This is a genomic window from Nocardia sp. NPDC051052 (genome assembly GCF_044456045.1).
Lineage (GTDB): Bacteria > Actinomycetota > Actinomycetes > Mycobacteriales > Mycobacteriaceae > Nocardia.
This window is the reverse complement of sequence record NZ_JBITFL010000017.1, coordinates 1-55,588: the sequence shown is the minus strand read 5'-3', so window position 1 is coordinate 55,588 and position 55,588 is coordinate 1. Positions and strand designations below refer to the sequence as shown.

The 55,588-nt window shown below is 67.4% G+C and carries 55 protein-coding genes and 1 pseudogene (1 of these 56 cut by a window edge); 31 read left to right on the top strand and 25 right to left on the bottom strand.

Going from position 1 to position 55,588, the window contains the following annotated elements:
- The 4 genes in view from ACIBCN_RS39070 to ACIBCN_RS39055 are tightly spaced (at most 46 nt apart) and all read right to left on the bottom strand, a layout consistent with a single transcriptional unit that may run on beyond the window.
- Positions 1–530, bottom strand: partial view of a metallophosphoesterase gene (locus ACIBCN_RS39070; RefSeq protein ID WP_396997192.1) — the 5' portion only. 334 nt of this gene lie to the left of the window's left edge; the window shows 530 of its 864 coding nt (coding positions 1–530); the start codon lies at positions 528–530; its stop codon lies off the left edge, out of view.
- Between the two features lie 10 nt (positions 531–540).
- Positions 541–1,914, bottom strand: coding sequence for an ABC transporter substrate-binding protein (locus ACIBCN_RS39065; RefSeq protein WP_396997191.1), 1,374 nt, complete (start codon positions 1,912–1,914; stop codon positions 541–543).
- 46 nt (positions 1,915–1,960) lie between these two features.
- Positions 1,961–3,094 (bottom strand): ABC transporter ATP-binding protein, encoded by a 1,134-nt coding sequence (locus ACIBCN_RS39060; RefSeq protein WP_396997190.1) that lies wholly within the window; start codon positions 3,092–3,094, stop codon positions 1,961–1,963.
- A gap of 9 nt (positions 3,095–3,103) precedes the next feature.
- Complete coding sequence (locus ACIBCN_RS39055; RefSeq protein ID WP_396997189.1) at positions 3,104–3,271, bottom strand: hypothetical protein; 168 nt, start codon at positions 3,269–3,271, stop codon at positions 3,104–3,106.
- A 419-nt stretch (positions 3,272–3,690) separates the two neighbouring features.
- Here ACIBCN_RS39055 and ACIBCN_RS39050 point away from each other — a divergent pair.
- The 3 genes and pseudogenes from ACIBCN_RS39050 to ACIBCN_RS39040 all read left to right on the top strand — a co-directional run.
- A pseudogene (locus ACIBCN_RS39050) lies at positions 3,691–3,831 on the top strand (oxidoreductase); the annotation flags it as partial.
- A 112-nt stretch (positions 3,832–3,943) separates the two neighbouring features.
- The gene (locus ACIBCN_RS39045; protein WP_396997188.1) at positions 3,944–4,651 is read left to right on the top strand and encodes a hypothetical protein; all 708 of its coding nucleotides are present in this window, start codon (positions 3,944–3,946) and stop codon (positions 4,649–4,651) included.
- A gap of 124 nt (positions 4,652–4,775) precedes the next feature.
- Positions 4,776–6,329 (top strand): phytoene desaturase family protein, encoded by a 1,554-nt coding sequence (locus tag ACIBCN_RS39040; RefSeq protein ID WP_396997186.1) that lies wholly within the window; start codon positions 4,776–4,778, stop codon positions 6,327–6,329.
- 20 nt (positions 6,330–6,349) lie between these two features.
- On the opposite strand, the gene ACIBCN_RS39035 is transcribed toward ACIBCN_RS39040, so the two are convergent.
- From ACIBCN_RS39035 to ACIBCN_RS39025, 3 genes are read right to left on the bottom strand one after another with little or no spacing between them, the layout of a single operon-like run.
- On the bottom strand, positions 6,350–7,333 hold the full coding sequence (locus tag ACIBCN_RS39035; protein ID WP_396997184.1) for a zinc-binding dehydrogenase: 984 nt from the start codon (positions 7,331–7,333) through the stop codon (positions 6,350–6,352).
- A 15-nt stretch (positions 7,334–7,348) separates the two neighbouring features.
- Entirely contained in the window at positions 7,349–7,771 is a 423-nt protein-coding gene (locus tag ACIBCN_RS39030) for an organic hydroperoxide resistance protein (protein WP_396997183.1), read from the bottom strand.
- Complete coding sequence (locus ACIBCN_RS39025; RefSeq protein ID WP_396997182.1) at positions 7,768–8,220, bottom strand: MarR family winged helix-turn-helix transcriptional regulator; 453 nt, start codon at positions 8,218–8,220, stop codon at positions 7,768–7,770. Before ACIBCN_RS39025 ends, ACIBCN_RS39030 begins: the two co-directional genes overlap by 4 nt.
- Positions 8,221–8,469: 249 nt before the next feature.
- Between ACIBCN_RS39025 and ACIBCN_RS39020 the strand changes: the two genes are divergently transcribed.
- The gene (locus ACIBCN_RS39020; protein WP_396997181.1) at positions 8,470–9,264 is read left to right on the top strand and encodes an SAM-dependent methyltransferase; all 795 of its coding nucleotides are present in this window, start codon (positions 8,470–8,472) and stop codon (positions 9,262–9,264) included.
- Here the strand turns inward: ACIBCN_RS39020 and ACIBCN_RS39015 are convergent.
- Positions 9,261–10,043, bottom strand: a complete 783-nt coding sequence (locus tag ACIBCN_RS39015) for an IclR family transcriptional regulator (protein ID WP_396997179.1) — start codon at positions 10,041–10,043, stop codon at positions 9,261–9,263. The genes ACIBCN_RS39020 and ACIBCN_RS39015 overlap by 4 nt on opposite strands.
- 87 nt (positions 10,044–10,130) lie before the next feature.
- Here ACIBCN_RS39015 and hutH point away from each other — a divergent pair, with 87 nt between their 5' ends.
- From hutH to hutI, 5 genes are all read left to right on the top strand, one after another.
- Positions 10,131–11,690 (top strand): histidine ammonia-lyase, encoded by a 1,560-nt coding sequence (hutH, locus tag ACIBCN_RS39010; RefSeq protein ID WP_396997177.1) that lies wholly within the window; start codon positions 10,131–10,133, stop codon positions 11,688–11,690.
- Positions 11,691–11,760: 70 nt separating this feature from the next.
- Positions 11,761–13,413: a urocanate hydratase gene (hutU, locus tag ACIBCN_RS39005; protein ID WP_396997176.1), complete on the top strand. Its 1,653-nt coding sequence runs from the start codon at positions 11,761–11,763 to the stop codon at positions 13,411–13,413.
- Positions 13,414–13,445: 32 nt separating this feature from the next.
- On the top strand, positions 13,446–14,645 hold the full coding sequence (locus ACIBCN_RS39000) for an allantoate amidohydrolase (protein WP_396997175.1): 1,200 nt from the start codon (positions 13,446–13,448) through the stop codon (positions 14,643–14,645).
- On the top strand, positions 14,642–15,946 hold the full coding sequence (locus tag ACIBCN_RS38995) for a formimidoylglutamate deiminase (protein ID WP_396997174.1): 1,305 nt from the start codon (positions 14,642–14,644) through the stop codon (positions 15,944–15,946). The genes ACIBCN_RS39000 and ACIBCN_RS38995 overlap by 4 nt, the downstream gene beginning before the upstream one ends.
- Positions 15,934–17,079: an imidazolonepropionase gene (hutI, locus tag ACIBCN_RS38990; protein WP_396997173.1), complete on the top strand. Its 1,146-nt coding sequence runs from the start codon at positions 15,934–15,936 to the stop codon at positions 17,077–17,079. The genes ACIBCN_RS38995 and hutI overlap by 13 nt, the downstream gene beginning before the upstream one ends.
- Positions 17,080–17,089: 10 nt before the next feature.
- Here the strand turns inward: hutI and ACIBCN_RS38985 are convergent, their stop codons facing one another.
- Entirely contained in the window at positions 17,090–18,130 is a 1,041-nt protein-coding gene (locus ACIBCN_RS38985; protein WP_396997403.1) for a PQQ-dependent sugar dehydrogenase, read from the bottom strand.
- Positions 18,131–18,325: 195 nt separating this feature from the next.
- Between ACIBCN_RS38985 and ACIBCN_RS38980 the strand changes: the two genes are divergently transcribed.
- From ACIBCN_RS38980 to ACIBCN_RS38970, 3 genes are all read left to right on the top strand, one after another.
- A complete protein-coding gene (locus ACIBCN_RS38980) occupies positions 18,326–19,225 on the top strand; it encodes a LysR family transcriptional regulator (RefSeq protein WP_396997171.1) in 900 nt (299 codons plus the stop codon).
- Positions 19,226–19,297: 72 nt separating this feature from the next.
- Positions 19,298–19,882 (top strand): TetR/AcrR family transcriptional regulator, encoded by a 585-nt coding sequence (locus ACIBCN_RS38975; RefSeq protein ID WP_396997169.1) that lies wholly within the window; start codon positions 19,298–19,300, stop codon positions 19,880–19,882.
- Between the two features lie 11 nt (positions 19,883–19,893).
- Complete coding sequence (locus tag ACIBCN_RS38970; RefSeq protein WP_396997402.1) at positions 19,894–21,387, top strand: FAD-dependent monooxygenase; 1,494 nt, start codon at positions 19,894–19,896, stop codon at positions 21,385–21,387.
- A gap of 7 nt (positions 21,388–21,394) precedes the next feature.
- Here ACIBCN_RS38970 and ACIBCN_RS38965 read toward each other — a convergent pair whose 3' ends face one another.
- Positions 21,395–22,300 carry a dienelactone hydrolase family protein gene (locus tag ACIBCN_RS38965; protein WP_396997168.1) on the bottom strand — a complete coding sequence of 302 codons (906 nt, stop codon included), beginning with the start codon at positions 22,298–22,300 and terminating at the stop codon, positions 21,395–21,397.
- Positions 22,301–22,589: 289 nt separating this feature from the next.
- Here ACIBCN_RS38965 and ACIBCN_RS38960 point away from each other — a divergent pair, with 289 nt between their 5' ends.
- The gene (locus ACIBCN_RS38960) at positions 22,590–24,641 is read left to right on the top strand and encodes a CocE/NonD family hydrolase (RefSeq protein ID WP_396997166.1); all 2,052 of its coding nucleotides are present in this window, start codon (positions 22,590–22,592) and stop codon (positions 24,639–24,641) included.
- A 1-nt stretch (position 24,642) separates the two neighbouring features.
- On the opposite strand, the gene ACIBCN_RS38955 is transcribed toward ACIBCN_RS38960, so the two are convergent.
- Both ACIBCN_RS38955 and ACIBCN_RS38950 read right to left on the bottom strand, forming a co-directional pair.
- A complete protein-coding gene (locus tag ACIBCN_RS38955) occupies positions 24,643–25,512 on the bottom strand; it encodes a class I SAM-dependent methyltransferase (protein ID WP_396997165.1) in 870 nt (289 codons plus the stop codon).
- Between the two features lies 1 nt (position 25,513).
- Complete coding sequence (locus ACIBCN_RS38950; RefSeq protein WP_396997163.1) at positions 25,514–26,434, bottom strand: LLM class F420-dependent oxidoreductase; 921 nt, start codon at positions 26,432–26,434, stop codon at positions 25,514–25,516.
- 113 nt (positions 26,435–26,547) lie between these two features.
- Between ACIBCN_RS38950 and ACIBCN_RS38945 the strand changes: the two genes are divergently transcribed.
- The gene (locus ACIBCN_RS38945; protein ID WP_396997162.1) at positions 26,548–27,498 is read left to right on the top strand and encodes a dihydrodipicolinate synthase family protein; all 951 of its coding nucleotides are present in this window, start codon (positions 26,548–26,550) and stop codon (positions 27,496–27,498) included.
- A 14-nt stretch (positions 27,499–27,512) separates the two neighbouring features.
- A complete protein-coding gene (locus tag ACIBCN_RS38940; protein WP_396997160.1) occupies positions 27,513–28,022 on the top strand; it encodes a gluconokinase in 510 nt (169 codons plus the stop codon).
- A 1-nt stretch (position 28,023) separates the two neighbouring features.
- On the opposite strand, the gene ACIBCN_RS38935 is transcribed toward ACIBCN_RS38940, so the two are convergent.
- The 7 genes from ACIBCN_RS38935 to ACIBCN_RS38905 form a co-directional block, all read right to left on the bottom strand.
- Positions 28,024–28,587, bottom strand: a complete 564-nt coding sequence (locus ACIBCN_RS38935) for a DJ-1/PfpI/YhbO family deglycase/protease (RefSeq protein WP_396997159.1) — start codon at positions 28,585–28,587, stop codon at positions 28,024–28,026.
- Positions 28,588–28,653: 66 nt separating this feature from the next.
- The gene (locus tag ACIBCN_RS38930) at positions 28,654–29,538 is read right to left on the bottom strand and encodes a DUF5995 family protein (RefSeq protein WP_396997158.1); all 885 of its coding nucleotides are present in this window, start codon (positions 29,536–29,538) and stop codon (positions 28,654–28,656) included.
- Between the two features lie 17 nt (positions 29,539–29,555).
- Complete coding sequence (locus tag ACIBCN_RS38925) at positions 29,556–30,353, bottom strand: M50 family metallopeptidase (protein WP_396997157.1); 798 nt, start codon at positions 30,351–30,353, stop codon at positions 29,556–29,558.
- Positions 30,354–30,362: 9 nt separating this feature from the next.
- Positions 30,363–31,919, bottom strand: coding sequence for an AMP-binding protein (locus ACIBCN_RS38920; RefSeq protein WP_396997155.1), 1,557 nt, complete (start codon positions 31,917–31,919; stop codon positions 30,363–30,365).
- A gap of 47 nt (positions 31,920–31,966) precedes the next feature.
- The gene (locus tag ACIBCN_RS38915; RefSeq protein WP_396997154.1) at positions 31,967–33,679 is read right to left on the bottom strand and encodes a protein kinase; all 1,713 of its coding nucleotides are present in this window, start codon (positions 33,677–33,679) and stop codon (positions 31,967–31,969) included.
- 39 nt (positions 33,680–33,718) lie between these two features.
- Positions 33,719–34,624 (bottom strand): bile acid:sodium symporter family protein, encoded by a 906-nt coding sequence (locus ACIBCN_RS38910; RefSeq protein WP_396997152.1) that lies wholly within the window; start codon positions 34,622–34,624, stop codon positions 33,719–33,721.
- Positions 34,625–34,741: 117 nt separating this feature from the next.
- Complete coding sequence (locus tag ACIBCN_RS38905; RefSeq protein WP_396997150.1) at positions 34,742–35,791, bottom strand: Gfo/Idh/MocA family oxidoreductase; 1,050 nt, start codon at positions 35,789–35,791, stop codon at positions 34,742–34,744.
- A gap of 586 nt (positions 35,792–36,377) precedes the next feature.
- On the opposite strand from ACIBCN_RS38905, the gene ACIBCN_RS38900 reads away from it, so the two are divergent.
- The 3 genes from ACIBCN_RS38900 to ACIBCN_RS38890 are packed head-to-tail and all read left to right on the top strand — an operon-like array spanning position 36,378 to position 39,216.
- Entirely contained in the window at positions 36,378–37,934 is a 1,557-nt protein-coding gene (locus tag ACIBCN_RS38900) for a mannitol dehydrogenase family protein (protein ID WP_396997148.1), read from the top strand.
- Entirely contained in the window at positions 37,931–38,623 is a 693-nt protein-coding gene (locus tag ACIBCN_RS38895) for an HAD family hydrolase (protein WP_396997147.1), read from the top strand. Before ACIBCN_RS38900 ends, ACIBCN_RS38895 begins: the two co-directional genes overlap by 4 nt.
- Before the next feature lie 50 nt (positions 38,624–38,673).
- Complete coding sequence (locus ACIBCN_RS38890) at positions 38,674–39,216, top strand: LppP/LprE family lipoprotein (protein ID WP_396997145.1); 543 nt, start codon at positions 38,674–38,676, stop codon at positions 39,214–39,216.
- Positions 39,217–39,231: 15 nt separating this feature from the next.
- On the opposite strand, the gene ACIBCN_RS38885 is transcribed toward ACIBCN_RS38890, so the two are convergent.
- Positions 39,232–39,606 carry a winged helix-turn-helix transcriptional regulator gene (locus tag ACIBCN_RS38885; protein ID WP_396997144.1) on the bottom strand — a complete coding sequence of 125 codons (375 nt, stop codon included), beginning with the start codon at positions 39,604–39,606 and terminating at the stop codon, positions 39,232–39,234.
- 69 nt (positions 39,607–39,675) lie between these two features.
- Here ACIBCN_RS38885 and ACIBCN_RS38880 point away from each other — a divergent pair, with 69 nt between their 5' ends.
- The 3 genes from ACIBCN_RS38880 to ACIBCN_RS38870 all read left to right on the top strand — a co-directional run bounded on the left by ACIBCN_RS38880 (position 39,676) and on the right by ACIBCN_RS38870 (position 41,202).
- Positions 39,676–40,248, top strand: a complete 573-nt coding sequence (locus tag ACIBCN_RS38880; protein ID WP_396997143.1) for a carboxymuconolactone decarboxylase family protein — start codon at positions 39,676–39,678, stop codon at positions 40,246–40,248.
- Positions 40,249–40,316: 68 nt separating this feature from the next.
- Entirely contained in the window at positions 40,317–40,760 is a 444-nt protein-coding gene (locus tag ACIBCN_RS38875) for an SRPBCC family protein (protein ID WP_396997142.1), read from the top strand.
- Positions 40,753–41,202, top strand: a complete 450-nt coding sequence (locus ACIBCN_RS38870; protein ID WP_396997141.1) for a MarR family winged helix-turn-helix transcriptional regulator — start codon at positions 40,753–40,755, stop codon at positions 41,200–41,202. The genes ACIBCN_RS38875 and ACIBCN_RS38870 overlap by 8 nt, the downstream gene beginning before the upstream one ends.
- Before the next feature lie 16 nt (positions 41,203–41,218).
- Here the strand turns inward: ACIBCN_RS38870 and ACIBCN_RS38865 are convergent, their stop codons facing one another.
- Both ACIBCN_RS38865 and ACIBCN_RS38860 read right to left on the bottom strand, forming a co-directional pair.
- Positions 41,219–41,908 (bottom strand): response regulator, encoded by a 690-nt coding sequence (locus ACIBCN_RS38865; RefSeq protein ID WP_396997140.1) that lies wholly within the window; start codon positions 41,906–41,908, stop codon positions 41,219–41,221.
- A complete protein-coding gene (locus ACIBCN_RS38860) occupies positions 41,890–43,578 on the bottom strand; it encodes an ATP-binding protein (RefSeq protein WP_396997139.1) in 1,689 nt (562 codons plus the stop codon). The genes ACIBCN_RS38865 and ACIBCN_RS38860 overlap by 19 nt, the downstream gene beginning before the upstream one ends.
- Positions 43,579–43,725: 147 nt before the next feature.
- Between ACIBCN_RS38860 and ACIBCN_RS38855 the strand changes: the two genes are divergently transcribed.
- The 3 genes from ACIBCN_RS38855 to ACIBCN_RS38845 are packed head-to-tail and all read left to right on the top strand — an operon-like array spanning position 43,726 to position 46,531.
- On the top strand, positions 43,726–44,604 hold the full coding sequence (locus ACIBCN_RS38855) for an ABC transporter ATP-binding protein (RefSeq protein ID WP_396997137.1): 879 nt from the start codon (positions 43,726–43,728) through the stop codon (positions 44,602–44,604).
- Positions 44,594–45,478: an ABC transporter permease gene (locus tag ACIBCN_RS38850; RefSeq protein ID WP_396997136.1), complete on the top strand. Its 885-nt coding sequence runs from the start codon at positions 44,594–44,596 to the stop codon at positions 45,476–45,478. The genes ACIBCN_RS38855 and ACIBCN_RS38850 overlap by 11 nt, the downstream gene beginning before the upstream one ends.
- A 3-nt stretch (positions 45,479–45,481) precedes the next feature.
- On the top strand, positions 45,482–46,531 hold the full coding sequence (locus ACIBCN_RS38845; protein WP_396997135.1) for an ABC transporter substrate-binding protein: 1,050 nt from the start codon (positions 45,482–45,484) through the stop codon (positions 46,529–46,531).
- A 60-nt stretch (positions 46,532–46,591) separates the two neighbouring features.
- On the opposite strand, the gene ACIBCN_RS38840 is transcribed toward ACIBCN_RS38845, so the two are convergent.
- Positions 46,592–46,948: a hypothetical protein gene (locus ACIBCN_RS38840; protein WP_396997134.1), complete on the bottom strand. Its 357-nt coding sequence runs from the start codon at positions 46,946–46,948 to the stop codon at positions 46,592–46,594.
- A 376-nt stretch (positions 46,949–47,324) separates the two neighbouring features.
- Between ACIBCN_RS38840 and ACIBCN_RS38835 the strand changes: the two genes are divergently transcribed.
- Entirely contained in the window at positions 47,325–48,134 is an 810-nt protein-coding gene (locus ACIBCN_RS38835) for an alpha/beta fold hydrolase (RefSeq protein WP_396997133.1), read from the top strand.
- Positions 48,135–48,190: 56 nt separating this feature from the next.
- Here ACIBCN_RS38835 and ACIBCN_RS38830 read toward each other — a convergent pair whose 3' ends face one another.
- Positions 48,191–48,952: a siderophore-interacting protein gene (locus ACIBCN_RS38830; protein WP_396997131.1), complete on the bottom strand. Its 762-nt coding sequence runs from the start codon at positions 48,950–48,952 to the stop codon at positions 48,191–48,193.
- Positions 48,953–49,091: 139 nt separating this feature from the next.
- Here ACIBCN_RS38830 and ACIBCN_RS38825 point away from each other — a divergent pair, with 139 nt between their 5' ends.
- Both ACIBCN_RS38825 and ACIBCN_RS38820 read left to right on the top strand, forming a co-directional pair.
- Positions 49,092–49,919 (top strand): NADPH-dependent oxidoreductase, encoded by an 828-nt coding sequence (locus tag ACIBCN_RS38825; protein WP_396997130.1) that lies wholly within the window; start codon positions 49,092–49,094, stop codon positions 49,917–49,919.
- A gap of 305 nt (positions 49,920–50,224) precedes the next feature.
- A complete protein-coding gene (locus ACIBCN_RS38820; RefSeq protein WP_396997129.1) occupies positions 50,225–51,670 on the top strand; it encodes an amino acid permease in 1,446 nt (481 codons plus the stop codon).
- A gap of 34 nt (positions 51,671–51,704) precedes the next feature.
- Here ACIBCN_RS38820 and ACIBCN_RS38815 read toward each other — a convergent pair whose 3' ends face one another.
- The gene (locus ACIBCN_RS38815) at positions 51,705–52,322 is read right to left on the bottom strand and encodes a TetR/AcrR family transcriptional regulator (protein ID WP_396997128.1); all 618 of its coding nucleotides are present in this window, start codon (positions 52,320–52,322) and stop codon (positions 51,705–51,707) included.
- A gap of 95 nt (positions 52,323–52,417) precedes the next feature.
- Between ACIBCN_RS38815 and ACIBCN_RS38810 the strand changes: the two genes are divergently transcribed.
- The 4 genes from ACIBCN_RS38810 to ACIBCN_RS38795 all read left to right on the top strand — a co-directional run bounded on the left by ACIBCN_RS38810 (position 52,418) and on the right by ACIBCN_RS38795 (position 55,499).
- On the top strand, positions 52,418–53,437 hold the full coding sequence (locus tag ACIBCN_RS38810; RefSeq protein ID WP_396997126.1) for an oxygenase MpaB family protein: 1,020 nt from the start codon (positions 52,418–52,420) through the stop codon (positions 53,435–53,437).
- A 3-nt stretch (positions 53,438–53,440) separates the two neighbouring features.
- On the top strand, positions 53,441–54,784 hold the full coding sequence (locus ACIBCN_RS38805) for an oxygenase MpaB family protein (protein WP_396997124.1): 1,344 nt from the start codon (positions 53,441–53,443) through the stop codon (positions 54,782–54,784).
- Positions 54,781–55,035 (top strand): 2Fe-2S iron-sulfur cluster-binding protein, encoded by a 255-nt coding sequence (locus tag ACIBCN_RS38800; RefSeq protein WP_396997123.1) that lies wholly within the window; start codon positions 54,781–54,783, stop codon positions 55,033–55,035. Before ACIBCN_RS38805 ends, ACIBCN_RS38800 begins: the two co-directional genes overlap by 4 nt.
- A gap of 83 nt (positions 55,036–55,118) precedes the next feature.
- A complete protein-coding gene (locus ACIBCN_RS38795; protein ID WP_396997122.1) occupies positions 55,119–55,499 on the top strand; it encodes a hypothetical protein in 381 nt (126 codons plus the stop codon).
- Positions 55,500–55,588 lie beyond the last annotated feature (89 nt).

Sequence of the window (55,588 nt, the reverse complement as noted above, 5' to 3'; positions counted from 1 at the left end):
TACTCGGTGGCCGCGATCGGCGACGGGGTGGGCGGGTGGTGCAGCACCAGCAGCGTGCCGTGCGGCGCCGGTCGACGCAGCTCATCGGCCAGCCAGTCGAGCTGTCCGGGTTCCAGCCTGCCGTCGTGACGGCCCGGGGTGGAGCTGTCCAGCGCGATGACCCGCACCCCGGCCACCTCGGTGACACTGTCGTGGGTGACATCGGGATCGAGGGTCGCGGCATCGTTTCCGAGCAACTCGCTGCCGAACGCCGCGCGCTCGTCGTGATTTCCCATCACGTACACCGTCTGCGCGCCGAGCGCGGCGGCCACCGGCTCGACCGCGTCACGCAGCCGCCGATACTCCTCGGGCGAGCCGTTGTCGGTCAGGTCTCCCGACAGCACCAGCGCGTCGATCCGCTGCTGCGAGGCCCGAAGCTGTTGCAGCACATAGGTGAGGTTCTCGTAGGTATCGACCTTGCCGTGCACCTTTTCGCCTGCGTGCCGGATGTGGGTGTCGGTCAGTTGGACGATCGTCACCGGCGTGTTCATACGATGTCCTTCATGAGGCGGGCAGCAGTTTGGCGCCCTGCGCACGCGCTTCGGTCAGGGTGGCCTGCGGATCCTTGCCCTGGAACACGATCGCCTCGACCGCGTCCATCATGCCGTCGCGGATCTGCAGGTAGTTGGTGCCCGGCATAGAGATCCACGGTTCCATGTTCGCCAGCTGGGCGACGTTCGGCTGCAGCAGCGGGTTCTTCGCCGACCAATCCTTTAGTCCGGCAGGGTCGTCCATCAGCCCGGTGCGTAGCGGCAGGTAGCCGATGCCCTGCGAAATCTTGGTATAGGCCTCCTCGCTGGTGAGGAATTCGATCAACTCCCAGGATGCCCGCTGCTTGGCCGGGTCGTTCGACAGAATATGCAGGGACGCACCGGAATTCGTCGGCACCGTCGGCTTGCCCGAGTAACTCGGCATGGGCGCGGAGCGCAGGTCCCACTTGTCCTTGGCGCCGGTGGTGAAGGTGCCCTGGATCGCGCTGGTCTCCAGGATCATGCCGATATCGCCGCGGGCGAACGCCTCGTAGCCCTGCTTCTGGTTGAGCTTGGGCATGCTGCCCGACTCGACGAGTTGCTGTTGCTGCCGCGCGACCTCGACCACTGGCGCGTCGGCAAAGGTCAGTGACTTGCGGTCGTCGGAGATGACCCGGCCGCCATTGGACCGGACCAGTGACTGGAAGCACCAGTCCTTGGCGGTCTTGGTCAGGCAGTCGACGTAGATGCCGCCCTTACCGGTCTTGCTGGTGATCGCGGTGGACGCCTCCGCGACCTGCTGCCACGTGGTCGGCGGCTTGGCCGGATCGAGCCCGGCCGCGGTGAACAGCGACGCGTTGAAATATAGAACCGGCGTGGAGAAGACGAAGGGTACGCCGTAGGTGTGGCCGTCCCAATCGGCGAGGGTGCGGGCCTTCGGCGCATAGGGGTACTTGGCGCCGTCGAAGTTGCGCTGGACCTCCTGCTTGGAGACCAGCGTGTCCAACGGCTTGGCGCCCAGCTGATGGACCGTGTAGTCCAGGTCGCTGAAGCCGAGCTGGGCGACGTCCGGCGGGGTGCCCGCGACCGTCTGATTCTGGATGCTGGAGATGGTGTCCGTGGCCGGGTTCGGGCTGTTGCCCTGCGGCTTCTGTGCGGTCACCGTGATGTTCGGGAACTTCTTACGGAAGTCGCCGATGAGCGTGTTGAAGGTGTCGGTCCACGCTCCGGCGAGTCCGTAGTTGTAGGACTCGAACACGATGGCCACGTGCTGATCCGGCGTCAAGTCCGGGATCTGCGCGGTGCTGGAGTCCGAATCTGTGCTGGTGCTCCCGAGTCCGCCGCAAGCGCTGAGCGCGACGGTGGTTGCGAACACCATGCCCAAGATGGGCGCGGTGCGGTTCACGGTATTCTCCTCATTGTTCGGTGATGTCGGACGGCGTTGTCGCGAGTCAGGCGACGGAGACGGCTTTTTCGGCGCTGTCGCGTAGCGAATCCTGCGGTGGGTCCTGCCATGTCATGCGCAGACCGGATTCGGGGTCGAAAAGGTGGATGTGGGCGGGATCGACGCGCAGCCCGATGCTGTCGTCGGTGTGCACATCGGCGGGGCGCGATGCGCGGGCGCAGAGCGTGTGGTCGCCGGTGGTGAAGTGGATGAGCTCCTCGCTGCCCAGGTTTTCCACCATGGTCACCTCGCCGCGAATGTCCGCGGCGGTCACGTCCATGCGAAGCTGTTCGGGGCGGATGCCCGCGATCACGTCGACAGCGGCGCCGAAATCGTCAGCGGTGATGGCCAATTCGACGTCGATGCCGTCGGCGACCAGGAACAGCCTGCCGTCGCGTTCGGTGACAACACCGGGAAACAGGTTCATCGGCGGAGCGCCGAGGAATCCGGCGACGAAGGTGGACCGCGGCCGGTCGTACAGCTCGGTCGGTGTGCCGACCTGCTCCACCTGCCCCTCGTTGAGTAGCGCGATCCGGTCGGCCATGGTCATCGCCTCGACCTGGTCGTGGGTGACGTAGAGGAACGTCGCCCCCAGCCTGCGATGCAGTGTGATCAGTTCGGCGCGGGTCGCGCTGCGCAGTTTGGCGTCCAGGTTCGACAGCGGCTCGTCCATCAGGAAGGCGCCGGGATCGCGAACCATGGCGCGGGCCAACGCGACTCGCTGCCGCTGGCCGCCCGACAGCGCGGCAGGCTTGCGGCGCAGCAGCTCATCGAGGCCGAGCACGGCGGCTACCTCGGCCACCCGCTCGGTGATCTTGGTGCGCGGCGTGCGCCTGGCCCGCAGCGGGAAGCCGATGTTCTCGGCCACGGTCAGATGTGGGTAGAGCGCGTAGCTCTGGAACACCATCGCCAGGTCACGCTGCTGCGGCGCTCGGTGCGTGATGTCGTTGTCGTTTAACAGGATCAGCCCGTCGGTGGAGTCCTCCAGGCCCGCGATCATCCGCAGCAGCGTGGACTTGCCACACCCACTCGGCCCGAGTAGCACGAGGAATTCGCCATCGGCGATGTCCAGGCTCACCTCACGCACCGCATGGGTCGCGCCGAATTGCTTCGACACCTTGTCAATTCGCAGTCTTGCCACCAGTTCTCCTCAGCCGGGCAGTTCGCCGGCGACAATCCAGGTCGCGACGCGCTGGGTGACGCGCGCCTTCGGAATCTGGGAGACCCGGAAGTCGACAGGAACATCTGCGGTCCGTTGCCGGTGCGGCTCTCGAGGGCTGGGTGGTTTGGTCTCCACCAATTGCCGCACATTTGTCATGGCGCCAGTTTCGGGGCCGCGGTGCCGCCCGGGTCGGGGCGATAGTCAACGTCGATCGTCCGAATCGACTGCGTTTTCGCCTGGTACGTCGCCAGGAATCTCAGAGACCGTGATCGCGACCGAGCAATCAGAGAAAGAAGACCGAGATGAGGCGGCCCGGCATATCGATGTTGCTGTGTGGTGACCTGGCGGAGTCGGCCCGCTGGTGCATCGTGGTGTTATACGAGCCCGCGGGCCGCGGCGGGTCGCATCATCTGCAGACTGCCGCGCTTGCGGGTACTGTGCTGCGAGTGTCGATGCCGCGCAACAATTTCGAGCTGGTTGCCAGCGACAGTTATGCGTTCCTTCGATGGCTGCCGCTCGCGCCGAATGGGACCTTCGAGGTCCGATTGGCATGCAGCGGTGGAACTTTTCGGATCGGCACCCGCGAAACTGTCGTTCTCGCAGGCGATGTCGACCATCGCGATTCGCTACTGACCGCCGCGGAGCAGGCGCGGGGAGACACCATGATGCTGTGCGTTTCGCGCGCCAGGTCGAACGTGCTGGTACTGGATCTGTGACAAGGCCGCACGACCCCCGTTCGTCCTCGACCCGACTTGCCGGCGCGATCCGCGACCGGCAGCTGGCGCGCTAGGCGTGCCGAATCTCCATGAGGACAGGAAGAAGGTACAGATGAGGAAAATCGTTGCGGTGGCCGCAGGAGCGGCCGCCGCAGTCGGCATCGCCGCCGGCACGGCCGCCGCGCAGCCGGTCGCTGACGACGCGATCGATTTCACCGCCAACGCCTCCGCGACCCAGACCGTCGTCAAGACCGACGGCGGCTCGATGGTCGTCGAGGATGGTGTCTTCAAGATCAAGGCCGCCAACGGCACCACGCTCACGGGTACGCCGCTGAAGTTCCGGGTCGACGAGTTCGAGTTCCCGATCAACGCGGACATCGCGGATCACACCGCGACGCTCACCCCGCAGCTCGAGATGGACAAGGCGACCTACAAGCCGGTCGCCCTGCCGTTCGAGGACAAGGCGCCGTGGAAGAGCGATTACGACCGTGAGCAGGCCGCCTGGAGCCGGATGACCAGCACCATCTCGATGGGCGCCACCATCGGCACCCTGGTCGGTGGTCTCGGAGGCGCGGCTGTTGGTTGCGTGCTGGGTGGCATCCTCGGCGCCACCGCCGCTGCCGCCACCATCATCGGTATGTTCGGTCCGTTCATTCCGGCCGCGGCCGTCGGCTGCCTCGGCGGCATCATCGCGGTCGGCGCGCTCGGCACCGTCGCGGGCCAGATCCTGGTGACCGCTCCGGTCGCCATCGGTGCGGCAATCCAGTACTTCGCCACCATCAGCCAGCCGCCGATGCCTCCGGCACCCCCGGCCAAGTAGGTAGTGGAGAAGAACCCAGCCGCGTTCGCTGGGGGACATCCGACCCCGCCCGGTCCACCCGACCGGGCGGGGTTTTCGGCTGTGTTGGGTGCCGATTGACGCGAATCCGTGCTATCGAGGACAGATGAAGCCGACGCGGTCGTCGTATGACGTGGTGGTTGTGGGTGGTGGTCACAACGGATTGGTGGCCGCCACGTATCTGGCGCGGGCCGGGCGGTCGGTGGTGGTGTTGGAGCGGCAGTCCGACACCGGTGGGGCGGCGGTCTCGGCGCGGGTGTTCGCCGGGGTGGATGCGCGGTTGTCGCGGTACTCGTATCTGGTGAGTTTGCTGCCTCGGCAGATCGTCGATGAGCTGGGGTTGTCGTTCGAGACGCGACGTCGCCGGATCTCGTCGTATACGCCGGTGGGTGCGGGCGGGCTGTTGGTGGATACCGGATCCGACGAGCGCACGCGGGCAAGTTTCGTCCGGCTGACCGGATCTGATCGGGATTTCGTTGCGTGGCAACGGTTCTATGCGATGACCGGGCGGCTGGCCGAGCGTGTGTTTCCGACGTTGACGCGGCCGCTGCCGTCGCGGGCGGAGTTGCGCGGCATCGTCGACGACGAGCTCGCGTGGGAGGCGCTGTTCGAGCGGCCGCTTGGGGAGATCGTCGAGTCGGAATTCGCCGATGACACGGTGCGTGGTGTAGTGCTGACCGACGCGTTGATCGGAACCTTCACGCACGCGCACGATTCGACGCTGCGGCAGAATCGGTGCTTTTTGTATCACGTGGTCGGCGGCGGCACGGGGGACTGGGATGTGCCGGTGGGCGGCATGGGTGCGCTCACCGATGCGCTCGCCGCGGCGGCGCGCGCCGCGGGCGCGGAGATCGTCACCGACTGCGCGGTGACCGCGATCGATACCGACGATCGCACAGCCGAAGTGAGTTTCGAGAACGGCGTGGTGAGCGGGGGGCACGTGCTGGTGAACGCCGCGCCGCACGAGCTCGCACGGCTGCTAGGCGCAGCGGCGGAGGTGAAACCCGAAGGCGCGCAATTGAAGATCAACATGTTGTTGCGGCGGCTGCCCCGGCTGCGCGACACCTCGGTCGATCCACGCGAAGCGTTCGCCGGGACCTTCCACATCGGCGAATCGTACGCACAGCTGGACCGGGCCTACGGCGAGGCGGCGATCGGCCGGATTCCGTCCGCGCCGCCGTCGGAGATCTACTGCCACACGCTGACCGATCCGTCGATCCTGTCGCCGGAACTGGCCGCGCAGGGCGCGCACACCCTCACACTGTTCGGTTTGCATACACCGGCAAAACTTTTCGCCAAGAATCCGGCGGCGGCCAAGGCGGAGCTTGTGAAAGCGACCATCGCCCAACTGGATTCCGTGCTGGGCGAGCCGATCGCGGATTGCCTTGCCATGGACGAAAACGGTGAGCCATGCTTGGAAGCGAAGACCCCGCTCGACCTCGAGCAAGAAGTGGGCTTACCGGGTGGCCATATCTTCCACCGCGACTTGGCGTTTCCCTATCGAGCGGACGACTCCGAGACGGATCCGGCCGCGCGGTGGGGTGTCTCGACCGGGCACCGCAATGTCTTGCTCTGCGGCGCGGGCGCGGTGCGAGGCGGCGGTGTCAGCGGCATTCCAGGTCACAATGCCGCCATGGCCGTTCTCGAACCGCGCCCGTAGCGCTTTAGACGTTCGGCGCTTCAGACCTTGGGTGCCAGCACTACCTTCGCGCTGCGGCCCGGGCTTTCGGTGGCGACGGCCGCGTCAGCCGCCGCGTCCAGGGGATAGGTGGCTTCTACGTCGAGCTTCAAGACACCCTGCGCCGCCGCGGACACCAGTTCGCCGATCAGCCGCCTACGATCCTCGGCCGAGGTTTCCTCGATCCGCTTGGAACCCCAGAACCCCTTGACCACAGTCTGTTTGAAGATGAGATCGCTCGGACTGAGCGACATCGGCTGGCCGGACAGCGCGCCGAACGAGATCAGCTCGCCCTTGGGCGCCAGCAATGCCATCGCATCGCCGGCCGCGCGTCCGCCGACCTGGTCGACGGCGCGGACGATCGGCGCACCCGACGTGGCGGCCACGGCCTCGTCGCGCCAACCCTCGAGCTCGGTGTCGAAGACCGGCTCGAAGCCCGCCGCACGCAGCGCCTCGACCGATTTCTGCCCGCGCACCAGGTTGAGCACGTGCACACCGCGTTGCCGCGCAAGCACATTCACAAGCCTGCCGACCGCGCCGTTGGCGGCGTTGATCGCGATCCACTCGCCGCTGGCGACCTCGAGGTCTTCGAGCAGCATCAGCGCGCTGAGCGGCATGGCGAGTAACTGGGCGGCGGTCTCGTCGGACACCGCGTCCGGCACCGGCACCGCCTGGGCGGCCTTGGCGACGAAATAGTCGGCCCAGACGTTCTGTGCGCCGGAGACGGTAACCCGTTGGCCGACAGTCAGTCCGGTCACGCCGGGGCCGAGCGCGTCGATCCGGCCGACGCCCTCGGTGCCGGGGATCGCGGGCAGCGGCGGTTTGTAGCCGTAGACGCCGCGCACGATGGCGAGGTCGTGATTGTGGATGGGGGCGAGGATCAGCTCGATTCGCACCTCACCCTCGCCGGGTTCGGGCTGCGGGCGTTCGGCCGTGTTCAGTACGTCCTTCGGTTCGCCGAAGGTCTCGATGACTACCGCACGCATGCTGTGCTCCTTCGTTCAGTCTTCGGCGACAACGACGGTCACGTCGATGTTGCCGCGGGTGGCGTTGGAGTACGGGCACACCTGGTGTGCCTTGTCGGCGAGGGCCTGTGCGTCCTCGCGGGACAGGTGGGGCAGTGACACCTCGAGGGTGACCGCGAGCTCGAAGCCGCCCGCGTCGTTCGGGCCGATGCTGACCTTGGCGCCGACCGCGGAATCGTCGACATTCGCCTTGTCCTGCTTGCCGACCAGGCGCAGCGCCGAATGGAAGCAGGCGGAGTAGCCCGCCGCGAAGAGCTGCTCGGGGTTGGTGCCCTCGCCGCTGCCGCCCATTTCCTTGGGGGTGGCCAGGGTGACGTCGACCTTGCCGTCGGTGGTGCGCGCGTGCCCGTTGCGGCCGTCGCCGGTCGCCAATGCTTCCGCGGTGTACAGGATCTTCATGACTGTTCTCCTTCGTTCGGTGCTGCCGAGAGTGCGCTGGTCAGTCGCCGCAGGGTTGCCCGCAGCGCTAAGAATTCGTCCACGGAAAGACCGCAGGCTTCGGCCATTTCGGCCGGGATATCGCGTGCCTCGGCGCGCAGGGCGCGGCCGCGTTCGGTGAGTTGGATGTCGACGCGACGTTCGTCGGCGGTGGCGCGTTGCCGCTGCACGAGACCCGCCGCCTCCAGCCGCTTGAGCAGCGGAGACAGCGTGCCGGAGTCCAACGCGAGAGCGTGGCACACCTCGCCGACGCTACGCCCGTCCTGTTCCCACAGGGCGAGCATCACCAGGTATTGCGGGTAGGTGAGGCCGAGCCGTTCCAGCTTCGGCCGGTAGACCGCGGTCATCGCCCGGGATGCCGCGTACAGCGGAAAGCAGAGCTGCTCATCGAGGGTGAGATGATCGATCATGTCCAATAACATAGTGCACAACTATATTGTGCACAACCAATCAACTGGGTGTTCCCAGTCACAATCTCGGGGCCGACCCGATGTAGAGTGTCCAAGCCCGCCAGGCTGGCGAGAACCGACTTCCGTGCACGCGGAACACGCGACTCGTGTCCAATCTGACTCTTCGCTGTTTATGTCCGAATTCACCGACACGGGCCGTTGGACGCTTGTACAGTCAGCCGCACGTACCACCTCTCGAGGAGCCGCATCATGGTCCGCGAAAGCGATCGGCTGATCCGCACCGATGTACCCCATTCCGCACGAATCTGGAATTACTGGCTCGGTGGTCAGGACTATTACGAAGTCGATCGAATAGCCGGTGAGTCGGGGATATCGGTGTATCCCGAAATCGGGACCATGGCGCGGCAATCGCGCAAGTTCCTGATTCGCGCGGTGCGTTACCTCGCGGCGGAGGCAGGCATCCGGCAGTTCCTCGACGTGGGCACCGGTTTGCCCACCATGCAGAACACGCACGAAGTGGCGCAGGGCGTTGCACCGGAATCCAAGATCGTCTACGTGGACAATGATCCGCTCGTTCTCGCACACGCCCGTGCGTTGTTGGTCAATACCACCGACGAAGGCGTGACCGCCCTAATCGAGGCGGATTTCCACGATACCGATCAGGTGGTTACCGAAGCGCGCAACATTTTGAACTTCAACAAGCCGATCGCCGTAATGTTCATGGGTGTTCTCGGCCACGCGCGAACCTGGGACGACGTTCTCCGGATCACCGGCGCGCTGCAGGAAGCCATTCCGTCCGGAAGCTATTTCGCGATGTACGAAGGAACCACTGAAGATCCACGGCTGGTTCGGTTATCGGACTACTACTCCAAAACCGGAGCGGTTCCGTACTACGTGCGAACCGTCGATCAGGTCCGCGAGGTCTTCAAGAATCTCGACTTGGTCCCGCCCGGCGTCGTGCCGGTCAACCAGTGGCGCTCCGACTCCGACGCCACCAGCGAGGCGCCTTCGGCGGCGTGGGGCGGCATCGGTCGCAAGCTCTAGGTAGCCCGGCCGCCGATGCGCTGAGTGAGGTTGTCGGCGGTGGTACGGACCCGGCCGGCCAGCGGAGCCCAGTCGGCGGGGCACGGGGTGGCCGCACAGTGGTGCCGCAACGTGACGCTGATGGCCGCGATGGGTCGTTGATTGTGGTCGAACACGGGATAGGCGACCGAGGCGAAGCCTGGTGTCACGTGGCCGTCTTCGCAGGCCCAGCCGCGATTACGCTCGGTGCCGAGGATGGTGCGCAGGGACGCGAGCGAGTGCGGACCGCGCTCGGTGCGGCGCACGAACGAGGCCGCCGACGGAAACAGGGCGCGAATCTGCGCGGCCGGGAGGTAGGCCAGGATCGCGCGGCCGCAGGCGGTCAGATGCGCGGGCAACCGCACGCCGACGCCGGTGACCAGGGTTTCCGGGCGCAGCGGGCGTTCCTTGATGAGGTACAGCAACTCGTTGCCGTGCAGCACGCCGAGGTGCGCGTTGTGCCCGACCTCCTCGACCAGTTCACGCAGCAACGGCCCGGCCAGCCGTTCGAGCGGATCATGGCGCAGATAGGCGGAGCCGAGTTCGAACGCGGCGATGCCGAGCCCGTAGCGGCGCTCGCTGGGCAGGCGGGTGACGAAACGGGCCGCCTCCAACTCGCCGAGCAGGTGATAGGTGGTGGATCGGGGCAGGCCGAGCTCGCGCGCGATCGTCGAGGCGGAGATGGGCCCGGCTCGCCCCGCGAGTAGCTGCAACACCGCAAGGCCGCGGCGCAACGCCGGGACGTCGCTGCTCGTTCCCATGCCATCTCCTCGGCAAGTCTTGGATATCAGACAGATTCGGACCGACCCTCATTCTCCACTGCCCGCCGCGACGGTGGAATGGACCCTATGCCCGAAACTGCACAGCTCCCCACCGTGGCGCTCGACGGACCATTGACCGGGGAACAGGTCGTCGCCGTCGCGCGCCTCGGCGCCAAGGTCCATCTGAGCGAGGCCACGCAGGACCGGCTGGCGCTGGCGCGTGCGCACGTCGACGCGCTGGCCGCGGGGACGGTGCCGACCTACGGCGTGTCCACCGGTTTCGGCGCGCTGGCGACCCGGCACATTCCGCAGGAGAGCCGGGTCGCGCTGCAGCGTTCGCTGATCCGCTCGCACGCGGCGGGTGCGGGCCGCCCGGTCGAGCGGGAGGTCGTGCGCGCGCTGATGGTGCTGCGGCTGCGCACCCTGGCGACCGGCCACACCGGGATCCGGCCGGAGACGGCGGCCACGCTCGCCGCGCTGATCAACGCCGACATCACCCCGATCGTGCACGAGTACGGCTCGCTCGGGTGCTCCGGCGATCTCGCGCCGTTGGCCGCGGTGGCTCTGGCGCTGATGGGCGAGGGCGAGGTCACCAACGCGTCCGGCACCGTGATGGACGCGGCAACGGCCTTGCGCGCCAACGGAATCACGCCGCTAGTGCTGGCCGAGAAGGAAGGCTTGGCGCTGACCAACGGCACCGACGGCATGCTCGGCATGCTGGTGCTCGCGCTGGCCGATCTGCACATGCTGCTCGACGTCGCCGACATCACCGCGGCCATGAGCGTGGAGGCGCTGCTCGCCACCGATCGGGTGTTCGCCGCCGATCTGCAAGCGTTGCGTCCACACCCCGGCCAGGCCAGCTCGGCGGCCCGGATCAGCGCCGCCCTGGCCGGCTCGGAGATCGTGGCCAGTCATCGTGGGCCGGACTGTAATCGGGTGCAAGACGCCTACTCGCTGCGCTGCGCACCGCAGGTGCACGGCGCTGCGCGGGACACCGTCACGCACGCGGAACTGGTCGCCGGTCGCGAATTGGCCTCCGCCGTCGACAATCCCGTGGTGCTCGCCGACGGACGCCTGGAATCCAACGGCAATTTCCACGGTGCGCCCGTCGCCTACGTGCTCGACTTCCTCGCCATCCCGGTGGCCGACGTGGCGAGCATGGCCGAGCGCCGCACCGATCGGATGCTCGATGTCGCACGGTCGCACGGACTTCCGGCGTTCCTGGCCGCCGATCCGGGCGTCGACTCCGGCCACATGATCGCCCAGTACACCCAGGCCGCCGTGGTGAGCGAGCTCAAGCGCCTGGCCGTGCCCGCGTCGGTGGACTCGATCCCCAGCAGCGCGATGCAAGAGGACCACGTGTCGATGGGCTGGTCCGCCGCCCGTAAACTGCGCACGGCGGTGGACGGACTGACCACCGTGCTCGCCGTCGAATATCTGACGGCCGCACGGGCGCTGGACTTCCGCGCACCTTTGCGTCCCGCGCCCGTCACCGGCGCGGCCCACGCGCTGCTGCGCACCAAGGTCGAGGGTCCCGGCTCGGATCGTCATCTCGCGCCCGAAATCGCCGCCGCCGAGGCGCTGATCCGCTCCGGTGAGTTCACCCGCGCCGTCGCCCCCCACCTGGCCTCGTCCAACGGGTCATGACAGCGGGGCTTGTCGAACTTTGCCGCGGCCACGTCTCGCTTGCGGCAGCAATTCATTGGAGGTTGGTTCTATGAGTCGGATCGTTCGGGCGGCGCGGGGCACGCAGCTTACTGCCAAGAATTGGCAGACCGAGGCGGCAATGCGGATGCTGCACAACAACCTTGATCCCGAGGTAGCCGAGCGGCCCCAGGATCTGGTCGTGTACGGCGGCACCGGCAAGGCGGCCAGGAACTGGGCCAGCTTCGACGCGATCACCCGGTCGCTGACGACCCTGGAGTCCGACGAGACGCTGCTGGTGCAGTCGGGCAAGCCGGTCGGGGTGTTCCGCACCAACGAGTGGGCGCCGCGAGTGCTGATCGCGAACTCCAATCTCGTTGGTGACTGGGCGAATTGGCCGGAGTTCCGCAGGCTCGAATCGCTCGGGCTGACCATGTACGGGCAGATGACCGCCGGTTCGTGGATCTACATCGGCACGCAGGGCATCCTGCAGGGCACCTACGAGACGTTCGCGGCGGTGGCGGACAAGCGGTTCGGCGGCACCCTGGCCGGCACGCTCACGCTGACCGCCGGGCTCGGCGGAATGGGCGGGGCGCAACCGCTGGCGGTCACCATGAACGGCGGCGTCGCGCTGGTGATCGAATGCGACCCGGCGCGGGCGCGGCGCCGGGTGCAGGAGCGCTACCTCGACGAGGTCGCGACCGACCTCGACGACGCGGTGGTCCGGGTGACGAACGCGCGCAGGCAGCGAAAGGCCTTGTCCGTCGGCCTGATCGGCAACGCCGCCGAGGTGCTGCCGCAGCTGCTCGCGCTCGGGCTGGATCCGGAGATCGTCACCGACCAGACCTCCGCGCACGACCCGCTGGCCTACCTGCCGCGCGGCATCGCCGTCGAGGACTGGGCCGACTACGCGGCGAAGAAGCCGGACGAGTTCACCGATCGGGCCCGCGAATCGATGGCCGAGCACGTCGGGGCCATGCTCGGCTTCCTGGACAAGGGTGCCGAGGTGTTCGACTACGGTAACTCGCTGCGCGGTGAGGCCGCGCTCGGCGGCTGCGAGCGAGCCTTCGATTTCCCCGGCTTCGTCCCCGCCTACATCCGTCCGCTGTTCTGCGAGGGCAAGGGCCCGTTCCGCTGGGCGGCGCTGTCCGGTGACCCGAAGGACATCGCGGCCACCGACCGGGCCATCGTCGACCTGTTCCCGGAAAACGAGTCGTTGCGTCGCTGGATCAGGATGGCGAGCGAACGCGTTGCCTTCCAAGGGCTTCCGGCCCGCATCTGCTGGCTGGGCTACGGCGAGCGGCACCTCGCCGGGCTGCGCTTCAACGAGATGGTGGCCAGCGGCGAGCTGTCCGCGCCGGTGGTGATCGGCCGCGATCATCTCGACTCCGGCAGCGTTGCCTCGCCGTATCGCGAGACCGAGTCGATGGCCGACGGGTCCGACGCCATCGCGGACTGGCCGCTGCTCAACGCGCTGCTCAACACCGCGTCCGGTGCGACGTGGGTATCCATTCACCATGGTGGTGGCGTCGGCATGGGCCGGTCGATCCACGCCGGGCAGGTGTGCGTGGCCGACGGTACGCCGTTGGCGGCCCAGAAGATCGAGCGCGTGCTCACCAATGACCCTGGCACCGGCGTGATCCGGCACGTGGACGCGGGCTACGACCGCGCGAGCGAGGTGGCCGCCGAGCGCGGTGTGCGCATCCCCATGCACGAGGCGCCGTGAACCAGACCCCAGAGCACGGCAGGAGCGAAGCGGTGGGCGTGAACCAGTTGATGGCCGAGATCGCAGGCGTCGGACGGGATTCCCGGCGCGGCGGGTACTCGCGCCATGTCTACGACTACGCCGACTTCGAGCTGCGGGACTGGTTCATCGACCAGGCCTTGGACACCGGTTTGGACGTGAATACCGACCGCAACGGCAATATCTGGGCTTGGTGGGGAAGTCCAGGCGCCGGAGCGGTGGTCACCGGGAGCCACCTCGATTCGGTGCCAGGTGGCGGCGCGTACGACGGTCCGCTGGGCGTGGCCAGCGCGCTCGCGGCCGTGGAGATCTTGCAGGGCAAGGGTTTTGCGCCGACCAAGCCGCTCGCGGTACTCGTGTTCGCCGAGGAGGAGGGCGGACGGTTCGGTGTGCCGTGCCTCGGCTCGCGGCTGCTCACCGGCGCCATCGACGCCGACCGGGCCCGAGGTCTGCGCGACGCCGAGGGCATCACGCTCGCCGAGGCGGCGGTGAAGGCGGGGCACGATCCGAAGCGCTTCGGCGCCGATCCCGAATCGCTGGCCCAGATCGGCTGTTTCGTGGAACTGCACGTGGAGCAGGGGCGCGGGCTGATCGAGCTGGACAGTCCCGTCGCCACCGGCAGCAGCATCATCGCGCACGGCCGGTATCGGTTCTCGTTCTCCGGGCAGGGAAATCACGCGGGCGCGACCCGTCTCATCGATCGACACGATCCGATGCTCCCGGCCGCGACGGTGGTGGCGGCCGCGCGCCGGGCCGCCGCCGCGATGTCGGACGCGAGGGCGACGGTCGGCAGGCTGGTGCCCAATCCCGGCGGCACCAACGTCATCGCGTCCAGCGTCGATCTATGGCTGGACGCGCGTGCCGCCGGTGACGGCCGCACCGCGGCACTGGTCGAGGACATCACCGAGGCGGCGCGGGCCGCAGCCGAGGCCGAAGGCTGCGAGCTCACCGTCACCGAGGAGTCCTATTCGGACGACGTCGTTTTCGACGAGACGCTCCGGAGCCGAATGGACAAGGTGCTCGGCGGTGTGCCCGCGCTACCCACCGGCGCCGGTCACGACGCGGGCGTCCTCGCCGCACACGTCCCCTCCGGCATGCTGTATGTGCGTAACCCGACCGGCATCAGCCACGCACCCCAGGAATTCGCCGAGCCCGCCGACATCGACAGCGGCGCACAGAGTCTCGCGCGGGTGCTGGAGGAACTCGCCGGATGACTACCTACTGGGCCGAATACGCCTGGCTGCCGGACGGTCTGGCCGAGTCGGTGACGATCGAGGTGACCGGCGCGACGATCCAGTCTGTGATCCGCGATACCGATCGCACCGGCACCGTGCTGCCGGGATTGACCATCCCGGGCTTCGCCAACGCACACTCCCACGCCTTCCATCGCGCGCTCCGTGGACGCACGCAGCACGATCAAGGCACCTTCTGGACTTGGCGCGAACGGATGTACGCCGTTGCCGCCCAACTGGATCCCGACTCCTACTATCGGCTTGCGCGCGGGGTGTACGCCGAGATGGTGTTGGCGGGATACACCAGCGTCGGCGAATTCCACTACCTACATCACGCCCCGGGCGGTGTGCGGTACACGGATCCGAACGCGATGAGCGCGGCACTCGCGGCCGCGGCCGACGACGCCGGTATTCGGCTCACCCTGCTCGATACGTGTTATCTGGCAGGCGGATTCGGTGTAGAGCTGGGGGAGCGGCAACGCCGTTTCAGCGACGGTAGCGTGGACGCGTGGGCGGAACGGGCCGCCGCGTTCACGCCGAAACCGGAGCTGGTGCGGACCGGCGTCGCCGCACACTCGGTGCGCGCGGTGCCCGTGGCGGCGCTCCCGGTGATCGCCGAGGCGGCCTCGGGACGGCCGCTGCACGTCCACCTGTCCGAGCAGCCGTCGGAGAACACCGATTGCCTTGCCGCACACGGCCGCACACCGACCGCGCTGCTTGCGGAAGCGGGCCTGCTCGGCCCGCGGACGGTCGCGGTGCACGCGACCCACCTCACCACCGCCGACATCGCCCTGCTCGCCGACAGCGGCACCCGCGCGTGCTTCTGTCCTACCACCGAACGCGACCTCGGCGACGGTATCGGCCCGGCCCGCGCGCTGTCCGACGCCGGTGTGGGCCTGTGCCTCGGCACCGACAGCCACGCGGTGATCGACGCCTTCGAGGAGTGGCGCGCACTCGAACTCGACGAGCGGCTCGCCAGCCGAGCCCGCGGCCGATTCAGCCCGGCCGAGCTCTACCGCGCCGCAACCGATCACGCGTCCATCGGCTGGCCCGAGGCCGGCCGGATCGCCCCCAACGCGGCGGCCGACCTGGTCACCATCGACCTCGACTCGATCCGCACCGCGGGCACCGCGCCCGCCGCCGCCCTGTTCGCCGCGACCGCGAGCGATGTCCGCTCGGTGCTCGTCGCGGGCCGCCCGGTCGTGTCCGAGCATCGTCACCTGCGGGTGGAACATCCGGAAACCGTGTTGCGCGAGGAAATCGAGGCATTGTGTCGACCCTGATCACCGGCATCGGAGAACTCACCACCAACACCGAGGGTGGCCCGCTGCGGGACGCCGCGGTAGTCCTCGACGGCAAGCAGTTCGCCTGGATCGGCCCGGCGAGCGCGGCTCCGGCGGCCGACGACCGGGTCGACCTCGACGGCCGGGCCGCGCTGCCCGGCTGGGTCGACAGCCACACCCACCTGGTCTTCGCGGGCGACCGCACCGCCGAGTTCGAGGCCAGGATGGCCGGACGGCCGTACCGCGCGGGCGGCATCGCCATCACCGTGGCCGCCACCAGGGCCGCCTCGGACGACGAGCTGTCGGTCAACCTGGCGCGGCATATCGCCGAGGCGCGACGGCAGGGCACCACCTGTCTGGAAACCAAGACCGGGTATGGGCTCAGCGTCGCCGACGAACTCCGCTCGGCCCGCCTCGCCGCGGCGGCCGCCGACGAGGTGACGTTCCTCGGCGCCCATCTGGTCCCGTCCGACATGGACGCGGAGAAGTACGTCGATCTCGTGTGCGGCGAGATGATGGACGCCGTCGCGCCCTACGTGCGGTGGGCCGATGTCTTCTGCGAGACAGGCGCTTTCGATCAGGACCAGTCGGATCGGGTGCTGCGCGCCGCGCAGGCGCACGGGCTCGGCCTGCGGGTGCACGGCAATCAATTGGGCGAGGGCCCGGGCGTCCAACTGGCGGTGCGCCACGGCGCGGCCAGCGTCGACCACTGCACCTACCTGACCGACGCCGACATCGAGGCCCTCGCGTCCTCCGACACCGTCGCCACCGTGCTACCCGCCTGCGACCTGTCCACCAGGCAGCGTCTCGCCCCGGCCCGCGCGCTGCTCGACGCCGGTGCCACGGTCGCGTTGGCCACTAACGCCAACCCGGGCAGCTCGTACACCACCTCGATGGCCTTCTGCGTCGCCACCGCCGTACTGCAGATGGGGCTTTCGGTAGCCGAGGCGGTGCACGCCGCGACCGCGGGTGGCGCGCGAGCGCTGCGTCGTGACGATGTAGGTGTCGTGCGCGTCGGCGCTCGCGCGGATCTGCAGGTGCTGGACGCGCCGTCGGTCACGCACCTGGCTTACCGGCCGGGCGTGCCGCTGACCTACGCGGTGTGGCGTCTCGGCCAGCGGGTGCTCGGCTGACCGAGGCCGCTCACCGCGCCGGGAAGCGAAGCACGCGATCGTCATTCGGCTGCGGGTCGCCGCGGCCGTCGGTGTTGGAGGTGGTGAGCCACAGCGCGCCATCCGGTGCGACCGCCACCGTGCGTAACCGCCCGTAGCTGGCCCGCAACACATCTCGGGGCTGACCGACCGCGCCGTCGCGCAGCGGCACGGTCCACAGCCGTTGGCCCTGTAATGCCGCGGCGTACAGGGTGTCGCCGGCAATCGCGATGCCCGAGGGCGAAGCCTCCGACGTCGACCACGTCACCAACGGCTCGGTGAACCCGCGATCCGCGCCGCCGGCCCCCTCGACCGCCGGCCATCCGTAATTGTGTCCCGGCTCGATCAGATTGATCTCGTCGAACCGGTTCTGCCCGAACTCCGCCGCGAAAAGCCGCCCGGCGCGATCCCAGGCCAGCCCTTGCACATTGCGATGCCCCAGGCTGTACATCGGCGACCCCTCGGTCGGATTGCCCTGCGCCGGTCGGCCTTCCGGTGTCAGCCGCAGAATCTTGCCGTTGGGGCTCGCCGGATCTTGCGACCGACCGCTCTGTCCGGCGTCGCCGGTTCCGGCATACAACATGCCGTCCGGCCCGAACGCGATCCGGCCACCATTGTGATCGGCCGACTTGGCGATCCCCTCGAACAGCACTTCCGGCGGTCCGTCCAACCGAAACCGGGCGATCCGATTATCGGATTCGGCGGTGAAATAGGCGTATATGTAATGGTTTTCGGCATACTGCGGCGACAACGCCAACCCGAGCAGACCGCCCTCGCCGCTCGCGACGATCCCGGGCACCCGGTACGCCTGCTCCGGCACGTGACCGGGCCCGATCCGCAGAATGCGCCCGCTGTCGCGTTCCGCCACCAGCGCATTGCCGTCGGGCAGGAAGACGAGACCCCACGGCACCTCGATCCCGTGCGCGATCTCCTCCGCCGCGCCGAGGTCGGGCGCACCGAACGGTTTACTCGGCGCGGTGCTCCGCACGGTGGCGGGGGAGGGTTCGGGCCGGTCGCCGCTCCCGCATCCCATCACGCAAACGGCCAGTAATACGGTGACCGCGACGCTGGCAATGCGACGCCGCGCTGACCTGACTTTCGGATAACTCACGCGGGCACCTCCGAGGATATTTGTGAGTGCGCGGCGCGCGGGACGAAGCCACATCGGTTGGCCGCGCACCACGGGCGGTAGCCTGACCCAGTCTTGTCCCCGAACCACGCTGAGGTCATGGAACTTCGTCAACTGAGGTATTTCGTCGCGGTGGCCGAGGAGCTACATTTCGGCCGGGCGGCGGAACGACTGATGATTGTGCAATCGTCGGTCAGCCAGCAGCTCGGCCGACTCGAACGCGAGCTCGGCGTCGTGTTGCTGGAACGCTCGCCTCGTAGCGTCCGGCTCACCGAAGCCGGGGCGGCGTTTCTGCCTGCCGCCAAGAAGGTGCTCGCCGCCGAGAAGCGTGCCAGGACCAGCGTCGCCGACTTCCTGACCACACCGACCGTCTTGCGGATCGGGACCAGCCGCGGCATGGGTGAGCGGCTGGAGCGGCTGCTGGTCGCGTTGAAGTACCGTGCGCCCGGGGTGAAGGTGGAATTGACGTCGGCGGCGCTCGGGCAGCGGTTGCGGAAGGTGTCGGAACACGAGTGGGACGCGGCGTTCCTGCGCGGCGAGGTGGCCGCTCCGGAGGGCGTGGAGCAGATTCCGGTGTGGTACGACGAACTGGTCGTCGCCCTGCCCGCCGATCATCCCTCGGCTGCCGACCGGTGTGTCGATCTCGCTCAGCTCGCTGAGCTGCCGCTCTATCTGACAAACCGGCAGAACAACGCTTTGCTCGATGATCTTGTGCTGACCGCGTGCAGCAAAGCGGGATTCGAGCCGGTGTTCGGTCCTGAGCAAGTCTCGATCCAAGACACCCTCGCCGCCCTCGGCGCCGGTGCCGCCGGATGGACCGTCCTCTACGCGCCGCACGCACGACTCTTGCACAGCAGCCGGGTGGCCTTCCTGCCCGTGTGCACACCGGGTGTACTTGCGCTGCCCACGGTGCTCGCCGTGCGCACCAATGCCATGGAGCGATTGCACCCGCTGCTGGAGGCATGCAAGGACGTCGCGCTCGGCGATCAAATTCTGTAATCGGCTTTGTGCCGGTCGCGGTGGTCCGCTATCGTCGAAGTGAACGAAACCGTACCGTTCACTAGGGGGGCTGTGATCAAAGGTGTCGAACGCGAGCGGGCGATACTCGCCGCGGCCTATCAGCTGCTCGGCGAAATCGGCTACGCGGCAATGACAATGGATGCCGTCGCGGCGCGGGCGCAGGCGAGTAAGGCGACCATCTATCGGCGGTGGCCCGGCAAGCCCGCGCTGGTGAGGGCGGCGATGGACGCGCACGACGCCGAATATGTCGCCGACATTCCCGACACCGGGACCGCGCGCGGCGATCTGATCGCGGCGCTGCTCGCGCTGACCGCGCAGGTCGACGACCACTACGTGACCATGATGACCGGCGTCATGCACGCCATGCGGGTGGACGCCGAACTCGCCGACGCATTGCGCGAACACGTCGCGGACGAGGACCTCGGTCCGTTCCGCACCGTCGTCGACCGCGCCATCGCCCGTGGCGAACTGCCCGAAGACACCGAAACCGAACTGGCGCACCAGGTTTCCGAGGGGCAGATCATGCGCCGGATGTTTCTCGGCGAGCCGCTCGACCGGGCCTTCCTCACCGGCCTGGTGGACGAGCTGCTGCTGCCCATCCTCACCCGCACCTTCCCGGCGAAAGCAGACAGATGACGACAACAGACCTGCCGGTGCTGATCGTGGGCGCCGGACCCACCGGGCTGACCCTCGGCTGCGACCTGGCTCGGCGCGGGATCGAGTGCCTGGTGGTGGACAAGGCCGCGCAGTTGTTCCTCGGCTCGCGCGGAAAGGGTTTACAGCCAAGGACTCTGGAGGTCTTCGACGACCTCGGCCTGATCGATGCGGTAATTGCCAACGGTGCGCCGTTCCCCTCGTTCCGTATGTACGCCGACACGCAGGTGAAATGGACGCGGACAGTGCACGAGATGCTGGGCATCGCACCACTCGAACGTGCGCACGGCGTGCCCTATCCGAACGCGTGGATCTTGCCGCAGTGGCGCACCGACGAACTGCTCCGAGACCGGCTGCTCGAACTCGGCGGCCGCCTCGAATTGAACACGGAGTTCGTCGATTTCGTTCAGGATGACACCGGCGTCACGGCGACCCTGCGACGCGATGGTGAGCTCGTGCGGGTGCGCTCCCGATATCTGGTCGGGACGGACGGCGGCGGCAGCGTGGTGCGCAAGGCGCTCGGCGTCGGCTTCGAGGGCGAAACCTTCCAGACCGAGCGAACGCTGATCGGCGACGTCAAAGCTGAAGGCTTGACCGGCATCTACTGTCACATGCTGACGACTGGCAATGTGCAGGAACGCTTTTCGCTGTGGTCCATGCCGGGAACCGACTACTACCAGTTCATTGCCAACATGACCGCGGATGATGTGCCCGAGTTGACCCTGGCGGCCGTGCAGAAGATCCTCGACGAGCGGTGCGGCCGCTCGGATATCCGGTTGTACGACCTGAATTGGATCTCGGTGTACCGGGTGAACGTCCGTATGGTGGACCGGTTTCGGGTCGACCGGGTGTTCCTGGCGGGCGACGCGGCGCACGTGCATTCTTCATCAGGCGGCCAGGGCCTGAACACCAGCGTGCAGGATGCCTACAACCTCGGCTGGAAGCTGGCCGCCGTGCTGTCCGGCGCGCCGGACGCGCTGCTGGATACCTATGAGGCCGAGCGGTTTCCGATCGCGGCACGGGTGCTCGATGTGACGACACGCTCGCATCGCCAGGATTTTCGCGATGCGGAGCCGGGGGAGGGGAGTCTGGATATCTTCCAGCTGAAGGTCAACTATCGTGGCGGACCGTTGGCCGTGGACGCGCGCGAGACGCCGGGTGCCGTGCGTGCGGGCGACCGTGCGCCCGACGCTCAATGCGGTGATGGGAGCCTGTTCGATCTGTTCCGCGGCACGCGTTTCACGGTGCTCGGATTCGGCGCCGATACCGCCGCGGCTGTTGACGAAGTTGGTCGCGCGCAGGGTGATCGGGTACGCGGGCGCGTGCTCGAACCCCACGAAACCGGCTCACCTGTCGGTGCGGCCTTCGGCAACTATGACATCGACCCGTCCGGTCCGGGCACGCTGGTCTTGGTTCGTCCCGACGGCTACATCGGCGTCGTCGCAATGGATCCCGCGCCGATCCAGGATTTCCTCGCCGCCTGGTAACGCACAGTCAACTCAGATGTGTTCCGTACCAATCGAGTACCCGCCGCCAGGCCTCGGTGGCGGCGGCCGGTGCGTACCGGGGTCCGGTGTCGTTGAAGAACGCGTGGTCGGCATTCGGCGCGACCCACATCTCGTGCGGCGTACCTGCCCGGTTGAGCGCGTCCTCGGCGGCCTGGCGGGTGGCGTCCACGCGAGTGTCCGCCGCCGCGTAGATTCCGAGCACGGCGGCTTTCGAGGCCGAGAGGTCGCCGTTGTCGGGGAACGGGCCGTAGAACGGCGTTGCCGCCGCGAGAGCGGACGGGCCAGCGGCGAGTAGCAGCCAGACCAGCCCGCCGCCGAAGCAGAACCCGGTCGTGCCGAGCTTCTTGCCCGGGACGCGTCGCCCGAGCTCGTCGAGGCCCGCCCGCAGGTCGGCGATGAACTGCTCCTGCGGCGTATTGCTGAGCTCGGCGGTGGCTTGCGCCGGATCGGTGAAGCTCGCCGTGCCGCCCTTTTCGGACAGCAGATCGACGGCGAGGGCCGAGTAACCCGCTCCGGCGAATCGTCCTGTTACCGAACGGATGTGGTCGGTGAGGCCCTTGTTCTCGTGGATGACGAGCACGCCGCCGCGAGGCTGCGCCGCCTCGGCCCACGCGCCCTGCAATTGCCGATTGCCGGGTCCCGCGAAGGTGATCGGCGTCGTCGGCAGTGCCGAGCCGGACCCGGGCGGCGTGGATGGTGTTGCGGCGGAGGGTGGTTGCGGCGTTGTGGGCTGATCCTTGGGCTCGGTCGAGCAGGCCGCGAGCAAGGCGGCGGCCGCCGGAATGCCGAACCCGAGCAGCCCGAGGCGGCGCAGCGCCTCCCGGCGATTCAACAGCCCGTCGGCATGATCGGCGGCGATTTCTTCCGCGATATAGCGCTGCAGCGGCGTCATGCCCATCAAGGTAGGCCCCGACGCCACGATCCGCGTGGCTTTCCGGGCGCGTTGACGCTGCCTAGTTCTTTAAACCAGGCAGCCTACTTCTTAAACCAAACTGCGCGGTATCTATGCTGTCCGATTTGCGCAAATGCGATACCGCCCAATCGGATCGGTTCGTCGCGTCACCGCCAACACGACAAACCGACCGGGCCGTACCTCCCAATGATTAGCGCGCAGATTGCTATCTTGACAACCCGATACTGCATAACACCATCAACGTGCGGCACATCGGTCGAGGAGCAGGATGCTTTCGGGGCAGCAAGTGGCACAACAGTTTGTCCGCGCGGCTCGATTGGCGGCGGTGCTATCGATCGTTGTAGTTGGCGGTGGATTTGCGGTGGGGTCGGTAGCGGCTCAACCGGACAGCGGGACACGCAGCCAACAATGGACCGCACTGCACGACGGGCCGCAGCCATACGCCGATGTACACATCGACTGGGATGTGCCGATCCGGATGAGCGACGGGGTGGTGCTGAAGGCGAACGTGTACCGGCCGGTAGACGCCTCGGGGGCGGTGGAACAGCGCCCGCTGCCGACCATCGTGAACCTCACTCCGTACACGAAACTGCTGACGAACCTGGTCGACTCGGCGCTGGCGGCACCCGGCCTGCAGCCGATAGTGATGGACCTGCTCGGGCGCATGAACCTATCGGGGACGCCGATCAGCGGCTTCGGAGATCTGCTGCACGCGCTCGACGGCGGCACCGTGCAGACCGTACTCGGCGTCGACCGCAGCCTGATTCGCAGCGGATACACCCTGGTGGTCGCGGATGTGCGCGGGACCGGTTTTTCCCAGGGCACGTGGGACACCCTCGGCACCCGCGAACAACTGGACACCCGCGAGGTGATCGGCTGGGCCGCGGCGCAGCGGTGGTCCACCGGCAAGGTCGGCATGAGCGGTGGCTCCTACGCGGGCATCAACCAGCTGCGTGCGGCCGAAAACGCCCCGGCCGCACTGAAGGTCATCTTCCCAGTCGAACCGGGTAGCGACCTGATGCGCGATGTCGTCGCGCCGGGCGGCGGCGTCGGCACCACCTTTCTGCCCCTCTGGCTGAGCAATGTGAACCAGATGAAGCTGATCCCCGACGTGTGGTCGATGCTGAACGGCACCTTCGACTGGCGATGGTTCAACGACCGGATGGCCGACCCGGCAACCAATTACGATCTCCTGAGCCAGGCGCTGCTCGCGCCGTCGCTCGATCAGATTCCACAGACGCTGGCCGCCGCGCTGGACCATGACAGCGACTTCCGGCAGGCCATTCTCGGGCATCCGGAGCGAATCACGGTGCCCACCTTCGTCTATGGCGGCTGGCACGATATCTTCGCCAACAGCGCGACCACGGTGTTCAACGCGATTCCGTTGCCCGCGAGCAAGAAACAGCTGGTCGTCGGCGATACCTATCACGCCAATCCCGGCGCGGGCACGGGCGTGCGCGGTGGCCCCGCGCGCCTGGAGGTGTTGCAGCGGGTGTGGTTCGACAAGTGGCTCAAGGACATCGACCACGGCATCGGCGAATTCGGGCCGGTGACCGTGTGGGAACAGGGCGGCGGCTGGATCACGCTGGGACAGTTCCCGCAGACCGACGCGACCCATCGGCGGGTGTATCTGTCCGCGACGCCCAGCGGCACCGCCGAGAGCGTGTACGACGGATCACTGTCGGTGACAAAGCCGGACGAGCACCGGACGCTGACGGTGTCGCCAGGCCTCGCCAATGCCTGCTCACGCGACACCGCTCAGGGTGCCGCCGGAATAACCGCGGTAGTGGATATGTGCGCCAAGGACTCTCGCATCGCCGAACACAACGCGCTGACCTTCACCGGTACTCCGGTCACCGCACCGACCGTCATCTCCGGCCCGATCAACGTGCACCTCAACACCGTTCATGACGCGACCGACGGATACTGGGCGGTCACCGTGAACGACGTTGCCCCGGAAGGAACTTCGACGGTATTGAGCACCGGCCAACTCACCGCGTCGATGCGCGCGGTCGACGAGGCGAAGAGCACCCGCTCGGCCAACGGCGACTACACCGCGCCCTACAACCCGATCACCCTGGACAGCCTGCTACCCGTCGTTCCCGGCGAGCCGGTCGCGCTGGACATCGCCGTCATCCCGATCCAGGCGGTGCTGCAGCCAGGACATCGACTACGCGTCGACGTCTTCGCCGGAAACTCGCCCAAGTCGCTGCCCTTCCGGCCACTGCTGAACAACACCGAGCTCAAACCGCAGTCCCTGCAACTGGATCCGGCCCAGCCGAGCTTCGTGAACCTGCCGACCAGCAGGCCGCTCGGCTGAGTCAGGTGCGCAGAGCGCGGGCGACGCGGGCGTGCATCCGCTCGGGCGCCGGGCCGAGTTCGGCCTGGCCCACATAGCGCGCGACAAGATCAGCCGCGCTGCAGTCTTCGACGCTGTCGAAGCCCGCAGCACGCAGTTCCGCCGCCAGTTCGGTGGGGGTGAAGGCGCTTATCAGTGGTTCGCCGAGCGCGGCCAGGCGGTCCGCTCTCGCTCGTAGGTGCGCCCGGTATTCCGGTGCCGCGTCGGACGCAGGCGGGACGTAATCGAAGGCCAACCGTACCGGGGTCGCCTGCTCGGCCATGTAGCGCAGGGTCGACTGAATGGCCTCCCTGGTCAGATACATCACGACACCGAGCCAGATGAAGACGGCCGGCTGGTCTCTGACGAAGCCCGCCGAGGCCAAACCTGTTGCCAGCGTTTCGCTCTCGAAATCGATCGGTGCGAAGGTCAGGGAATCGGGGACGGTGATCGCGGCCTTGTCGAGAAGCTGACGTTTCCACGCCTGCGTCGCCGGATGGTCGACTTCGAATACGCGCAGCGTCGGATCGGGATTGCGATAGGCGAAGGTGTCCAAACCCGCGCCGAGGATCACCACCTGCCGCGCCCCGTCCGCCACCGCGTCGGCGATCGTCTCCTCCGCGAAGCGCGACCGGCTTGCCATGAACAACCGGCGGACGCGATAAAAGGCGATCTCCTCGCTCGGCTCGCTGGCCGTCGCGGCAATCGCCTTCTCGGCCAGCTCTTCAGCGGTCACACCGGTGATCGGCACGGCTAAGGGATCGGTGAAAACGCGAGGCTCGGGGGCGATCTGATGATAAGCACGCGCGGACGCGGTAGCGAACGCCGTCCGGCTGGGCTTCCCGACCTCCATGTCAGATCTTCCCTTGCACCTGGTCGGCGATCAGCGCGAGGTGGTCGAGATCGGCGAGGTCCAGTATCTGCAGGTAGATCCGTTGCGCGCCGATCTCGGCGTAGCGGCCGATCTTGTCGACCACCTCGGCAGGCGAACCGGCCAGGCCGTTCGCCTTCAGCTCGTCCACCTCGCGGCCGATCGCCGCGGCCCGGCGCGCCACCTCGGCGTCGTCGGCGCCGACACAGGCGACGAGCGCGTTCGAGTAGACCAGGTCGTCGGCCCGGCGTCCGCGCGCCATGGCGGCCGCGCGGACCCGCTCGAACTGGGCGGCGCTGTCCTCGAGCGAAGCGAACGGCATATTGAACTCGGTCGCGTACTGCGCGGCCAGCCGCGGCGTCCGGGTGGCGCCGTGACCGCCGATCAGCACCGGCACCGGATCCTGCACCGGCTTGGGCAGGGCGGGGGAGTTGGTCAGCTGGTAGTGCTGGCCGTCGAAGTCGAAGGTGTCACCCAGTTTGGTGGACCACAGCCCGGTGATGATGGCGAGCTGCTCCTCCAGCCGCGCGAACTTGTCCGCGGGGAACGGGATGCCGTAGGCGGCGTGCTCGTCGGCGAACCAGCCGCTGCCGAGGCCGAGTTCCACACGGCCACCGGACATCTGGTCCACCTGGGCGACCTGAATCGCTAGCGGCCCCGGCAGCCGGAAGGTGGCGGCGGTCACCAGCGTGCCGAGCCGGATCCGCTTGGTCTCCCGCGCCAGCCCGGCCAGGGTGATCCAGGCATCGGTGGGGCCGGGCAGGCCGTCCGCGCCGCCCATCGCCGCGTAGTGGTCGGACCGGAAGAACGCGTCGAATCCCAGGTCCTCGGTGGCTTTGGCGACGGTCAACAGCGTGTCGTAACTCGCACCCTGCTGCGGCTCGGTGAAGATGCGCAATTCCATGATCACCATGGTGCCCGAGGGGGCTTCCGTACGGTACGACCGGGGCGTGCGGGTCATCCCTCAGTATGAATTTCGCCACCCGAGCAAGATGGGGGCGAGGAATGGAGGTTTCGATGAGTATCGCGGGGATCGTGGCATATCCGGTGACGCCGTTCAGTGTCGACAGCGGCAAGGTGGAGGAGGGGGTGCTGCGCGGACTGGTTGATCGGCTGATCGACGCGGGCGTGGATGCTGTTGCGCCACTGGGGAGTACGGGGGAGAGCGCGTATCTCGACGAGCAGGAGTGGGCGGCGGTGGCGTCGATCTGTCTGGAGCAGGTCGATGGGCGGGTGCCGGCGGTGGTCGGGGTGTCGGAGTTGACCACGGCGGGCACGATCGCGCGGGCCCGGCTTGCCGAACGGCTCGGCGCGACGGCGCTGATGATGTTGCCGGTGGCGTACTGGCGACTGACCGAGCCGGAGCTGCGCAGGCACTTCACCGCCGTGGCCGACGCGGTGGCGCTGCCGATCATGGCGTACAACAATCCAGGCACGAGCGGCATCGACATGGCACCGGAGTTTCTGGTGGATCTCGTTGCGGGCGTGGACAACATCACGATGATCAAGGAATCCAGCGGGGATATCGCGCGGATGCGGCGGCTCGCGGAGCTCGGTGGCGCGAGTGTGCCGTTCTTCAACGGCAGCAATCGGCTCGCGCTGCAGGCGTTCGACGCCGGTGCCATCGGATGGTGCACGGCCGCACCATGTTTGGTGCCGGAGCAGATCGTGGCCGTGTGGCGGTTACTGACGGCGGGCGAAACCGCGGCGGCGACAGACCTTTTCGAGCGACTGGCGCCATTGCTCACCGCAATGACCCGTGGCGGCCTGCCGAGGACTGTCAAAGCGGGACTTCGGTCGCTCGGGATCGAAGCTGGCGATCCGCGACCGCCACTGCTGCCCCTGGACAACGACACCTGTCGCGCGCTCGCTGAACTGATCGCAGGTGCTCGACCAGACACCACTGCGGTCGCGCTAATGTCTGGTTCGGACATGCCGCACCGCCCAGCGTCGGGTGGCGCGCGATAAGCAAAGGAGCCGATGTGCCGGAGCGAGCGCTGCCCGTCGTAGTGGTGATGGGGGTGTCGGGGTCCGGCAAGTCGACGGTAGGCAGGGCGCTCGCCGCCGAGCTCGGGGTCGAATACGCCGAGGGCGACGATTTCCACCCCGCAGCGAACATCGCCAAGATGGCGGCGGGTATCCCGCTGGACGACGCGGACCGGGCGCCGTGGCTCGACCTGGTTGCCGCGTGGATGGGCGAACGAACCGAGCGAGGCGGCGTGATCACCTGCTCAGCGCTGAAACACGCCTACCGTGACCGGCTGCGCGCCGCCGCCTCCGACGCGTTCTTCCTGCATCTGGCCGCGCCGCGCGAAGAACTCGCGCACCGAATGACCGATCGCACCGGTCATTTCATGCCGTCGAGCCTGCTCGATTCGCAGCTGGCCGCGCTAGAGCCGCTGGCCGACGACGAGCGCGGCAGCACCGTCGACGCGACCCGCGACCCGGCCGAGCTGGCTCGCGAAACGTCGGCGGCACTGCGCGACCGCTGACCTACGACTTCTTGATCAGCTCGTCGGCGATCGCCCGGCTGAAGTCGTCGAGGTCGTCCGGATTACGCGACGTGATCAGCGCCCAGCCGTTCTCGGCCGAACGCACCACCGGCTGATCGACCCACCTGCCGCCCGCGTTGGTGAGATCCGTGCGCAGCGAGAAGTACGACGTCAGCGTCTTGTCCGGGGTGAGCTCGGCCTCGACCAGCAGCCACGGCCCGTGGCAGATCGCGGCGATCGGTTTACCCGCGGCGGCGAACGCCTTGGCCAGTTCGACCGCGCGGTCTTCGGCACGCAGCTTGTCGGCGTTGACCGTGCCACCCGGCACCACCAGTACGTCGAAATCTTCGACGTCGACGTCATCGAACGACGAATCCGGCTGCACCGTGACGTCCTTCTCGGTGTCGTGCTCGAAGGTCTGCACCTGCTCGTTCTTGGGTGCGGCGTGCACCACGGTGGCGCCCCGCTGCTTCAACTCTTTCTGCGGAACCAGCAGCTCATCGCGTTCAACACCCGTGTTCGAAGTGATGATCAGTACGCGCGTCCCATTCAGGTCTTCCGGCATGCCGACAACTCCCTTCCATCATTCGTCCCAGGAGTAGGCGTGCCGCGAAGGCGGAAAGCTAAACCTCTACAGCCCGCCGAGTCGGGTGAGCACCTCGAACGCCACGTCGGCGCTGCGCCACAGCGCGTCGATCTCGACGCGGGCCGCCGGGGCGAGCGCGGGATCGGTCAGCGCGAGTCCGTTGCCGAATATCACCACGTTGGCGCCCGCATCGGCGAGGCGAAGCAGCTGCGGCGTGGCGACACCTTGGCCGACGAGCAGGTCGAGGCCCTCGCCTACGAAGTAGAACCGCCACAGCGGGCCCAGGTCGCCGTGATAGATCTCCTTGGTCGCATCGACGATCAGCGAACCCTGCTGCGCGATCGCGTCGACGATCTTGAAGTAGTCGGGCGCATTGGCGGGTGTGCCGTTGACCGCGGCCACCGCGTACGACAGATCGACAGAGAGGTGCGCGTCGTACCCGGCCATCGCGACGCGGGCCGGGGACAGGTCGCATCGGCTGGCGAGGTCGAAGTAGTTGGTCCACTGCGGATCGGTCTGCGCGCCGGTGAATTCGGCGTGCACGTTGCGCAGGAACCGGGACAGCAGTTCGAGACTGATCCGATGCGCCCACTCGGGATCGGCGAAGGCGGCCGGGTTGCGCTGCAGCGGCATCACGGCGGCCTGCTCGACGGCATCGAGGCCGAGCGCGAAGACGCCGCGCAGATCACGATGCTCGACGAGGATCTCGGTCAGCCGCCGATGCTGTTCGACGGCCTGTTCCAGCTGTTCCAGCGAGGAACCGGTGAGCGTGCTGGTGTCGGACAGCTCGGCGATCGAGGAGACCTCGGCGGGCGACAGCGCGGTGCCGCAGGCGGAGTCGATGACTGCGCCTGCCGGGCTCGCGCTGAACAGTGTGGCGCCGCCGAGCAGCAGAGCCGAGACGAGGGCGAGGCGGATGGTGGTGATCATGTGCTGCTCCTACCTTCTTATTGTCCGGTGGGGCAGGTCCCGCCGGACACACTCGGCAGACAGATCCCGGAGATATCGGAGATCAGGAACCCCGCGCCGATGACCAGCGACCCGACCGCGATCACCCCGAACAACCCGACCCAGAGCAGGCCGGGCAGATGGGTGAGCCGGGCGAGCTGATCGGCGTCGGAGGCGACGTCCTCCTGATAACGGCTGCGTAGCTGGCGGGCGCGGCCGCGCTGCAATTCGATTACCGGCCGCGCTCCGGCGAGCAGCAGGAACCAGGCGCCGAGGTAGGCGAAACCCGCCTGCAGTGTGTCGGTGCCGAACCAGGACACGGCGAACACGGTCGCGCCCACCGCGAACACCGTCAGCATGCCGTAGACATTGCGCGTCATGATCAGCACCGCGGCCAGCAGCACGATGGCCACCCACAGCATCAGCGTGATCCGGCTGGCGCCGAGTAGCGCGGCGAAGGCGAGCCCGAGCAGCGGCGGTCCGGGGTAGCCGGCCATGGTCGTGAGAATCATGCCGAGGCCGTAGGGTTTTCCGCTCGACACGGTGAGACCCGAAGTGTCCGAATGCAATCGGATGCTGTTGAGCCTGCGGCCGGTGAGCAGCGCGACCAGCGCGTGCCCGCCCTCGTGCGCGATGGTGACGATATTGCGGGTGAATCGCCAGAGGGGGGTGTATCCGACCAGCACGAGCGCCACCACGCCCGCGCCGGCCACCAGCCACCACGGCGGCTGGGTTTGCGTTGTCGTCAAGCGGTCGACGATGGAGGTGCCACGCTCGACCCATTCGGCTCTGTCCACCGCCGCACCCTATCCGGCGTCGGACATCTCCGCTCGGAGCCGGCGCTTGTAGATCTTGCCCGCATCGTCGCGGGGGAGTTCGGCCACGATCCGCAGCGCCTTCGGCATCTTGTACGCGGCGAGCTGCCCGGCCAGGCCGGCGCGGATGTCGTCCTCGGTGAGCTCGGCGCCGGGTCGCGGAACAACTTGGGCGGCAACGGCTTCACCGAGATCACCGTGGTGCGGGATGCCGAACACCGCGACGTCCTCGACGCCCGTCAGGGCCATGATCGCGTTCTCGATCTCGGCGGGATAGATGTTCACGCCGCCGGAGATGATGATCTCGCTGGAGCGTCCGGTGAGGTAGAGGTAGCCGTCGTCGTCGAGGTAGCCGCGGTCGCCGACGGCGAGGAAGTCCGGTATCGGACTGTCGGTTTCGCCGGTGTCGTGCAGGTAGCGGAACTTCGGCCAGTAGTCGGCGCCGCGCACGAGGACCCGGCCGTTCTCGCCGGCGGGCAGCGGCTCGCCCGCGTCGTCGACCACGACGGCGGCGGCGCCGTCCGCTGGGCGCCCGACACTGCCGGGATGGGCCAGCCACTCGCTCGCGGAGATCCAGGTGATGGTGCCCGCTTCGGCACAGCCGTAGTACTCGACCAGCGCGTCCCCGAACCAGTCGATCGCGGCCTGCTTCACCGCGGGCGGGCACGGCGCCGACGAGTGGATGAGGTGGGTGAGGCTGGAGACGTCGTAGCGGCCGCGCACCTCCGCCGGCAGCGAGAGCAGCCGGGACAGCATGGTCGGCACCACCTTGGCCTGGGTGACGCGGCGCTCGTCGACGATGCGCAGGAATTGTTCGGCGTCCCAGCGCGGCATGATGGTGATGTTGGTGCCCACCCGCAGCGCCAGCGTCGCGATCCCGTTCGGGCTGGCGTGATACAGCGGCCCGGGGATCACCGCCTGCCCGCGTGGGGTGAGGCCGAGCCGCTTGGCCGCGCTACCCGCGATCGATAACCACTGGTGTGGCGTCATCCGTTCGCGCAGTACGCCTTTGGGGCGGCCGGTGGTGCCGGAGGTGTAGATCAGGCCGGTCGAGTCGTCGCGGGAGCCTTCGATGCGCCCGAGCGGCTCGGGATGGGCATCGAGCCACTGCTCCAGGGTCGCGTGCCTGCCGGTCGGCTCGGCCAGCGCCGCGTCGAGCCCAGCCTCGGCGAGTAGCTCGCTCGGCATCTCGACCTCGAGAATGGTCGTATCGTCTTGTGGCGCAGCCTGTTCGACTATGTCGATGAACTCGGTGTGCGCGATGATCAGCCGCGCGTCGCTGTCCACCAGCACGTGCGCGACCTCGGGCACCTGCCACCCGGTATTGATCGGTACCGAATTCGCCCCGCACACCGCGATGGCCAGGGAAACCTCGACGAACTCGATATCGTTGCGAACCATCATCGCGACCCGGTCGCCCGGCCGAATCCCCGCCCTGGCTAGTGCGGCAGCTAACCGTCCCGCCCGCTGATGCGCCTCGGCCTGCGACCGCACCCGGCCCGCGCAGGTAATGGTCGGAGTTGACATGCTGCCCAAAGCATCGCCCATGATTCGCAGTCTGCCACTTCCTCAGCTACCTGGTAGCGCAAGCCGGGTCACGAGGTTTTGGTCAGGATTCCCGCCATGTCGCCGATGACGCTGTCGGTCCGATAAGACAGCGTGCCGTCGGGGAGTAGCTTGACGTGCGTGGTGTTGCCGTCATCGTTGCAGCCGCCGGCGTCCTCGGTGAGTCGCGCGGTGAGCGTGAGTTCTTCGGCAGCGGCGGCCGTCAATGTCTCCGCTCGGCCGCATGTCGTGCCGGAGACTTTTCCGGTGTTGGACGAGCTGCCGAGTTCCTCGCCGACCGTGCCCGCGTTCAGGGTCAGCACGATATCGAAGCTGGTGATGTGGTCTTTGGCTGTACCTTTCCATTCGCCGATAAACGCGTCCGGCAATTCGGCAGCAGGACCGCCCGGCGTCGAGGCGGACTGATCTGTGGCGCCGTTGGAGCTGGTGAACTGCTGGGTTATCACGAAGGCGGCGGCCGCTATGACGAGGCACAGCGCCACTGCACCGGCAATCAGCGCGGCACGGCGGCGCGGGCGTTGGCGGGTGGGTGGTGATGTGGGGTGTGCCGCCGGTGGCTGGTGACCGTATGAGACATCTTGCGGCCCAGGTGACTGCTGGTAGCCGTGCTGTCCAGCTGACAGCAGCGGGGGCGGCGGCGTGTACGAACTATCTTGCGACCCATAAAGATACGGCGGCTGACCGGCAGGGTCAGGCGCGCCCTGCCACCACGAGCGCGGCGTGGCATCCGGTTGACCGGCCCCGGGGAAGCTGGTGGCGGTCCGCACGTTGGGATCCGTGAACGGCCGCACCACTGTTTCGGCGGTCCGCGTCGGATGCGCGGCCTGGCCCAGTGCGTCGGGCACGTCGAACGGTCCGGAGTCCAGGTCGAGCAACTGCACCGCGCGCCTGCTGACCTCTTCCAGCGCGGGTCCGGGGAGCCAGCCGCCGCGTCCGGGCAGGCCCAGGGCGGTCAGGTCGGCGATGACGCGCTCGGGGGTCGGGCGGGCGGCGGGGTCCTTGGTGAGGCAGGCCGCGATGAGCGGACGCAGCCGATCCGGCACCGCGTCGAGCCGTGGCTCCTCGTACACCACCCGCCACAGCATCTGCACCATCTCGCCGACCCCGAACGGACCCTGCCCGGTGGCCGCGAACACCAGCACTCCGCCGAGGGCGAACACATCGCTGGCCGGGCCGACCGAATCGCCGGTCACCTGTTCCGGGCACATGAATCCCGGTGAGCCGACGACCTTTCCGGTGGTGGTGAACTGGCTGTCGTCGATCGCGCGGGCGATGCCGAAGTCGATCACCTTGGGCCCGTCGAGGGCGAGCAGCACGTTGGACGGCTTGAGGTCGCGGTGCACCAGGTCGGCGGCGTGCACGGCGACCAGGGCTTCGGCCAGCCCGTGCGCGAGCACCAGCAGCGAGTTCTCCGAGAACGGTCCGTACTCGTCGACGGCTTCGGTCAGCGAGAAGCCCGCCACGTAACCCGTCGCCAGCCACGGCGGGTCCGCGTCGACGTCGGCGTCGAGGACCGGCGCGGTGAACTGCCCGCCGACCCGCCGGGCTGCGGTCACCTCGCGCCGGAACCGTTCGCGGAATTCGTTGTCGCCGACCAGGTCCGGCCGGATCACCTTGACCGCTACGGTGCGACCACCGGCATTGCGTCCCAGATACACCCGGCCCATGCCGCCCGCGCCGAGCACGCCGAGTAGCCGGTAGTCGCCGATCCGCGTCGGATCGTCTGCGCCGAGCGGTCGCATCGCGATGCTGGTTCCCTTCGAGTGTCGAACATCGAAAGGTTACCTACTGCTCGACGCGGTGTCTGTGCTCGGCACCGGTGTCGGACGGTCTTGCCGCACGTACCTGGCCAGCAGATAGGCCGCGATCGCGGCGGGGACGTTCATCAGCACCCCATATACCGCGCCCGGGACCGCCATCGCGTCGTTGTGTAGCACGGACCCCGCGATGGCGATGGCGATCGCGCCGTTGTGGATGCCGATCTCCATGGCCGAGGCAATCGCCTGATCGGCGTCGACCCGGAACAGCCGCGGCACGAAATACCCGACGGCCAGACTGATCACGGCGAATATCAGGCTGAGCGAGGCCAGTTTGCCGATGTTTTCGGTGAGCGTGCTGAAGTTCTTCGCCACGGCCGCGAGCACGACCAGCGCGAGTACCACGATCGAGAGGATCTTGACGTTGCCGCGCATCCGTTCGGCCCACCCGGTGAACCGGTGATGCACCCACATGCCGATCGCGACGGGCACCAGCACGATCGCGAACACCTGCGCGAACTTGTCCGGCCGCAGCCCGAACGACCCGTCGCCGTCCAGGAATTGGCTGTACGCGAACGCGACGATCAGCGGCATGGTGAACACCGCGAGCACCGAATTGATCGCGGTGAGCGTGATATTCAGCGCGACGTTGCCGCCCGCGATGTGGCTGAACAGGTTCGCCGACGGCCCGCCCGGCGATGCGGCGAGCAACAGCATGCCGACGGCCAGCGCGCCTTCGAGCCGGAACAGGTAGATCAGGCCGACGCAGACCGCGGGCAGCAGCACCATCTGGCAGAGCAGCGCGATCACCGCGGCCTTCGGATAGCGCAGCACCCTGGCGAAATCGGCTACGGCCAAAGTCAAGCCGAGTCCGAACATCACCAAGGCCAGGGCCAGCGGCAGGAACACCGCGAAAATCGTTGACCCCACCGGGGATCTCCTCTCAGCCGAACATTCGGCCTACCCGCGGCCGACACCGAGCGTCGACGTTATCGGCGTATGACGCTGGTCGCCAGTCGATTTGCTGGGGTCGAGGTTGTCGTCGGTTTACCCGGCGACGACAACACCCTCGGCGGCCGATCGGCGCGCGGCTTCCAGCACGCGCAATGTGGCGACGGCGTCGCGCGGGTCGACCGGAACGCGACCGCCGTCCAGCAGTGCGGCGGCCAGTTCGGTATAGAAGGCGGGGTAGTTGCCCGCGATGGTGGGGAGCGGCTCGACGGCTGGATCGGCCCCGAACGTGCCCCAGTGCTCGGATTCGACTGTGCCCCATGGCTTGCCGTCGTCGGGGCGGCGGCCGTCCCGGAGCGCGCTCTCTTGCGGATCGAGGCCGTAGGTGACGTAGGCCGCTTGCGAGCCGAGGACCCGGAATCGTGGACCCAGTTGCGGCGCAACGGCACTCATCCACAGGTGCGAGCGGACGCCCGAGGCGTGGGTGAGCGCGAGGAAGGCATCGTCGTCGGTCTGCACCCCGGTGCGCCGCTGATCCAGTTCGCAGTACACCGATGCCACCGGACCGAACAGCGTGAGAGCCTGATCTATGAGGTGACTGCCGAGGTCGAAGAGCAGGCCGGCGCCGTCGGCCGCGCCGCCCACTTCGCGCCAGCCGCCTTTCGGCACCGGGCGCCAGCGCTCGAATCGGGACTCGAAGCGCCGTACTTCACCGAGCCGTCCTGCTTCGGCGAGGGCGCGGACGGTCAGGAAGTCGCCGTCCCAGCGTCGGTTCTGGAACACCGTGAGCGCGAGCCCCGCCTGCTCGGCTCGCTCGACCAGGTCCTCGCCTTCGGCGGCCGTCACCGCGAATGGCTTGTCGACTACAACCGGAAGTCCGGCGTCCAGCGCCTGTCCGGCCAGTGGGGCGTGCGTGCGGTTGGGCGTCGCGATGACCACGAGGTCGATGCCGGCGGGGTCCGCGAACAGTTCGTCGGTGGTGGCGACGACGCGGACGCCAGGGTGTTCCCGCTCGGCCTGCGCCGCTCGCTCGGCCGACGAGGTGACCACCGCCGCAACTCGCATGCGCGGTTCGGCGGCGATCAGCGGAGCGTGGAAGACCGATCCGGCCAACCCGTACCCGACTACAGCGACGTCCAAGCTCATGGCTCGACGCTAGCGGATCGTCCCGGGAATCCGGTTCATGGTCGAGCGGCCGCTGAGTGGAATCCCTTCGTTTCGCACTGAGGGCCCTTCCGCAACCGCAAGGCAACTCTTAGCCTCGCTTACGAACTGTGCCCGGTGGTTGCCGGGCGCCGCCGACGATCGGCGCTGGTTCCATTCGGAAGTATCTATGCCGCATCGCTTCTCGTCGTCGGGCCACCATGCATGGACGCGGTTTACGCCGTATTCCCCTCTGAAATGTCAGCAATTATTCAGCAAATCTTAGAGCAATCTTAAAGTGTTTCCTATCGGGCAAATCGGAAATGTCTACGCGTGACAGAGGTCACCGACGCGTATTTCAGCGATGCATATTTGTAATAGTTACCGAGGATTCACGCGGCCTGAAGTGGTGCTTTACGGAATATTTGCAATACCCCAGATGACCTGCTGCGAACTGCCTTCAGTTGGTCGATTCCGGGTTAGCTGTCGAAATACTGGCGAGCCTGACCTACCGTGTGAAACGGCGCTTAGTCAATGCTGATACGGCGTTCTATATCGCCCCTTCTCGCAGACCCAACGGAGGCCGCACATGCGTGTGCCGCTGATTACGGCGAAGAAAACTCGAACCGAAATGACGTCCCGGATACCGGGCAAGGTGGTGCCGCGCCTGTCCACCGACATGCTCGCCAAGCTGCCCAGCACGGTCGCCAGGCCAGGGTTTGCCCCGCGCAGCCTGACCACCGGCATCCTGCACCTGGGCTGCGGTTCGTTCCACCGGGCTCACCAGGCCCTGGCCACCCAGCACGCGATGAACGAGACCGGCGATCCGCGCTGGGGAATCGCCGCCGTCGCGATCAACCGCCCGACCGTCGTCGACGCGCTGCGGGCACAGGACCACCTGTACACCACGCTGCTGCATGAGGACGGGCAGGCGCGGGTGGAAGTGGTCGGCTCGATCACCGAGGCCGTACACGCCCCGACAGACCTGATCGGCGTGCCGCAGCGCATCGCCGACCCCCGCGTCAAGATCGTCACGCTCACCGTCACCGCCAGCGGTTACTGCGTTTCGCCGGTCACCGGGCGGTTGGAGGTGGACTGCCCCGGCGTCCGCCACGACCTGCGCTCGCCGACCAGGCCGATCACCCCGATCGGCATGCTCGCACAGGGCCTCGAGCTGGTCCGGCGCCGAGGCGGCACCCCGCCGGTAGTCATCAGCTGCGACAACCTGTGCGCGAACGGCAGCACGCTGCGCCGCGCGGTCATCGACTTCGCGTTGCTGCGCGACGATCATCTGGCCGAGTGGATCGCCAGGCACGTGCAGTTCCCGAACAGCGTGGTGGACCGCATCGTGCAGCCGACCGCGCCCACCGACGCCGCGGTGGCCCGCAATTGGCTCGGCGGCATCGAGGATCTCGCGCCGGTCTCGGCCGAGCCGTTCATGACCTGGACGATCGAGGATTTCGACGGCGAGCGCCCCCAGTGGGAACTCGGCGGTGCCCAATTCGTCTCCAACGTCAAGGATTACGAGCTCGCCAAGCTGCGCCTGCTCAACGGGACGCACATGCTGCTCGCCTACCTCGGCGGGGTGGCGGGTCACCGCACCATCGCCGAGGCGACGGCAAGTCCGGCGCTCGCCGCGCTGGCCCGGCAGTTCATGCTGGACGAGCAGGGGCCGACGCTGGCCCTCGGCGCACCCGAATTGCGCAGGACCGTCGACGATTTGATGCGGCGCTTCCGCAATCCGGCTATCGCGCAAGACATGACGCGGATCGGCCGCAACGGCTCGGACAAGATGATGCCGAGGGTCGTCGACGCGCTGCGCGACAACATCGAGGCGGGCAGGCCGACTCCGGGCGCGACCTTGCTGATCGCCGCGTGGATCCGCTGGTTCACCGCGAGCCACGCGCCCGGCGCGGTGATGGAGCTGATCGATCCGAGGGAAGATTCGCTCGCGGTGCTGGTCGACAGCGATCCGCACCGCTGTGCGCAGGCGTTCTTGCAGCGCACCGATATTTTCGGCACGCTACCGGAACTGGAGAACGTGCAGCGGCAGGTCGGTGACGCCCTGGCCGAGATCAGCCGCGACGGTGTCGAGGCCGCGGTCCGGCGCCGGTTGGCGCCGCAATCGGAAGGGAGTAACGGGTGAACGCCGAAAGTCCGGTTCGCGCGGTCGTCTTCGATATGGACGGCTTGCTGATCGACTCGGAAAGCCTGGCCATGGAGTCGTTGGTCAGCGCGGGCGCCGAGCTCGGCTACGAGATGCCGTTCGAGTTCTGCCGCAGCATGATCGGCGTACCCGCCGATCGCTGCCGGACGCTCGCCGCGGCCGCGTACGGCCGGGGTTTCCCGTTGGAGGAGTACTTCGAGCTGCACGACGTGCACCTGCGTCAGCTCGTCGACAGCGGCAGGCTGACGACCAAGCCGGGCGCGGTGGCGTTGCTCGACGCGCTGGAGGCGCAAGGGGTGCCGAAGGCGATCGCCACCTCGTCGTCGCGCGACCGCGCCGATCACCATCTGCAACTGGCCGGGATCGCCGACCGGTTCGAGGTGGTGGTGACGCGGCAGGACGTGACCAAGGGCAAGCCCGACCCCGAGCCGTACCTGAAGGCGATGGCCGCCCTCGGCGGCGAGACGGAAACGACACTCGCGCTGGAGGATTCGACCAATGGCCTGCGCGCGGCGTGCGCCGCGGGGCTGCGCTGCATCCTCGTCCCCGATCTGGTGCAGCCGACCGAGGAGTCCCGGCGGCTCGCGCACCGGCTGTATCCGGACCTACATCAGGTAATCGAATACCTCGCGGTGGCCAATGCGCCGTCGACCGCGTCGACCGCCTAGGCTGATCCGAGCTAGATCGAATCTGTCGGCGGACCTGAAGAGGATCTTTCGTGGTGCGGATAGCTCGGCCCGTGGTACTGGTGTGGGCTGGACTCGTCATGATGGCTGCCGGATGTGCCGCCGACGGTGACCGCGGGTCGTCGGAGACCCACGTGCACAACGCGGCTCCGACGACGGCGAGCAGGCCTGCGGCATGCGGTGTCGACTTGACGGCGCAGGTGATTCAGTCCGCCATCGCGGCGCTGCCCGCGGAGCCGGTCACGCAGGCACCGTGGTCTGTCGACGCGCGCGGGTTCGAGGGCAACTTCGATCCGTGCGCCACCCTGTCCACCGTGATCGTCACGGTCGAGGGCGCGACTGGGAGTTCGCCGAACCAGGCCTTGCTGTTCCACAAGGGTGTTTACCTCGGCACCGCGACGCCGGAGGCGCACGGGTTCACGTCGCTGGACGTCGACCGCACCACCGACGACACCGTCGGGTTGGCCTACAAGACGCCGGGCAGCTGCAACGCCTGCCCCGATGGCACCGTCACCCGCGTCCAATTCCATTGGGAGGGACAGCAAGTGCGGATGATCGGGACGCCGCCGAAGTAGGCGCGCTTCCCGGTGTCAGTGCTGTTGTGCCGCAGGAGGTTCCGGTTCCGCCGCCCAGCGCTGCACCCAAACCTGTAGCGGCGCGAGCGCCGCGACGAGGTCGAGGCCGTCCGCGCTGAGCTGGTAGCCGTTGGGTTCCGCGACCACCACTCGCGCGTCCCGGAGTTCGCGCAGCCGATCGTTGAGCACGCTGGCCGACACCCCACCGCACAGCGTCTGCAACTCGCGGAACGTCACGGCCCGCCCGTCGCGCAATTCCCACAGCGCCCGCAGTGCCCACCGCCTGCCGAGTAGATCCAGCAGCACCATGATCGGCCGCCCGGTCTGCGACCCGCGCACCGGCCCGCCGATCGCCGGGGTCTTGCCTGCTTCGGATTCCGAAGCTACCATCGTCACCATCCTTGCTCTTATTTTCGAAGCAAGAGTACGCCGTCATCGCTGGAAGCACGAGGATCGACCATGAGCGACACTGAAGCCGCCCCGCGCATCGCACCTTTGAGCCCGCCCTACGCTCCGGAAATCGAGGCGCAACTGCTCAAATGGATGCCGCCGGGCTCGGCCATCGAACCCCTGGCGCTGTTCCGCACCCTGGCCCGCCACGACGACCTCTTCGGCCGGATGCGTCCCCTCGGCGCGGGCATCCTCGGCCACGGCCGCGTGCCACCCCGCCACCGCGAGATCGTCATCCTCCGCACCTGCGCCCGCGCGAACGCCGAATACGAATGGGGCATCCACGCCGTCCTCCAGGCGCCCGAAGTCGGGTTGACTCCCAGGCAAATCGAGGCAACGGCCATCGGCAAGCCCGACGACCCCGCCTGGTCGGCCGATGACGCCGCACTGATCCACCTGGTCGACGAAATCCACGACACCGCAACCATTTCCGACACCCTCTGGTCCGATCTGCGCACCCGCTACCCCGACGATCAAATCCTCGAGCTGATCACCACCACCGGCTGGTACCGCCTGCTCAGCACCGTGATCAACACCGCCCGTATCGAACACGAGCCCTGGGCTCGCCGCTTCCCGGCATGAACGGGCGCGCCCTTGACTTGTTGTCGCGACAACGGATACTGTTGTCACAACAACAATTAGGGAGCGTCATGTACGTCATTTCCGAGGAAGCGGTGATCAGCGGAGCGATCGCGTCGATCTGGCAGGCCGCCACCGATGTCGCGCACTGGGCCGACTGGGATCCACACGAAGAGAAGGCCCGCATCGACGGGCCGTTCGCGCCGGGCACCAAGGGCTGGGTGAAGCCCAAAGGCGCACCGGCGGGACCGTTTACGATCACCGCTGTCGACGAGGGCGGTTCATGGACCAGCGAGGCGGGCATTCCGTTCGGCAAGATCCGCGGCCACTACACCTACACGCCGGTCGGCGAGGGCGCCGTGCGCGTGGTCAAACGAATGGAGATACACGGCCCGTTCCGCCCGATCTTCCGGCTCATCTGGGAGAAGGGCATTCGCTCCGACATGCACCTGAGCTTCGCCGCCCTCGAACAAGAGGCGCAGCGCCGGCGCGCGGCGGACGCCGCCCATGCCTGAGCCGCAGGGCCCGCTACAGAGCCCCGGCTTCTGGCTGCACCACGCCGCCTTGGAATGGCGCGCCACCGTCGAGCGAAACCTGCGCCCCCTCGGCCTGACCCTGACCCAGTTCAACCTTCTCGCGTCCGCGGGCTGGCTCGCCCGCCACGGCGACCTACCCACCCAGCAGCAGGTCGTAGACATGGCCGGCGCCGACCGCATGATGGGCTCCAGGGTGATCCGCGCATTGGCGGACCGCGGCTTCCTCACTCGGATCGCCGACCCAGCCGATGCCCGCATCCTCCGCATCGAAGCCACCGCGGCAGGCAAGGACCTGGCGCGTCGTGGCATCCGGATAGTCGTCGACACGGACGCTGAGATATTCGGCCCCGATAGCGCCGAGCTCAGGACCCGCCTGCAAACGATTGCCGCCCAACGCATCCCGCACATCGATCACGACTGACGAGGGTCGTTGAATCTCAACGTTCCGATCTCGCCTCGCGGGGAGCCGCCGAGTACTCCTGCTCCGGACGCCCGGTGCTGCCGTAGCGCAGGCCCATGCGCAGGACGCCGGTGCCTACGAGGGTGGCCAGGTAGCGCTGGGCGGTGGCGCGGGAGATGCCGATGGCGGTGGCCACTTCGCCGGCGGAGAGAGGGGTTCCTGCTTCTAGGATCGAGTGCAGGACAAGGTCTTTGGTGGGGGAGGTGACGGTGGTGGGGGTGCTGGTCGCGGTCCCGGCCGGGCGCAGGGCTTGGAGTGCGGCGTCTACTCGGGCGTTGTCCACCTGGGGGGCGGTGAGGATGCGGCGGTAGCGGGCGTAGGCGGCCAGGCGGGCGGCGAGTTCGGTGTGCGGGAACGGTTTGACGAGGAAGGCCAGCGCTCCGGCGGACAGCGCGGCGCGGACGGCGCCGCTGTCCGTAGAAGCCGTCAGAACCATGGCGTCGCAACGCAATTCGCGGACGAAGTCGATGCCGGAACCGTCGGGGAGGTAGACGTCGACCAGGGCTAGGTCGACCGGCCCGGCCGCCAGTATGTCGCGGGCGGTGGCCAGCGTGTTGGCGGTACCGGCGACGGTGAAGCCCGCGATGGAGTCGACTATTCCGGCATGCAGGTTTGCGACGCGGAAGTCGTCGTCGACGACGAGAACGGTTAAGTCTGATGGAGCCATGACACCTTGCTGTCTACGAGCACTTCGGGAATGCGGGCATTGAATTCGGCACCGGTCAGCGGGGGAGTGCCACCGCGCGGACTGGCTAGTCGGACGTCGCCGCCGTGGTTGCGGGCGATCTGCCGGATCAGCGCGAGCCCGACGCCGCGGCCGCCGGGCACATCGCCGCCGTCGCGGGTGGAGGTACCTTCGGTGAACAGCACATCGATCAGCTCCGGCGCGACGCCGTCACCGCTGTCCGCCACCACGATGTGCAGCGTCGAATCTTCCTGCACCAGTTCGACTTCTACCTGCTTGACCGGATGGTCCGAGGCGCGCACCGCCTCGATCGCGTTGTCGAGTAGATTGCCGAGCACGGTCGTCACATCGACGGGATCGACGAGGCTGCCGTCCACCCAGGTGTTCGGGCCGAGCACCAGTTCGACGCCGCTTTCGCGCGCGTGCGCCGCCTTCGCCGCGAGGAAGGCCTGCAGGTAGGCATCGTGGATGGCGTCGATGCCGGGCGCGGCCGCGCCCAGCGGCCCGGCGCCGATCATCTCGTCGATCGAGCGCGACGCCTCCTCGGTGCGTCCGCCGTGCAACAGCCCGCTGATCAGGTGCATCTTGTTGGAGAACTCGTGCCGTTGCGCGCGCAACACCGTGCTCATCGATTGCACGGCGTCGAGCTGGCGAGTGAGCGCCTCCACGTCGGTGCGATCCCGCACGGTCAGCACCGCGCCCAGATCGCGGCGGTCCCGATGCACCGGCCGCGCCGCGACGACGACGATGTGCGAACCGACCGTCGCCGACGCGGGCTGCTCGTCGAGCCCGCGGAACACCTCTAGGACTCGCGGCGTCAGCCCGATCTCGTCCACCGGCCGCCCGATGTCCGCGCCGATCCCGAGCAGCCTGCGCGCCTCGTCATTGACAAACGTTGTGCGCCAAGAAGAATCGACCGCTAGCACGCCACGGCCGATGCCGTGCAATACCGCGGCCTGACCGCGCACCAGTTCGGCGAGTTCGGCGGGCTCCAGCCCGAGCGTCAGACCGCGCCAGCGCCGGGCCAGCAGCATGGATCCCGCGATCCCGACCAGCAGCGCGGCACCCACCAGCAGCCCCGCCGTCCGCAGGTCGTCGAGCAACTGGTCGCGCACCGCGTCGGTGGAGATGCCGACGCTGACCGCGCCCACGATGCGATCCGAACCAGGTTCGAGGACAGGGACTTTCGCTCGCACCGAGTCGCCGAGCGTGCCGCGCTCCTCGGCGATCACCTCGCGCCCGGCGAGCGCGCCCGAGGGATCGGTGCTCACATGCTCGGTGAGCCGCGCCGCGTCCGGATGGGCCAGCCGGATCCCGGAATCGTCGGTGACCACCACGAACAACGCGTCGGTTCGCTGCGTCGTGTCCACCGCGATCCGCTCCAGCGGCCCGGCGGCCAGCCGCTCGCGCAGCTGCGGGTCGGTGCTGATCGCGCCCGGCGCGTACTTGGTCACCTCGTCCCGGACCACCGGATCGGCGGCGACCGTGCGCGCGATCGCGAGGGCGCGCTGGCCGTACCCGTCGCGCAACCGTTGGTCGCTGAGGTAGCCGAAAACGGCGAAGGCGACGCCGAGGGTCAGGGTGACCACCACGATCTGCAGCAGCAGAACTTGAGTCCTCAATCGCACGGCAGGCGCGCCCTCATTCGCCATTGCCGCAGCATAGACCACCCCCCCAGGGGTGAGCAGAATGCGCAGAACTAGCGAATCGGCACTTTGCACGGCTTGTGCGCACAAGCTCCGCCGTGTGACCGGGGACACGTACGTTCGCTCTACCTCGATCTCGCAGGAGCAAGCACCATGAACCACCCACTCATCGAGCTGCGGAGCGCAACGAAGCGTTTCCCCGGCACCGGGGGCGGTATCCACACCGCCGTCAAGAACCTCGACCTGGAGGTCCACCCCGGCGAATTCGTTTCCGTGGTCGGCCCGACCGGCTGCGGCAAGTCGACCACGCTGTCGCTGGTGTCCGGTCTCGAGCCCGCCTCGGCCGGCCGGACGTTGGTGCGCGGCAAGGACGTCGACGGCATCCCCGACGGCATCGGCTACATGTTCCAGCAGGACGCCGTGCTGCCGTGGAAGTCCGTGCTGGACAACGTCGCCCTGGGCCCGCGGTTGCGCGGCGCGTCGAAATCCGAAGCGCGCGAAAAGGCTTCGGTCTGGGTGCACAAGGTCGGCCTGGCCGGGTTCGAGACCTACTATCCGCACCAGCTGTCCGGCGGCATGCGCAAGCGCGTCGCGCTGGCGCAGACGCTGGTCAACGACCCGGAAATCCTGCTGATGGACGAGCCGTTCAGCGCGCTCGACGTGCAGACCCGTCAGCTCATGCAGGACGAACTGCTGCGCGTGTGGGCGGGTACCGGCGCGAGCGACGGCCCCGGAGGAGGCAGCCTGCGTAACCACGGAGGGGCCCGGGAGCGCCGCGATGGACACAGGGCCGCGGTCATCTTCGTCACCCACGACCTGGAGGAGGCGATCGTGCTGGCCGACCGGGTCGTCGTGATGACGGCGAGCCCGGCGACGGTGTGCGGCAACTTCACCGTCGCCCTCGATCGGCCACGCGATGTCGAAGAGGTGCGGCTCACCACCGAATTCCGCGATATCTACAAAGAGATTTGGGAAACGCTGCGCGACGAGGTCGAGGCGGCTCGAGCCAAGGGAGCTTCCCGTGTCGCATAACGTCCTCGAAAAGGGTTCCGCCGCAGCGGTGCCGGAGAACGAGACCGAGGAGCAGATCCTCACCCGGGTGCGCACCAACGCCCGGCGCGCGCGCATCCGCACCTGGGGCCTGCGATTGGCCTTGATCGCCCTGTGGCTCGGCTCGTGGGAGCTCACTGCCTCGCTGTGGATCGATCCGTTCTTCTACTCCAAGCCCACCCTGATCTGGGACCGGCTGGTCGAATGGTTCACCGAGGGCACCCAATTCGGCTCGATCTGGCTGCAGATCTTCACCACCGTCGAGGAGGCCGTGCTCGGCTTCCTGATCGGCGCGGTCGCCGGCGTCGTGCTCGGCACCCTGCTCGGCCGCAGCCGGTACTGGGCCGACGTGCTCGCGCCATTCATCAAGGCGCTCAACGCGGTACCGCGCATCGTGCTCGCCGCGCTGTTCATCATCTGGTTCGGTCTCGGGCTCAGCTCGAAGGTCGCGACGGTGGTCGTGCTGGTGTTCTTCGCGGTGTTCTTCAACGCCTTCACCGGTGCGCGCGAAGTAGACGGCAATGTCATCAACAACGCGCGCATCCTCGGCGCCGGTAAGCGCCAGGTGCTCACCGCGATCGTGCTGCCGAGCGCGACCACCTGGATCCTGTCCAGCTTGCACACCGCGTTCGGCTTCGCCTTGATCGGCGCGGTGGTCGGTGAATACGCCGGTGCCAGTAAAGGTTTGGGCCTGCTGATCAGCAACGCCCAGGGCACCTTCGATTCGGCGGGCATCTACGCGGGCATGATCATCATCACGGTGATCGCGTTGCTCGCGGAGTGGGCGATCGGCTTCGCCGAGAACAAGTTGTTGAAATGGCGCCCGTCGCAGGCACAGTCGAGTCACGGGATCTGAGCGATGAGGTACCTCAAGAATTCCGCGATCGTTGTGCTCGCCGTCGCGGCACTGCTGATGGTCAGCGGCTGCCGTGAGTCGCGCACCATCCCGATGTCGAATGGGCGGCCGCAGATCACCATCATGGTCGGCGGCCTGGAGAAGGTGATCTACCTGCCCGCCATGCTTGCCAAGCAGCTCGGGTTGTTCGAGAAGAACGACATCGACGTCTCGCTGCTGGGTGAGCAGTCCGGCGCCAACGCCGAAACCGCGCTGCTGACCGGCGATGTACAGGCGGTGGTCGGCTTCTACGACCACACCGTCGACCTACAGGCCAAGGAGCAGTGCCTCACCTCGGTGGTGCAGTTCGCCGACGTGCCCGGCGAGGTGGAACTGGTGGCCAAGGCCGATGCCGGCACCATCAAATCGGTGCGGGATCTGCGCGGCCGAAACCTGGGCGTCACGTCGTTCGGTTCTTCGACCGACTTCCTGACCCAGGCGCTCACCGGAATCGAAGGCATGACCACTGCGGACTACACCCGCGTGCGGGCCGGTGCCGGACAGACCTTCATCGCGGGTATGAACCACAACGGCATCGATGCGGGCATGACCACCGACCCGACGGTGGCGCAGATGGTCAACTCGGGTGAGGCCGAGATCCTGGTGGACATGCGCACTGAGGCCAGCACCCGTGCCGCCCTCGGCGGGCTGTACCCGGCGACCTCGCTGTACATGCGCTGCGAAACCGTCGAGTCGCACCCGGATATCGTCCAGAAGTTGGCGTCGGCCTTCGTGCAGACGCTGCAGTGGATCAAGAAGCACACGCCGGAGGAGATTGCCGCCAAGATGCCCTCGCAGTACGCGAACGCGGGCAAGGACCTCTATATCCAATCCATTCGTGACTCGATCGGCATGTTCAATGGTGACGGTCTGATGAAAGCCGAAGGGGCGGAGAACGTCTTGAATATTCTCGGCAAGTATTCGCACAATGTGGCGCCGGTGCGGGACCGGATCAAGTTGGACAAGACCTACACCACGAAGTTCGTGGAGGAGGCGCTGCGCACCAATCAATAGCGATGCAACCCTTCGGGTCCCGCGCTGGAAACATGGCACGGGACCCGAAGTCGTGCAACCCTACAGCTGCAGAAGCTGGACATCGATGATGGTGTACGGACGCCCGGAACCATCGGAATTCGTGGTGTACGGCGGCACGATGACCGGATCTTCCTGGCCGGTCGAGGCGACCACCGTGTACGGGCCCGACCAGATGCTCACCACGCCGTTGATGGTGCTCGTCCAGGACTGCCCGGTTCCCTCGAAGCACAGGAAGAATCCGTTCGTGGAACTGATTACGGCTTGTTGATTGTGATCGCCGCACCCCACGCTCTGGGTATCGGCGTGCGCCGGAATCGTCCCGTACGCGAACGAGATTGCCGCGCCGATCGATACGGCAACCACGCCGCGGGTCACAGTCTGTGCCAGCGATTTCATTTCCGAGCTCCTATTGATCGACGAGAACACCGAATGCCGCGCACCAAGCCGAGAAGTGTTCTGACAGCGATAAACTCGCGTCATCACCCCCCCCCGCGTAACGGAAGCCGGTATTCGTGTGATGAATTCCGACTCGGCCGAGCGTAATCACATTTGCTGGATCGTTACAGCGGTCGGACTCAACTTGGCAGCGTCTGGCAGTCGGCCGACCGGCAGTGGCAGTGGGCGCCCAGCAGTTGCCCCCAGGGTGGTGGCCGGAGGTTCATGGCCGACGCCGGTACGACTATCGGCTACCGTCGAGTAGGTGACGGGCCTTCCACGAAGTGGTGCAGCGATCGCTGCTCCGATCGCGTTTCCGCCGCGCCGAGCTGTTGAGTTGACCGACGGTTCGAGCGTCGATGTCCGGTTCGTGCCCGGGGCTGCTCCGGTGCTCTTGTTGCACGGTTGGGCATTGACGGCGGATGTGAACTTCTGTCATCTGATGCGGCCTGTTGCCGACGAGCACGGCCTGGTGGCGATGGACATGCGGGGGCACGGGCGGGGATTGCCGTTGGGGCCGGGGGAGCGGTTCGACATTGCGCAGTGCGCGGATGACGCGGCCGCCGTGCTGGATGCGCTCGGTATCGATCAAGTGGTGGTGTGCGGGTATTCGCTGGGTGGGCCGGTCGGCTTGGAGTTCGCGCGGCGACATCGAGATCGGGTGCGCGGGTTGGTGTTCGAGGCGACCGCGATGGCGTTCGACAGTGCCGAGGACAAGATCGGGCGGGTGTTTTTCCGGGGCTTGCGGCCGTTCGCGCATCGCAGTGGCGGGATCGGGCGGTCTGTACCGTTGTCTTACTTCTGGAAGGCGCGGGTCAAGTCCGACGAGGTCGCGCGGCTGTGGCCGTGGCTGCGGGCGGAGTTGGGGCAGTGTCATCCGCGGGTGATCGTCGACGTGATTCTCGCCGAGTACGTGTTCGATTTCCGGCCGCACGCGCCGGAACTCGCCGGATTGCCAACGGCAGTGGTGCTGACCACGCGAGACGGTGCGGTGCCGCCCAAAGATCAGCGTGAATTGGCTGCTCTGCTCGAGGCGACGGTGATCGAAATCGACGCCGCACACGATGTTTTCCTTACCGACCCGTCGAAATATGTCGCCGCGACGCGATCGGCGATCGATGAGGTCCTGAACTGCCGCGCTCGCTGATCCCACTGCCGCGCGCGGCTGGTGAACACGTGCGCGGCAGCGGGACTGTCTGACGCTCAGCCGTTGGCCGGCGCGGTTTCTTTTTCTTTGAGCTCGGCCTTCCATTCGCGGAAGCCCTCTTCGGTGCGTCCGCGCCGCCAGTAGCCGGAGATCGAATTCGCCCACTCGGCGGACACGCCGCGTTCCCGGCGGACGTAGCGACGCATGTCGTGCATGACGGCCTGTGCCTCGCCGTGGATGAAGACCTGCACCTGGCCGTCTTTCCACGGTGCGTTGCGGACACCCTCGGCGAGCGCCTCGCCCGGTGCCTGGCTGCCGCGGTGCAGCCAGGTGAGCTCGATACCGTCGGGCTTGCGCAGCGGCAGCTCGTCGTCGGGGCCGGCGACCTCGACGAACGCGTAGCCGACAGCCGTCGACTCCATCGCCTCGAGTGCGGCGGCGATGGCGGGCAGCGCGGCCTCGTCACCGGCCAGCAGGTGCCAGTCGGCGTCGGGGCGGGGCGAGTATGCCCCGCCGGGACCGAACAGATCGATGGTGTCGCCTGGCTTGGCCTCGGCCGCCCACGGTCCCGCGATGCCCTCGGCGCCGTGATACACGAAATCGGCCGCGAGCTGGCCTGCGTCCTGGTCGATCGAGCGGACGGTGTAGGTGCGCAGCACGTCGATTCCGTCGCGTTCGAAGATGAACTTGACGTAGGAATCGGTGAACTCGCTGGCCTGGAACGTGGCGAAGCCGGGGCCGCCGAAGTGGACCCGGATAAGGTGCGGGCTCAACCATTCGGTGTGCTGCACGGTCAGGGTGGTGCGGGGTCGGGCCATAGGTGTTCCTCCCACTGCTAATTAGGGTTACCTTACCGACCCTACTCCGAGTTGATCTCCAAGGAAATATCGACGCCCCTTCGGCTCACCGTGCGAGCAACCGCTGACGAACCCGCCGCGACAGTCCAGGATGACAAACATGACCAAGACCGTGCCGACGCCGGCCTACCTGGTGCGGCAGCGCTACCGTGACCCCAAGCCTACCGAACCCGCGCAGTGGAACCCTGTCCTGCAGGTGCTGCACGAGCATCGTTCGGTCCGACGCTATCTCGCCGACCCGGTCTCGGATGACACGCTGCGCCTGCTGATTTCGGCCGCTCAATCCGCGCCGACCTCCTCGAATCTGCAGGTGTGGAGCGTCATCGCGGTGCGCGATCCCGAGCGCAAAGCGCGGATCGCGGCGCTGTCCGGCGATCAGGCGCACATCGTGCAGGCACCCGTATTGCTGGTCTGGACAGCCGATTTCGCGCGACTACGCCAACTCGCGGACGACCAGGAAGCGCCGCTGGACGGTGCCGATTACCTCGAATCCAGCTACGTCGGATTCATCGATGCCGCCCTCGCCGCGCAGAACGCGGTGGTCGCGGCGGAATCCCTCGGGCTCGGCACGGTCTATCTCGGTGCGCTCCGCAACAACCCGGAAGACGTTGCGGTGGAACTGAATCTGCCCCCGCAGGTGTTCGCGGTCTTCGGCCTCCTCGTCGGCCATCCCGACCCGACCGAGGATGCCAAGGTCAAACCCCGCCTGCCGCAGGGCGCGGTCCTGCACCACGAAACCTACGACCTGACAGCGCAACGCGAGCACGTCGCCGACTACGAGAATCGCATCGCCGAGTTCTATGCCGAACAACAACTCTCGCACTCGTGGACCGAACGTGTACTGGCCCGGCTCGCCTCGGAGGCCAGCCTCAACGGCCGTCACCGCCTGCGCGCATCACTGGAGAATCACGGCTTCTACCTGAAGTGAGACGAGTCGGAACGCCGCCCGCGCTCATCGAAGGCCGCCACGCTGAACCGCACCGCGCCGACCCGCTGGTGAACGCCTGCCGACGAACCCATCCTCTCCGGATGAATTGACGGCTGCCGTTACCCGGCAGCCAGCGCACTGACCTGCGGTTCAGTGTCGCGGAAGGCAACCGGCCCCGCCGAGACCGGCAGCGTGCCGTGCTGTCCGATTCCGGAACATGCGATGATCCCATGTCATGTGTCCGGGGTCACCGACCGTCGCCCCGGGGAGTACGCGTCGTTGCCGCAAGAGAGAAGGACCGCACTATGACAGCCGCCGACAGTCACTTATCGGACGCTGGAACCCAGGATTCGACCGGCACCGGCGATTCGGAGGGCTACACACGCGGCCTGAGCCCGCGGACCATTCAGATGATCGCCATCGGCGGCGCGATCGGCACCGGCCTGTTCTACGGCGCGGGCGGCGCGATCGAGCAGGCCGGCCCTGCGCTGATCCTGGCCTACCTCGCGGCCGGCGTGGCGATCTTCGTGATCATGCGGGCGCTGGGCGAGTTGCTCACCTACCGTCCGGTCTCCGGCAGTTTCGCCGAGTACGCGCACGAATTCCTCGGCCGCTACGCGGGTTTCGTCACCGGCTGGTCGTACTGGGCGGTGTGGGTGGCCACCTGCATGGCCGAGATCACCGTCGCGGGCAAGTACGTGCAGTATTGGTTCGACATCCAGCCGTGGATCACGGCGCTGGTGGTGCTCGCGGTGATGTTCGCGGCGAACCTCATCTCGGTGCGGCTGTTCGGTGAGGGCGAGTTCTGGTTCTCCACCATCAAGGTGACCGCGATCATCGGCATGATCCTGCTCGGTATCGGCGTGCTGACCATCGGTTTCGGCCACGCCGCCAACCCGACGGTGACCAACCTGTGGGCCGACGGCGGAGTGTTCCCGAACGGCTTCGGGCAGTCGCTGCTGGTGCTGCAGATCGTGCTGTTCGCCTACGTCGGTGTCGAGCTGGTCGGCGTCACCGCCGGTGAGGCCCGCGACCCGCGCAAGACGCTGCGCAAGGCGATCAATACGCTGCCGTTCCGGATCGGCCTGTTCTACGTCGGCGCGCTGCTGGTGATCATGTCGGTGTCCAGCTGGCGGACCTTCCACGCGGGCAAGAGCCCGTTCGTCGAGGTGTTCCAGCAGATCGGCATCCCCGGTGCCGCGGGCATCATCAACTTCGTGCTGCTGACCGCGGCGCTCTCGTCGTGCAACTCCGGCATCTACTCGACCGGCCGCATGCTGCGCACCCTGTCGCTGCACGGCGAAGCCCCGGCCGCGCTGAACAAGCTGAGCTCGCGCCACGTGCCCTACCTCGGCATCTCGGCGTCGGCCGCGGCGATGGTGATCGGCGTGGTCGTCAACATCATCTCCCCGGACAAGGCGTTCGCCTACATCACCTCGGTGAGCACCATCGGCATCATCTTCGTCTGGGGCATGATCTTGGTCTGCCACCTGATCTACCGCGCCAGGGTCGCGCGCGGTGAACTCCCGGCCACCGACTACCGCCTGCCCGGCGCGCCTTACACGACCGTGCTGGCGCTGGCGTTCCTCGCACTGGTGGTCGTGTTGCTCTTCTTCACCGACAGCGGCCGCACCGCCGTGATCGTCGGCGTGGTCTGGGCGGCGCTGGTGTCCGCCGGCTATCTCGCCCTCACTCGCCTCGGAAAGGGCGGCAGCACAACGGATCCCGCACGCAGCGCCGCAGGGCGCTAGGACGCGATAGCCGCACCCACGGGCGTGGCTCCGCTTACTCGCGTTCTGCTCGTGATGGCCGTGGCGCCGGGGTTTTCGCAGGTGAAAGCCCCGGCGCAGGCCGAAAGTAGTTCAGCACCAGTCGCGTGATCTCGGTGAGGAAGCGCTCGCGGGAGACCGCGGGCTGGTCCAGGATGTAGCGGATGGCCAGGTGTTCGACCGCGCGGACCAGCATCCAGGAGGCCGCCTCGAAGTCGACGTCGTCGGGCAGCGAGTGCCGGTGCATGGTCAGCGCGACGCGAGCCAGCTCGCCGATCTGCTGCTCGAAGGCGAACACGGTGGTGTCGCCGCTGAGCCGCGGCGTCTGTTCGATGACGGCGCGCAGCAGCGCGGGATGACTGCCGAGCGCGTCGAGCAGCGCGGAAATCGTTGCTGGAACGGCGGTTTCGGGCGGCTGATGGAGCTGGGCGAGCACGCTGCTGTGCACCCGCGACGCCACCTCGCTGTTGTAGCGGTCGATCACCGCGGTGACGATGGCGTCCTTGCCCGGAAAGTATTGGTACAGCGAACCGGGACTGATTCCGGCCGCTTCGGCGATCCGATTGGTGGACGCGCCGTCATAACCGTGCTCGATGAGCACAGCCTGGCCCGCGTCGATGATGCGCTGCACCATGGCGCGAGAGCGTTGCTGCTGCGGCGTTTTCCGCGTCTTCGGTGGCATCAGAAGACGAATTGAACGCGAGTATTTATTCGTGTCAGCATCAAAGCATGGTTGCACACAATGACGTGCTGCACGAGAGCCACCGTGCACCCGTGCCACTCGGTCCGGACTCGTTGACCTGGCGGATCTTCGGGTCGCTCTACTTCGCGCCCAGCGGGCTGTTCCTGGGCATGGTGCAGAACATGCATCCCGGTCTGGGCGCGGGCGTCGAGTACCACTCCGAGATCAAGGACGAGTTCTATCAGCGGGTTCTGCGCTCGGCGTATCCGATTGTCGGCGTGGTCTTCGACGGTCCGCGGGCCGAGCAGACCGCCCGCGAGATCGTGGACTATCACCGCACGATCAAGGGCGTCGACGCGCAGGGGCGGCGGTATCACGCGCTCGACCCCGGCACCTTCTATTGGGCACACGCGGTGTTCTTCGTGCAGACGCTGCGCGCGGGCGAACTGTTCATGGGCGGACTCTCACCCGCGCAACGCGAACAGCTGTGGCGCGAGCAATACCAGTGGTACGAGATGTACGGGATGAGCATGCGGGTCGTCCCCAAGAGCTGGCCGGAGTTCCAGGACTACTGGAATGACATGTGCGAGAACGTGTTGGAGCCGACGCAGGCCGCCTGGGATGTGTACCGGCTGGCCGAGAACGCCCCGGTGCCACCGTTCCCGGTACTGGGCCTGCTACCGAAACCATTGTGGGAGAGACTCGTTCGCCCGACGGGTGCCAAGTTCTACAAGTTCGTCACTGTCGGCCTGTGCGACCCGGCTATCCGGCGCACGATGGGCTTCACCTGGACGCGACGGGACCAGTTCCTGTTCGACCGCTGGTGTGCGCTGTTCACGGCGATGAACCGGGTGACGCCGGACGAGATCCGCTACTTCTTCCCCCGCATCCGGGCCGGTCGCCGCCGCGAACGCGGGCTCCGGCCCGCGACGCTGGCGCCGCCGGAGGCCCCTGAATTGCTCTGGCCCGCAACCGAACACCGCGACGACCCCAAGCACTACTGCCCGGTGCACGCCGATCACGGATCGACCCCCGCCTCGAAATTCCGGCAACTGACAGGATTTTGACCGATGCTGGACGTGAACACCGCCGCGCACCCGTTCGACTACTATTATCGCCAGGGCATGCCGCTGCGCCCGCCGCCGCCGCGTGCCGTCGCCTCCGAATTATGGTACGAGCCAAGGAAATCGATCCTGTCGCCGTGGATCGACGTACGGCCGGTCCCGGCGCAGACCCCGCGCACCCGCCTGATGGCCGACCACCTCTGGCAGGGTGACGAGCCGATGGACCAGCTGGTCGCCGCGTTCCGCCGAATCGGCACCGCCGAGGGCAGGCGGCTGCTCGATCAGGCGCTCGACCACGGCATCGACACACTCGACGCGCCGCCACCGGAACTCGTCGCGCTGTTCACTACGCTGGACAATCCACCGGACTGGTACGACCCCGACCTCTGGGAGCGCGGCCGCCAACTGTGGATCAACGTTTCCACCTCCGGCAAGCTCGCCATGGGCGTGCAGGACTTCATGGGCACCTTCGTCGGCGCCGAGGTCGCCTCCGCGACCGGCGCTACCGGACGATTCGTCAACGATCCCTACCGGCGAAACCTGGAGACCTCCACGTGGTTCCGCAATGTGACGGTCCGCGGCGGCATGGACCGCTGGTCGCCGGTCTTCAAAGACACTGTGCGCGTGCGGCTCATGCACGCCCAGGTGCGCGCCGGGCTGCGCCGTGCCTGGGGTGCCGACCATTTCGCCACGCACGGCAACCCCATCTCCAACAGCACGATGCTGGGCGCTGCGGTGACCTTCGGCCTGTCGCCGATGTGCTTCGACCACGCCCACGGCCGTAAATCTACTGAGCGGCAACTGAATGCGGTGATGCACTACTGGGCTTACATCGCCTACGTGTTCGGCGTCGCGGACGAACTGATCCCGCGTACCGCCGTCGAAGGCATGGAGATGTCGGACTACATGGTCGCCACGGCCGGTGTCGCCCCGGAATGGACCGCGAACATGGCGGGGGCGGCAACGCATCGCCTCGCAGGCGCCACCAGCGTCATCGATCGACTGAAGGTCCAAGCGACGGCGCCCCTGCTCGGCTTGCTGACCTACTTCAGTAGCGAAGGGCTCGTGCGAGAGTTGTTCCGCAGCACACCTTTACGTGAGGTGCCGGTACAACCATGGTCGACACTGACCGGCGTCGCGGCCACCCTCGACGTCCGGCTTCGCGCACTCGACGACGCACTACCGGGCGCCCGCGCCCGCATGGTCCGCCGAGCGGCCGCCGACGACCCGGTCTGGCGCCGCAACACCAAGGTCGCGAAGCTGCTCGCCGCCCGCGTCGGCATCTACGGCACCCCCTACGACCAACACGACGAATCAGCCACCGGCCTAGCCCGCTGCCCCGTCCGATGATCCCGCCCCTCGTGGTCGAACTGCGCAAATCCGGCCGCACAGTGCTGGTATCACCCGCCTGCACCGTGCTCGAGGCACTCGAGGACGAGGGCATCGCCATCGACTCGATGTGCCGAGCAGGCATCTGCGGAACCTGCGAAACGGTAGCCCTCGCCGCCACCGGCCCCCACCCTCGCGACCACTACCCCCGCCCCCTCCGCCTCTGCACAACCGCCCCCGGCCCCCTCACCCACCTCATCCTCGACCTCTAACCCCAATGGCGCCTAGTTGAGGGGGGTTCTGAAACGCGTGTGGTGCGTGTCCGAATGAGGTGAGGTAGTTACGGTCATGTTTGATGGCTATCAATCGGAGGGGCGCCCGGCACGGCACGTCCTTTTTGCTGTCGCTGTCAGTCATCGTGGCGGGCGTATTGATCACTCCGTTGCCGGTCGCGGCGGATCCGCCGCGGTCATCGGCGGTGACGGGCGATACCGATATCACCGATGTCGAGCAGGTGTGGAACGCGATCGCCGGGTTGGATCAGCAGCGGCTCAACTTCGACCTCGAGACGGCGGCCAACGAAAACCCCAGCGCGGCGCCCGCGTTGTCCATGTCCAAAGCCGACATCGATCGGATCGAGGCGGACACCGACGCCACGATCGACACGCTCTCGCGAAGCCTCGATCACCCGCGCCGAAGCCCAACCACGCGACTGGACCAAGAACCCGCCCGGTAATGGCTCCCCTCTCGTGTCAAGGCGTGGTTTGCAGGTCGGGGTTAGTCTGGTTAGTGGTGAGTCCGGGTTGTGGCTTGTCCGAAGTGCCG

What these genes read in the sequence shown, in the direction of transcription:
- ACIBCN_RS39055 (WP_396997189.1), bottom strand. Translation starts at nt 3,271, where the DNA reads ATGACAAATGTGCGGCAATTGGTGGAGACCAAACCACCCAGCCCTCGA.
- ACIBCN_RS39045 (WP_396997188.1), top strand. Translation starts at nt 3,944, where the DNA reads ATGAGGAAAATCGTTGCGGTGGCCGCAGGAGCGGCCGCCGCAGTCGGC.
- ACIBCN_RS39040 (WP_396997186.1), top strand. Translation starts at nt 4,776, where the DNA reads ATGAAGCCGACGCGGTCGTCGTATGACGTGGTGGTTGTGGGTGGTGGT.
- ACIBCN_RS39035 (WP_396997184.1), bottom strand. Translation starts at nt 7,333, where the DNA reads ATGCGTGCGGTAGTCATCGAGACCTTCGGCGAACCGAAGGACGTACTG.
- ACIBCN_RS39030 (WP_396997183.1), bottom strand. Translation starts at nt 7,771, where the DNA reads ATGAAGATCCTGTACACCGCGGAAGCATTGGCGACCGGCGACGGCCGC.
- ACIBCN_RS39025 (WP_396997182.1), bottom strand. Translation starts at nt 8,220, where the DNA reads ATGATCGATCATCTCACCCTCGATGAGCAGCTCTGCTTTCCGCTGTAC.
- ACIBCN_RS39020 (WP_396997181.1), top strand. Translation starts at nt 8,470, where the DNA reads ATGGTCCGCGAAAGCGATCGGCTGATCCGCACCGATGTACCCCATTCC.
- ACIBCN_RS39015 (WP_396997179.1), bottom strand. Translation starts at nt 10,043, where the DNA reads ATGGGAACGAGCAGCGACGTCCCGGCGTTGCGCCGCGGCCTTGCGGTG.
- hutH (WP_396997177.1), top strand. Translation starts at nt 10,131, where the DNA reads ATGCCCGAAACTGCACAGCTCCCCACCGTGGCGCTCGACGGACCATTG.
- hutU (WP_396997176.1), top strand. Translation starts at nt 11,761, where the DNA reads ATGAGTCGGATCGTTCGGGCGGCGCGGGGCACGCAGCTTACTGCCAAG.
- ACIBCN_RS38995 (WP_396997174.1), top strand. Translation starts at nt 14,642, where the DNA reads ATGACTACCTACTGGGCCGAATACGCCTGGCTGCCGGACGGTCTGGCC.
- ACIBCN_RS38985 (WP_396997403.1), bottom strand. Translation starts at nt 18,130, where the DNA reads ATGGGATGCGGGAGCGGCGACCGGCCCGAACCCTCCCCCGCCACCGTG.
- ACIBCN_RS38980 (WP_396997171.1), top strand. Translation starts at nt 18,326, where the DNA reads ATGGAACTTCGTCAACTGAGGTATTTCGTCGCGGTGGCCGAGGAGCTA.
- ACIBCN_RS38965 (WP_396997168.1), bottom strand. Translation starts at nt 22,300, where the DNA reads ATGACGCCGCTGCAGCGCTATATCGCGGAAGAAATCGCCGCCGATCAT.
- ACIBCN_RS38960 (WP_396997166.1), top strand. Translation starts at nt 22,590, where the DNA reads ATGCTTTCGGGGCAGCAAGTGGCACAACAGTTTGTCCGCGCGGCTCGA.
- ACIBCN_RS38955 (WP_396997165.1), bottom strand. Translation starts at nt 25,512, where the DNA reads ATGGAGGTCGGGAAGCCCAGCCGGACGGCGTTCGCTACCGCGTCCGCG.
- ACIBCN_RS38950 (WP_396997163.1), bottom strand. Translation starts at nt 26,434, where the DNA reads ATGGAATTGCGCATCTTCACCGAGCCGCAGCAGGGTGCGAGTTACGAC.
- ACIBCN_RS38945 (WP_396997162.1), top strand. Translation starts at nt 26,548, where the DNA reads ATGAGTATCGCGGGGATCGTGGCATATCCGGTGACGCCGTTCAGTGTC.
- ACIBCN_RS38935 (WP_396997159.1), bottom strand. Translation starts at nt 28,587, where the DNA reads ATGCCGGAAGACCTGAATGGGACGCGCGTACTGATCATCACTTCGAAC.
- ACIBCN_RS38930 (WP_396997158.1), bottom strand. Translation starts at nt 29,538, where the DNA reads ATGATCACCACCATCCGCCTCGCCCTCGTCTCGGCTCTGCTGCTCGGC.
- ACIBCN_RS38920 (WP_396997155.1), bottom strand. Translation starts at nt 31,919, where the DNA reads ATGGGCGATGCTTTGGGCAGCATGTCAACTCCGACCATTACCTGCGCG.
- ACIBCN_RS38915 (WP_396997154.1), bottom strand. Translation starts at nt 33,679, where the DNA reads ATGCGACCGCTCGGCGCAGACGATCCGACGCGGATCGGCGACTACCGG.
- ACIBCN_RS38905 (WP_396997150.1), bottom strand. Translation starts at nt 35,791, where the DNA reads ATGAGCTTGGACGTCGCTGTAGTCGGGTACGGGTTGGCCGGATCGGTC.
- ACIBCN_RS38900 (WP_396997148.1), top strand. Translation starts at nt 36,378, where the DNA reads ATGCGTGTGCCGCTGATTACGGCGAAGAAAACTCGAACCGAAATGACG.
- ACIBCN_RS38885 (WP_396997144.1), bottom strand. Translation starts at nt 39,606, where the DNA reads ATGGTAGCTTCGGAATCCGAAGCAGGCAAGACCCCGGCGATCGGCGGG.
- ACIBCN_RS38880 (WP_396997143.1), top strand. Translation starts at nt 39,676, where the DNA reads ATGAGCGACACTGAAGCCGCCCCGCGCATCGCACCTTTGAGCCCGCCC.
- ACIBCN_RS38875 (WP_396997142.1), top strand. Translation starts at nt 40,317, where the DNA reads ATGTACGTCATTTCCGAGGAAGCGGTGATCAGCGGAGCGATCGCGTCG.
- ACIBCN_RS38870 (WP_396997141.1), top strand. Translation starts at nt 40,753, where the DNA reads ATGCCTGAGCCGCAGGGCCCGCTACAGAGCCCCGGCTTCTGGCTGCAC.
- ACIBCN_RS38865 (WP_396997140.1), bottom strand. Translation starts at nt 41,908, where the DNA reads ATGGCTCCATCAGACTTAACCGTTCTCGTCGTCGACGACGACTTCCGC.
- ACIBCN_RS38860 (WP_396997139.1), bottom strand. Translation starts at nt 43,578, where the DNA reads ATGGCGAATGAGGGCGCGCCTGCCGTGCGATTGAGGACTCAAGTTCTG.
- ACIBCN_RS38855 (WP_396997137.1), top strand. Translation starts at nt 43,726, where the DNA reads ATGAACCACCCACTCATCGAGCTGCGGAGCGCAACGAAGCGTTTCCCC.
- ACIBCN_RS38845 (WP_396997135.1), top strand. Translation starts at nt 45,482, where the DNA reads ATGAGGTACCTCAAGAATTCCGCGATCGTTGTGCTCGCCGTCGCGGCA.
- ACIBCN_RS38840 (WP_396997134.1), bottom strand. Translation starts at nt 46,948, where the DNA reads ATGAAATCGCTGGCACAGACTGTGACCCGCGGCGTGGTTGCCGTATCG.
- ACIBCN_RS38830 (WP_396997131.1), bottom strand. Translation starts at nt 48,952, where the DNA reads ATGGCCCGACCCCGCACCACCCTGACCGTGCAGCACACCGAATGGTTG.
- ACIBCN_RS38825 (WP_396997130.1), top strand. Translation starts at nt 49,092, where the DNA reads ATGACCAAGACCGTGCCGACGCCGGCCTACCTGGTGCGGCAGCGCTAC.
- ACIBCN_RS38820 (WP_396997129.1), top strand. Translation starts at nt 50,225, where the DNA reads ATGACAGCCGCCGACAGTCACTTATCGGACGCTGGAACCCAGGATTCG.
- ACIBCN_RS38815 (WP_396997128.1), bottom strand. Translation starts at nt 52,322, where the DNA reads ATGGTGCAGCGCATCATCGACGCGGGCCAGGCTGTGCTCATCGAGCAC.
- ACIBCN_RS38810 (WP_396997126.1), top strand. Translation starts at nt 52,418, where the DNA reads ATGGTTGCACACAATGACGTGCTGCACGAGAGCCACCGTGCACCCGTG.
- ACIBCN_RS38805 (WP_396997124.1), top strand. Translation starts at nt 53,441, where the DNA reads ATGCTGGACGTGAACACCGCCGCGCACCCGTTCGACTACTATTATCGC.
- ACIBCN_RS38800 (WP_396997123.1), top strand. Translation starts at nt 54,781, where the DNA reads ATGATCCCGCCCCTCGTGGTCGAACTGCGCAAATCCGGCCGCACAGTG.
- ACIBCN_RS38795 (WP_396997122.1), top strand. Translation starts at nt 55,119, where the DNA reads ATGGCTATCAATCGGAGGGGCGCCCGGCACGGCACGTCCTTTTTGCTG.